The organism is Falsiroseomonas sp. (assembly GCF_051860665.1).
Taxonomy (GTDB): Bacteria; Pseudomonadota; Alphaproteobacteria; order Acetobacterales; family Acetobacteraceae; genus Falsiroseomonas.
Genome location: NZ_JBHYDM010000024.1, coordinates 1 through 56,646 on the forward strand (window position 1 = coordinate 1; position 56,646 = coordinate 56,646).

Below are 56,646 nucleotides of genomic sequence, written 5' to 3' on the forward strand. Positions count from 1 at the left end.
TAATCGCCCGATAGAGCTCATACCTCCTCCACCGCACCGGCTCTGGCCTTAAATGGCCAAGCGCCGCGCGCAGCACCAAACCGCACAACTCACCCAACACACACACACACGCACCAAATCACCCAAACCACATCAGATGATGTTCCGGTCTGGTGGCCCGGTGGCCATCGCGGGGATGATACACCCGATCCCATCCCGAACTCGGACGTGAAACACCCCAGCGCCCATGGTACTGCGCCTCAAGGCGCGGGAGAGTAGGTCGCCGCCGGGCCACCACACCGGAACATCATCTCATCCAAACCACCGCGGGGTGGAGCAGCCCGGTAGCTCGTCAGGCTCATAACCTGAAGGTCACAGGTTCAAATCCTGTCCCCGCATCCCCCTTTATTTGCTCAATGAACGCCCCAGCAGAGATGCTGGGGCGTTTGTCATTTCGGGCCGCCTCCGCCAACCGCAGAATGGCACCCAGCTCTCCTCGGACCTCGATCCGCAGCCGGCCCGCCTCCGGCAGCAGACGGATCGTCTCCACCAAACCCCGTACGACCTCCCGCGCCTCGGCGCTGTCCTCGGCAGCCAAAATCCGCGCGAGGTCGCCGACCCGCTTTCGGTAGAGATCGGCCAGGTTCGGGTGTAGGCGCGGGGCAGGGGCCTTGGCCTCCGCCAACTCAGCCTCCATCCGCACCTTGCGCGCCTCCAGCTCCTCCAGCCTGCCCTTGAGCGCGGGGGAGGCCATGCCAGCCACGATGGCGTCCACCGCCTGCTCGATCTGGCCAACCACCCGCTTTAGATCCGTGCGTGTCGCGTCCTGCCCCGCCGAGGCATCCGCCTGCAGGCGGTTCCAGGTGGCGGTGAACTCGGCAATAAAGTCACGGAACAGATCGGGGTCCATCATTCGCTCGCGTAGCGCGTCCAGCACGGTGGCCTCCAGAACGTCGCGGCGAATGGTCAGCAGGTTGGTACAAGCCGTCGGGCCTTTGTTACGGGCTGTCGAGCAACCGAAATGCTCGGCTGATATCTTGGAGAAGCCGCCACCACACGCGCCGCAGGTCATCAGCCCGGAAAAGAGGTAGCGCGGACGTTGTTTGGCCCAGAATGCACCCCGCGGCGCCTCCGCGCCCTTGGCCGTGCATTTGCGGTCAAGCGCCTCCTGCCGAGCCTTGGCGGCTTCCCAGAGGTTGTCGTCGACGATGCGGAGTGCCGGGACTTCGGTGATAACCTTCGCGTCATCGGCGGCCGGCCTGGCGACCCGGCGACCGGTGCTTGGGTCCTTGATCCACGTCCGACGGCCCCAAACCTGCCGGCCAAGGTAGAGTTCGTTGTTCAGGATCCCCGTGGCCTTGCCGCGGTCGCCATTGATCGCGCTTGGCGACCAGGCTCCGCCGCGTGGGCCCGGGATGCCCTCGGCGTTCAACGCCAGTGCGATCCGCTTGGGCGAAACCCCTACGGCGTAATCCTTGAAGATTCGTCGCACCACGGCGGCCTGGCTCGGCTCGATCTCCCTGTGACCGCGGTTGCCGTTCCCATCCAGCTTCGGCGCAATGCGGTAGCCGTAGCAGATACCGCCGGCACTGCGGCCATCCTCAGCCACCGCGCGCAGGCCGCGATGGGTCTTAGCCTTGAGGTCGGCAAGGAAGAGCTGGGACATCGTCCCCAGCAGGCCGATATGCAGCTGCGTCACCGGCCCTTGCTGCACTGTGTGGATAGCGATGCCGAGGAAGCTCAGCTGGTCGAACAGATCAGCGATGTCGGCCAGTTTGCGGCCAAGCCGGTCCAGCGCCTCGCAGACCACCACCTCGAATTTGCGCGCCTTGGCGTCCTGCAGCAGTCGCTGGAAGCCTGGCCTGAAGCGGCTGGCGCCACTCACCGCCAGATCCTCGTAATGGTCGACCACGCGCCAGCCCAGCGCCTCGGCATGCTGCCGGCAGAGCCGCGTCTGGTCTCCGGCCGAGCGCGGGTTCTGCTGGTCGCTCGAATACCTGCTGTAGGTCACCGCGCGCTGACTCACCGCAATGTCTCCCTCTTGAAGGCCTGAACGCGCGACGTAATGCTGTTTGCGATCATACCTATCCCATCAGCACGGCCATCAATCAGCGGCCTCGGCGGCATCAACGACCCGGGGTTGCCCCAGCCCGCGGGCGCGCCGCTCGAAGGTGTTCCGTGCCAGTGCGGCCGTTTGCGCGCGTTCCGCGGCAAGCCCGGCGTGGAAGCGGCTTGCCGCCGATGCCCGCGAACCGCGGTCATAGGCCTCGTCATGGGTCGCCCGCGTGATGCCGAGCACCGCCGCGCCTATGATCGGCGCCTCAGGGTCGGCCAACGGCGCTATGGTGCCGATGCCGTAGCGAAAGCGGTGCGGCCCAAAGCTCTCATAAGGCCCGAAGCGCTTTTCCGACCACCACCTGATGCGCTTGGCGACGCCGATTGCTCGCAGCGGCTGACCATCCCAGCTGATCCACAGCGCGTCCTCGCAGCGCCCGGCGAGCATCTCGGCGCGCTCAACCTCCACATATCGATCCAGCGCCGCCTCAAGCACCGCCGGAAGCCCGTAGCCGAGGGGGCGGCGGGTCTTGATATCGCCTTCGCCGAGGTCGATCTGCCAGCCCTCTGGGTCGCGGTGGACGTTCACCCCGAGCCGCAGGGCCGTCAGGCTCCGCAGCCGCGGCGCACGGGCGGCCAGCAGCATGATCATTACGCCGTCGCGCAGCATGACGCGGCGCCGATCAGCGCCGTTCAGTCCCTTGGCCTGGTCCACCAGCGACAGGCCCCAGTCGAACATCGCCAGGGGATGGTGCACCGTGAGCGCCCGACGGCGCATCGGCAGCCGGGCGCGAATCGGCACCCCGCCCGGCCGGGTCAGCCAGCCGAAATCTTCGCCCGGCGCCAGCACGGCCATCGCGCGACGAAGTTCGTCAAGCCGGCCGACGATCGTGTGGTCAGCGTTCCCCCGCCCAAGCATGTCGTCGAGCCAGGCCGCGACCGCCTCCTCGGTGACGCGCTCACACGGACACGCGGCCATATGCAGCTGGCCGCTTGCGTCGAGGAAGCCCAGCCAACGGCTGTATCCGCCCTGAACCTTGCGCCGCGTCCCCGCAGGCATGTCGGGAACCTGCGGCCCCGTGCTGAACCGCCGGGTACCGCCAGGCGCGAGAGCCGCCAGCCAGGACTGACGATCGCCCTCCGGCCAGTCCGAAAGCGGCAGGCACAGCCGGTTCGCCATCACAGGCTGCTCCGGTTGTGCGGACGTGGGCGGCGCTGGCCCCACTTCGCCGCGGCGACGGCGCGCGTCGCCTTGCGCTCACCCAGCACCACCGCGTCGAAGCGCTCGGCCGACATTGCCGCCTCGAAGGCCACGTAGTTCTCGATGGTGGTTTCAAGGCTCCGATGCCCAAGGACGCGCCTGACGTCCTCATACGCCCCCGGATGCGCCTTAAGGTGGAGCCAAGCCGCGAAGTGCCGCACCAGATGGACGTTGACGTCGACACCCACCTCCTGGGCGATCACCGTCTCGACCATTTCCGAGAAGCGGTTCTCGCTCAGCACGCCGGGTCCGCTCGGGAACAGCCAGGGGTTGTCGGGCGTGGCCAATGCCAGGCGGAAGGCGCGGATGTAATCCTCGACCAGCGCCGCCGTCTCCGACGGTAGCGGCCACTCCATCGGCGTCTCGTTCTTCATGTCCTCGGGCTGCAGCACGAGATGAGTGATGCGACGGCCGCGCGGATCGAGCCGCTGCAAATGCTCGTCGAGGCGCAGGGCCAGCATCGAGCGGCGTCGCAGCGGGCAGACCAGCAGGATCTCGATCACCACCGCCGTGCGAGCCATGCGGCCGGCCTCGGCAGTGTCGGCACCAAGCTCCCGGGCGCGCCGCATCAACTCGCGCGGCAGATGCAACAGCAGGGCGCGGCGGTGGAGTGGCACCAGGGCGCGCAGCCGGTCCCGGTTCTTGCGGGTCATGCCCTTTCGGCGGCGGCCCTGCGCCTCGCGCGCCCATACCGTGATCTGCTTGACCGCCGCCGGTTCGAGTTGGACGTGGTAGGCGGCAAGCTGGCGAAGCGTCTCGGCGACCTGGGCAAGCTGGCCACCCACGGGCTGCGCCTCGCCGCTGCGCGCTGCCTGCGCCTCGGCAAGCGCTTCTAGCACCAGTGCCACGCGCTCGATCGGCTGGAGGAGGTCGCGCAGGCCGCGGATTTCTTCGGCCGGTAGCCCAGAGCGCACCAGCAGCCCGGCTGCCTGCCGGATCGAGAAGGCGCGCGCCTTGATGGTGACCGGGCGCAGCCGCCGATGACCTGAGACAGCAATCAGGAAGCGGCCCTCGCCGCAGGCCAGGCGTGCCTCGAAGGCCGCGACCTCCTGCCGGAAGCTCGCGGGATAGGCGTCGAGCCGCAGCGCATAGGGCTCGCGCAGGCGCGCCGCGGCGAGGATGTGGCGCGGCCAGCCTGGCAAGCGGGCGCGGACGCAGGCGTTCCAGGCGGCGGCTATTTTGCGGGCCCGGCCATCGGTCGCCGCGCTCAGCCGGCTGGCGCGCTCGTCCGCAACGAAGTTTGCCAGCAAGGCGTCGTCCGTGGCCTCGGGCGTGACGCCGGCGGCAGCGCAGTAGCGCGCGAGGGCGGCCAGCGCACCACGCGGCCCGGGGCGTGGCACCGCGGCGAGCAGGGCCTGCCAGTCGGCCGGCAGGTCGCGCCGGCTGCGACGATCCAGGCTGTGCGTCCCAACCCGGCGCAGCACCACGCGCAGGCCGGACGTCACATTCCGGAATCGCCCTACGCTGATGCCAAAGGTCGCCGGCGTCCGCTGGAACAGACGCTCATTCAACCAAGCCGGATCGCAAGGGATGGCCGCCAACGGCAGCGCCAGCATCCGGGCCGCCGAACGCAGCGCCGATGCAAGGTCGCGGCGACGGGTGTCATCGACGCCGGTCCAGCTCGGAATGGCGCTCAGCGCCTCCGCGAAGGTCGGGGCAGCACGGCTGCTCAGCTGCGGCGATGCGGGCTGGATGGGGGCGGCGTGCACGGCGAACTCCTGGGCTGGACAGTTGCGGCCAGTTGCGGCCATTCGTGATCTCGTAGCGGGATTCTTCACGGGCATTAGCGGCGCAGAGCCTGCACGATCGGCCGCAAGCACCTTATCAGGCGTCATCTTCTTCAGCGTGCCCCGGACCTGAACCAATCGACTCCGCATCGAAGCCGAGCGCGCGCATGAGATCGCTCTCGCGGATCCAGCGAGACTGCCCGAGGCCGCCGGCTCGAAGCTTCCCCTGCGTCACCCAGCGCCGGATCGTGCGCGGGTCACGGCCGACCAGTTCGGCGGCCTCCCCGTAGCTAAGGAGTCGGTCTCCATGGAGCCTCATGCGGCATCGGCGGGCTGCGGCCCGGCCTTGTCAGTCGGCTCCACAGTGGCCGCAGCAAATGCCTCGTAAGCAGCCAGCCGCGCCAGCGCACGCACGAGGTTCTTCAGCCCCTCGGATGCAACGCAAGCTTCTGCTTGGTCGGCAGAGCAAACGGCGACGAGAGGCTGCCATGCAGCGGCTCGTGATGCGGAAATAGACTTTTCAAGCGGCTTGCCCATGGGCGGCCACGCAAACAGACGATAGCGGTCGCGGCGGTTCAGGTCGGGCCGCCTTCTCGGAACCGTCCACCTCGCCAGCTTCATCGTCTGGGCGATGATCATCCGACGGTGATCGAGCAAAGGGGGGCCTTGCCTGAACAAAGTGTTGCTCGGCTGCGGAGACTAGCGAAGCCGAGCAGATGGCTTCTGATGCCGCAGAGATTAAGTGCTTGGGGGTCTGTCGACTGCGCACGAAACCCACTGGACGCGAAGCGGCCGGGACTGGTGGCCTTCTGTACCGCGTCTGAGGCGAAGATGAGCAACCCACACAATCCGCTGCTCGTAGGGCCGCCGAGCGCTGATGACGGCGGCGGCAATCCTGCGAGCGTGCCCGACCTGGCTGGCTATGTCTCCGATGGAAAAACACCGGAGGAGGCCGTGCGCAGCGTACAGGGCGCATTAACAAAAGGAATAGAGGAAGCTGACGCGACAGGCGTGAGGTGCCAGCGCGCCGTTTGAGGGCTGGTATTACCTGAGCCTGCCTGGTTTGCCGGTGCGGCGCAGGCATCCTGGGCTTCTGATTGCGAGCAGGGTGGCGGTACGCCTGTGATGACTGCTCGCAGCGTCACCACCAAGGGCGACTACGGCACCTCTTCGGAAGGTGGCGGTTCAGACTGCAGCTGACCCGCCGGTAGCCGTCCGGACCGGGCGCCGGGGGGAGCAATCCCCCGGTTGTCAGGCGGCATTTGTATGGGCTCCAGCGGAGAATTCCAGCATGAAACAGCAGGAGGATGTGCCTGGCCTATCGAAAGACGCGGCGGCGTTCCGCGCGAAGCAAGAGAAGCTGGAGATGACGATGGCCGAGCTGGTGCGGACCATGATCAGCTACGGCGACAACCGATCAGCCGAGGTGATCCGCCGCAACCTGCAGCGCGTCTCCGCTGACACCACCCGCTACCCGGGCGAGCTGCGGGCCATGATGGGCAGGATAACCCGCACGAAGAAGCAGCGGATGCGCAAGGCGGAGGCGACGCGGGCAGCAACCATGCCTGCCTGGCCGCGGGCGCGCCCGCCAAGGGACTAAGCTGAAAACAAAACATGATCCCGAATCGGCTCTCAGGCTCGCTTGATTATGCTGTAACGTTCGACATACCGTCTTTGTCGTGGTCGCGATTCCAGAACGAACCTGGCTCGTAGCGCATGCTTCCATTGGGCGACAAGAACGCACCAGCAAGGCCTGGGACCAAATACCTAGGCAGGGTCGATCTGGGGCACGACGAAGGCCGGAAGGTAACGACCTAGCCCAAGCGCGGTGTGGCTGCCCATCGCCGTCGTCGCCCCTGCCGCGACCAACAGCGCCAATTCGGGATCCAGCCCGTCGAGTTGCAGCGTCCCCAAATCGCCGCGCATTGGCACGTGCCGGCCATCCTGTCGGGCGGAGGCCCGTATCCAGCGCGCATCGCGGAGCGCGCTCCGGTCCTCACGCAGGCGGCGCCAGCGTGCCGCCAGCGCGCCCCAATCAGCCTCCACCTCCGCATCGTGCCAGCGCGCCAGGCCGGATATCCGGTTCGCGATGCTGGCCATGGCGGCGCCGGCCTCCGGCGCCATTCCCTCGCGACCACGCCGCAGGCAGAGGGGTGTCGAGAACTGCATCACCACAGCCACGGTACCTGGCGATGGTAGGCGAAAGCCGCGAAGTTCCTCGATATCCCGCCGCAGCGGATCGAAGGTCCAGGATCGGCCCTGCGCGTCCAGCACCCCGCAGCGCAGCCCCGTCACAATCGCATCCGCCACCGCATCGCTCCACGCGGTGGCGAAGCCGAATACGTCGCAGCCGAACAGCAGGATGCCCCGCTCTTCCTCCACGAACGGCACCAGCGGTTTCGGCATCTCGAGCCCTGGTCCAAGACGGCGGGCGACGAAGAACGGATCAAGCGCTGAGGCCGGCCGCCAAGGGCAGGGCCGCCCCCCCTGTGCCTCCAGCGAAGCGCTCGCCAGAAGACGCTGCCCGATCGCACCACGCAGCCGCCCCGGCAGGCCCGCATCGCGCGCGAAGCCACGTGGATGCGGCGCGAGTACGCACACGCGGTGCCGATACCAGAGTGCGGATAACTCGGTCAGTGCGACGCGCTGTGCCGGGCTGCGCAGGCGCTCGCCGATCGGATCGTCCGTCACAGCAGGTAGAAATCCTGTTCTTCGATGGGCGCGCCCGCGCCTTCCACCCGGCAGTGGCGAATCGCCGCCGACGGCACGGCATAGACCCGCAGTTGATCGCCCGGGTCCATCAGCAGGCCGATGCGCTGCGCCACGTCCTCCGCGCGCCGCGCGGTCATGCGGGCCTCGAAAACGCTTTCCTGCACACGCACCGCGACCTCCTCCAGCAGCGCGGCCACCCGCCGCCGCACCTTGTCGCGCGCGATATCGTAGCAGAACACGGTGAGCATCTGACCGCTGGCCATCCTGCGCTCAGTAATCCATGCGGTAGCAGACCAGCGCCGGCGGTTCGCCGGCCGCAGCGCGGCGTACGGCGGCGGCGAAGGCACTGGCCTGTTCCGCCATCAGCCGGCGCCAGGAGACGTTCTGGCCGCTGAATGGGCTGGCCACCCTGCGGTCCACCCAGCCTTCCCAGGCGCGGATCAGGGCCTTGGCGCCCTCGCTGGCCAGTTCCACACCCTCGACCTCGCCTGGCTGGAAATGTGTGTGGCCGACGACGCGGTTGTTGAACACATAGGTCGCGCAGGCCTCCGCAAGCGGCCCTCGCAATGGCTCGATCACGTCGAGCGCACAGGCCGGCGCGCCGTCGCGGCTGACATGCAGCACGCCGAAGCCGGGGTGCAGCCCAGCCCGCTCCACCGCCAGGTCGAGGTCGCGTCCCAACAGCGCCGCAAGATAGGACAGCACCAGGTTCACCGGATCGGGCGCCGGCCTGCGGCGTCGGAGGCGAAACTGCCAGCCATGCTCCAGGCAGCGGCCCCAGGCGGGCCAGAAGACGGCGGCTGCCGCACCCTCATGGCCGCGCAGGACGTCGACATCCGCCTCGGCATGATCGAGCTTCCGCAGCCAGGTGTTCAGCGTGACGCAGGCCTTCGCCACCTCCGTGTCCTGGCGCTTGCGGTTTAGGCGCCGCAGCAGCGCGCGCTGGTTGTGGATGCGGGCCGAGACGATGGCGCGCGCCATCGCCGCGGCCACGATGGGATCCAGCGCCGCCCGCGCCTGTGCCAGATGCAGCGCCGCGCGTTCCGGCATCGGCCGGGCCACGCGCGCCAACGTCTGGCCGCGCCCATCGACCAGCGCGATCGGCACGCCGGCGGCCGGGATGGCCCGCAGTGCCGCGCCCGAAAGCCCGGCATGCGGGCCGATCTCGATGCGGTCCAGCCGCTCCACATGGATCGCGAGCAGTTCGCGCCCCGCTTCTTCCACCGTCACCGCGCGGTGGCGCAGGCCAAGTTCCCGCCCGGGCTCCATCACGTACAGCACGCGCATTCCCGGTGCCGGGTTGTGCGCGGGATCGGCGAGGCCCAGGTCGGCATCGCCTACCTGCGCCTTTTCCATCGCGGCGAGCAAAGGGCCGAGCTGGTCCACCGCTTCCTCCGGCGCCGCCGTTTCCGCCAGCACGACGCCCCGCACGAACAGGTGGCCAAGGAAGCGGAAGCCGCGCTCGAACGGTACCACGCGCGTGCGCTCCTCGTTCAGCTTCAGGCCGTCTTCCGCCAGGCTGGCACGGAGGCGTATGAGCGCGGCGCGGGCGCGGTCCTCGGCGCGGGCGAGCAGCAGCAGGTCGTCGGCGTAGCGGATGGGGCGGATGCCGCGGGCGGAGATGGCGCGGTCCGTCGGGTCGAGATACCAATTGGCGAGCAGCGGCGAGAGCGGTGCGCCCTGCGGCACGCCGCGCCCGCCGGGCCCCCAGGCTTCGAGCCAGAGGGCGAGAAGGTCGAGCAGCGGCGGGTCCGGCACCAGGGGCACGAGGCGGGCGAGCAGGCGGTCATGCGGGATGGTGTCGAAGAACGCATCGATGTCGGTTTCAGCCACCCAGACGAAGCCTTCGTTTCGCAGCGCTGCGATGCGGCGCACGGCCTGCGCGACGGACCGGCCGGGGCGATAGGCATAGCTGTCGCGGTGCATCAGCGGGTCGAGCCAGGGGCCGAGCAGGGTGAGTACCGCGCCCTGCGCGACCCGGTCCACCACGGGCGGGATGCGGAGCAGGCGCGTGCCGCCCCTTTCCTTCGGCACCTCCACCGGGCGGAGCCGACCGGGGCGATAGCTGCCATCGCGCAGGGCGGCGGCGAGCGCGGCAAGGCCTTCCGGCGCGGTGGCACCGAAATCCTCGATGGTGACGTGATCGCCACCGGGCGCGCCGCGGTTGGCCAGCACGCGCGACCAGCCTGCCAGCAGCGCGCCAGGGGAGGTTGCGGCAGCGAGGGTGGGCGCCCCGGACCCAGGCGAAAGCTGTGTTTCGCCCTGTGGATCGGCGGATTCCGATGCAGATTCAACAGGTTGTGCGATGCTCACGGGCCTTTGGCACGAAAGTTGTCAGGATTTGATGCTGTACCGATTGTGGCCTCTGGATCAAGCATCGAAACAAAATGGTTGCACAATTACTTCTAGGCCTGCCAGTCTGCGCGCGTGCCGCGATTGGAAGCGGATTGAGATTCGAGGGTTGTCATGCCGAGATACCCACTCACGTCTGCGCGCGTGCCGCGATTGGAAGCGGATTGAGATTTGGTGCAGAGGCCTCTTAGCCCGTAAGGGTTGCCGTCTGCGCGCGTGCCGCGATTGGAAGCGGATTGAGATAGCAAGCCAACCCCCAACGCCGCCAAAAGCAGCGTCTGCGCGCGTGCCGCGATTGGAAGCGGATTGAGATTTGAAGAACAGCCAGATCAGCACGCCGAAGGCGATGACGTCTGCGCGCGTGCCGCGATTGGAAGCGGATTGAGATTCACCAGCATCAGGGAGCCGTCGGAATTCAGCGTCTGCGCGCGTGCCGCGATTGGAAGCGGATTGAGATCGGTCACCGAGGCGCGCAGGGAGCCGTCGGAGTTCGTCTGCGCGCGTGCCGCGATTGGAAGCGGATTGAGACGGGAAGCGCTCTTTGAACGCCGCATGAAACGTCTGCGCGCGTGCCGCGATTGGAAGCGGATTGAGACTCGTTCGTGGCGCAGGCGGCAAGGGCGAGGAAGGTCTGCGCGCGTGCCGCGATTGGAAGCGGATTGAGACTCCCAGATCTCGGGCAGGAACGCGTCCTGCACGAGAGAGCGTCTTGGCGCCTGCCGCGATTGGAAGCGGATTGAGACGGACCTGCCGGTGACCACGAAGAGCCCGTGCTACCGTCTGGGCACCTGCCGCGGTTGGAGACGGATTGAGTCGCGACGCGGACGCGGCGGCGGCGTCATTCGGCGTCCGCGCAGCCGCCGCGCTCAAAATCGGCTTGAGGCCCGCCTGCTCCGCCAGCCCGGCGCAGGCACCCGGCGCTTGCGTCGCAGCCGCGCGTTCACCCTCGCAGTTGGGCCAGATCCACCGTCACGTCGTAGACGAAGGCGTGTTTGCGTTCGTTCACGTACTGGAAGCGCCGGCCCGGAACCAGGACGGCCAGCGCCACGGCCGCCGCCGTCGCAACCTTACGTTGGCCGGTCACATCCACCAGAACCTCCTCATCGCCGCCAAACTCATCGCGCAGCCGCTCCAGCAGGGCGTGCAGCAGCGCCACCAACTCATGCATATCCTCGGCATCCACGCCGCCACGCGGGTCGAAGCCGCGCGGTTGCCCATCGGGCCCGGGCAGGGTCGCCGGCAGGCGAAGCCCGGGAACCCGATGCGCGGCAACCACCGCGCCCTGCTGCTGCGCCGCCGGCCAGATCCGCGCCAGCATCGCCTGGAAGCGCTCATAGTCGTGGATCGTACCGCGCTGGCCCTCGGCATCCGCGCTGCACACCACGACCACGCGGCGCAACCGCGCCAGATGCGGCCGCATCGCTGCGATCGCCATCGCCCAGACATGCCGGTCGATGGTCTCGTTGTCGAGCAGCTTCGGGTCTGCAATGTCGCCACGGAAGGAATCGGCCTGTGCCGCCGCCTCCTCGAAGGTGGCCCGTCGCTTCGGATCCGGGCTGGCCGGATTACCCAGCGGTGACAGAAGCAGCACCAGGCAGGCAACCGGCCGCGGCTTTTCCTCCCGCTCCACGCGTGGCGCCAGTTGCTGGGACGCCTTTGGCACCCGCCAGGCGATCAGCCCTATTAGGGCCAGCAGGGCCAGGGGGGCCACGACCAGCCAGGCGTCCTTCAGCACCATTTTCAGCAGGTCCGTTCCGGCATCGAGCGCCGTGGTGACCACCTGCAGCAGCAGGACCATCGCCACCAGCGGCAGCGCGGCATCGCGGATGCGAAGGGCGGCCGTCAGGCCGAAATAGCGGCCCAGCAGCAATGCGAGCTTGCGATCGAACCAGCGCATGGGACCCCCGTCCAGGAAAAGCCGGCGCAATCAACCGGGTTACAAATCATGTTGCCGGTTCGCCGGGCCTGGGCAATGATTTGTTTGCGCAATGGGTGTGCCGGGGGACGGACAGGTGCGGGTTGCCTATGTCTTCGAGGCCAAGGGCATCCAGCCCTTCCTTGCCGCCGGCGGGCGGCTGCGTGACCTCGTCGGCGCCAGCCTGCTGATCGAGAGCCTCTGCGCCCCGGAGGATGCCGGCGGCGCGCCCGGCTCGGGCCTGCTGGATCATGCGATGCGGGCCAGCGGCGTTGTGGCGCTGGAACCGGCCTTCACCCGCCGTGCCGCCGGCTGCTTCGCCTTCGTCCTCGCAGGGCCGGAGGCGCCTGCGCGGGTCGAGGCGTTCCGCGCCGTCTGGACCCTGCTCGTCCAGCATGCCGCGCCGGGCCTGCCTTTCGTGGACATGATCGGTGTCGGGCCGAACGTCGCCATCGCCATGCGCCAGGCGCTGCAGCGCGGCGATGCGCGCCGCGCCTTGATGCCCGCGCCGCTGGCCCTGGCCGGGCCACTGGCGCGCCTGGCGCCGCGCACCGGGGAGCCGGCCGTGGCGGAACTGGCCCCGCAGGAACGTGACGCGGCGGAGCGCGTGGCCGACCTCGCGACGTTGCGGAAGCGCCGCTTCGCCGATGCCGCCCTGGTGGCGGAGCGCATCAACGATGATTTCTGGCCCGGCCGGCCCGCCGGCCTGCGTTGGCCGCGCGACATGGAAACCGAGTTTCCCTGGCGCGGTGAGACCCGCAGCATCGGCGTGCTGCACGCCGATGGCAACCGCCTCGGCCAAGTGCTGATGACGCTGAAGGACGCGGCTTGGCCCGGCGAGGCCTCCGGCGACGCTCTGACCGCGAAGGAGAAGGCGTGGGTCGCGATCTTCGCACGGTTCTCAAAGGCGGTTGATACCGCAACCTGGGCCGCCGCGGCGCAGGCGGCCGACAAGGTCTTGTTGCCTGTCCTGCTGGATCCCGCCACGCAGGAATTGCGGCGTGACGCAGGCGGCCACGCGCTGACGCATGTTCCGGCCCGCCCCGTGCTGCTTGGCGGCGACGACATCACCATCCTCGTACGCGGCGACCTCGCCATCCCCTTCGCCGAGGAATTCCTAACGCGCTTCGAGGACGAGGCGAAGCGCGAGATCGAGCAGCTCGAGTTGCGGCCGTTGCTGCAGGGCAAGCCCATACCAGCGCTGACCGCCTGCGCCGGCCTGGCCATTGTCGGCGCGTCGCAGCCGGTGGCGCAGGCACTGGCGCTGGCCGAATCACTCTGCGGCTTCGCCAAGCACCAGGCGAAGCGCGGCCTTTCGGACCAGATGCCGGTACCGTCCTGCCTCGCCATGCATCGGGCGACCGCGAGCCTGCTGGACAGCTACGAGGTTGTCAGGCGCGATGAACTGGACGGCGGCCGGCTCACGCAGAACCCCTACGGCGTTGGGCGGCACGGACAGAACCGCGACATGCCGCCGCTTTCAGGGCTGCGGCGGCTGAAGGACGCGCTGGGCGACGGCGCCGGCGCACGTGGCCCGGCGCGGGAGATCGCCGGGCTGCTCCACCTCGGTCCGACATTGGCGAAGGAACGCTACGCACGCTGGCGCGCCGTGCTACTGCAGCGGGCGCCGGCCGTGCTGGCGGAGTTCGACGCGGCGTTGGGCGAGCTTGGATTCACGGGCAAATCGGAGCGACCCGGCCAGCCAGCAAGGCCAGAGCCTGCCAAGCTTCTGGACGACCCGAAGTCCAGCCTGCCCTTGCTCGACGCGCTCTCCTGGCTGGCGGCCGAGGCTGGGGCGTGAGGGAAGGACAATGACGGCTGCGGTGCTCAAGGTGCAGATCGCCGGCTACTGGATCAGCGCGACCGGGCGCGGCCGCGCGGCGGTGCACGACGCCGAGACGGCGCTGGACCACGACCGTCTGCCGATGCTGCCCGCCCGGCATCTGAAGGGGCTGGTGCGCGACGCCATGGAATGGCTGGAGACGCAGGGCGGCCTGCCCGCGGGACGGTCGGCGTGGCTGCTTGGCGACCGGCCGGAGCGCGGCCACGGCACTGCGGCCTCGCGCATCGCCCTGGCGAATGCCGTGCTCGGCGCCGCCGCCCGTGCAGCGATCCTCGGCGCGCCGGATGAGCGACTGCGTGATGCGCGGCGTGATGCATTGTTCCAAACCCTTGCCTCCACCGCGATCGAGCCGGGCACGGGGATGGCCGCGGACCAGACGCTGCGCGTGATGCGCGTTGCCGTACCGCTGACCCTTGAAGCCGAGTTGCGCTGGACCTGCCACGAGCCGGACGATGCGTGGGTTGCCGACATCGCCGGAGCACTTCCGCTGGTGCGTGCCGTCGGGGCCAAGCGGCATCGTGGCCTCGGCCGTGCGCTGCTGACCATCTCGCAGACGGAAGCCGCGGCATGAACCCGCAGCGAGCCTGGCTCCAGTTGACCCTGCTCGACGAGGTCGTCGTCTCGGCCGACGCGGCGACAGCGGGCGGCCATCGCGGGCTTGGCTATATCCCGGGGGCCACGCTGCTGGGCGTCGCCGCGTCACGACTCTACGCCGCATGGGAACGGGACCGCGCGCGCGCCGGCTGGGCATGGCGGGCCTTTCAGGGCGGGGCCGTACGGTTCGGCGACGCGGTGCCGCTGCTGGAGAGCGGACCGGTCTTCGCAGCGCCGCTCTCGCTGCACGGCTACAAGAAGCCCGAGGGCACGCCGGATGGACCGCGACACCTGTTGAACCTGGCGCGCCGTGCGCGTGTGGAGAATGACCAGCTTGTGCAGCTGCGCGGCCTCGGGCTTGGCCGCCAGACGCTGGTACAGCCGCCACGCCGCCGCCAGCGGCTGCGCACCGCCATTTCCGCGACCACGGGTCGTGCGGATGAAGGGCGGCTTTTCGGGTATGAGGCACTCGAGCCTCGCCAGATTTTCGTCGCCTTGCTGGAAGCCGACGCAGCCGCATCCGAGCCTTTCGCCGAAATCCTTGCCAGTTTCCGCCGCGACGGGACGATTGCGATCGGCCGGTCGCGCGCGACCGAATACGGGCGCGTCGAGGTCAAGGTGCTGGAGGCAAGTACCTACGCCCTGCCCGAAGCGCGTGCGACAGCGCAGGCAGTGACCCTCGTCTGGGCGCTGTCGGATCTCGCACTGACCGACCTCTACGGGCAACCGACCCTCAGGCCGGAACCCGCGGCGTTCGGCTTCGCAGGTGGTCACTTCGTGGAGGAGAAGAGCTTTCTTCGTAGCCGCGCCTACTGGCCCTGGAACGCGGCGCTGGGCGCACGCGAGGCACAGCGGGTCGTCGTCGTGGCTGGCTCCGTGCTGGCTTTCAGGCCTGGCTCGGGACAGGCGCCGGCCAGCGGCGTTCGCCGGGTTGGGCAGTTCCAGGCGCAGGGCCTGGGTCTCGTCGTGATCTCGCCCAGCCTGCTCGAGGCGACAGATCCACGACTTGGCACGGCGGACTCCCCCACGATGCTCGCACCCAACCCGGATCTGGATATCGCGCCGGATGCTGCGCTGGCCGCCTGGCTCGACCGGCGCGCCGATACCGGCGAGCGGCTTGCCGCCGACGCCGAGGCCCTGCGTCGGCAGGTGGAGGCGCTGTATCGTTCCGCGGCGCGATTGCGCGGCCGCGAGGAAGGAGTCACATCCCTGCTCGAGGCAAGCGGCGGCCCGGCGCCGAACCAGTGGGGCGAAGTGCAGCGCCGAGCGGAGAGGGAGGGTGACGGCGCGATGCTGCGCGCCGCGCTTTTCCAAGGCCAGCATGCGATCGCTGCGCTCGGCGATGTCGCCTGGTCGGAACGCTGGGTCGTGGTGAAGAATGACGGCACGACCGGCACCTTCCGCGCCTGGCTCGAAGGGGTCGTCAACCAGCACGGCGAAACGGTCGAGGGTCGGAAGATCATCGCCCGCATGGCGCGCGAGGTGGCCGCTATGCTGAAGCGCGACCGCGAGACGCGGCGGAGAACGGCATGATCACCGATCGCAGCATCCTCAGACTCGCGCTGGTGACCGTCGAGGCGGTCTCGGCGGTGTCGATCGGCGCAGGTACGGACGACAACACCTTCGACGTCGCGCTGGTGCGGGACGCCAATGGCCTTCCAGCCCTGCCAGGCACCACGATCGCGGGCGTGCTGCGCACCCTTTGGCGGACGCACGGCGTGCGCGTGGCCGATGAAACCCGACTGTTCGGCAATGCGGGCGGTGCCGCCGCCCGTCCGACAGCCGGTGGCGACACCGCGGAGGAATCTCCCTCACGCGTCGAGGTGGGCTGGGGCCATATTGTGGATGGGGGCGGCCAGCCGGTCATCGGCCGCCTGATCACGGACGTGCCGGCCCACGATCCGGTGCTCGCCTACTATCTCGACGAGGATCGCCGGCAGCCGGCGCAGCGCGACCGCGTCCGCCTCACCGCCCGGGGCAGCGCGGCCGATACGGGTCACTTCGACCGCCGCATCGTGATCGCCGGCACGCGCTTCACCTTCGAGCTCGCGCTGTGGAGCGATGGCACCGACCGACATGCGGAAGACCGGGAGTGGCAGGCACTGATCGGCCTGCTGCATTCACCGCTTTTCCGCGTCGGCGGCGCCACACGCTCCGGTCTCGGGCGGCTCGAACTGCTGGAGTGGCATGAGGCTCGCTACGACCTCGGCACCGCCGCGGGCCGCCAGGCCTTCGCCGCCGGGCGACCGGCAGCCCACCTGCTTCGCCCATCCGCCGACATGGTTCGCCGCCTTCCCGGGAATGAGGCCATGGCGTCGCCCGCCTTGCTGCGCCAGATCGATCTGGAGGTCGCGGATTTCCTGCGGATCGGTGACGGCGCGGTCTCCCTGGCTGCCGACACGCGCCGAACGCCGAAGATGCTCCAGGCGACGGAGGAACAATGGGTCTGGCCCGATGGCGCGCCGCCGCACCGTGAACGCTGCCTGCTCATCCCGGCGAGTGCGATCAAGGGGCCGCTCCGCCATCGCACCGCCTTCCACCACGCGCGACGCACCGGCAACTGGGCCGCGCCGGACAGCGAGGCGGCGCTCGATTTCGCCGATCGCAGCCCGGCTGTCAGAGCGCTGTTCGGCAGCATCAAGGACAGCCGCAGATCCCGCGAGGCAGCCGGCAGCGATTCGACCCATGCCGGTCGCGTCCTGATTGACGACATCCTGCTGCACTGGCCGCCCCGTGGCGCCTTCGCGAAGGTCTTCGCGCATAATGGTCTCGACCGCTTCACCGGCGGCGTTCGTGACGGTGTGCTGTTTGACGAAGAAGTGGTGGGCGGCTTCCCGTTTCGCCTGACCCTGCACATCCTCCCCGGTGCAGACACGCAGGCGATGGAAGCGCTGGAGGATGCAATCGCCGATCTCGAGACGGGCAGGCTGCAGCTTGGCGCCGCATCGTCCCGCGGGCATGGGGTGCTGCGCCGCGCGGGAGCACAGAGATGAGCGAAGTGATCGGCCAGGCCCTGCGCGCCTATGGCGAAGTCGCGGCGGTGTATGGCCTGCCCGCACTCACCTCGGACACCTGGCGGATTCTGGCTGGCCGGATCGCGCAGGCCGATGCGGTGCTGCTGCTTTCCGGCGCCGAGGTCGAATCCGGCTGGGCCCTGGTCCAGCGTGACCGGCCGCTGGCGCTGCGGATCGGCACGCAAGGTGGTGCGCTGCTGCGGCCCGGTGTCCGCATCATGGCGGCCGAGACGCTGCTGGCTGGCGGGCTCAGCCTGCACCTGGCCCAGGACGGGCCGGATGACGTCAGCTGGCGCTGCGTCGGGCCCGCGGCAGCCAGCCCACCCGCCCGTATCGCCGCATTGGCGCGCACCGCCGAGGCGGCGGAGGCGGTCTTGGTCGGCTTCGTCGAACATGCGGCGGAGGAGCCGGCCAAGGCCATCCGCCACGCGGTCGCATGGCGCATTCACGCGGAACCGCTGGCGCTGACTGCCGGTTTGGCCGCCGAGGTGCCATCCGCCACCCCGCAAGCCAAGGGCAAACAAAAGGACAAGAAGAAGTCCGCAGCGGCCCTGCCGCAACCATCGCTGGCGGCCGGGTTGGCCGAACCCTGGTCCAGTCGTTTCCTCGGTTTCCGGTAGGACAGCCGCGCATGCCGATCGTCGCCGACTACAACTTCGTCCCCCTATCGGACTTCATCTGGCAGCCGAGCTGGGGCAACGCCGTCTCACATGACCAGCCCTTCCAGGACGGCCTCTGCGGCGAGATCGAGGTCGTGATCACGGCCCGCAGCCCGCTTCTGGTCGGCGGTGGCGACGAGGCGCGGACCGCCGAGGGGTCCCACACCAAGGTCCACTTCTGCCGCGTCCCAACCCCGAAGGGCGAGACCTTCGCCATCCCGGGATCGAGCCTGCGCGGCATGCTGCGCGCCGTGACGGAGATTGCGAGCTTCGGGCGCATGTCGCTGATCGAGGACCGGCAGCTCGGCGTGCGTGACCTGACCACGGGCGTGAAGTTCTACGTGGACCGCATGAATGGCACCACGCGCAGTGGGGACCACTCGCCCAATGCGCGCGGCGGCTGGCTGACACTCGGCGCCGGCGGGGAGATGTGGATCCAGTCCTGCCGTTTCGCCCGCGTTGAGCACGGGAAACTGACGCCGTATTTCGCCGCCTGCCGCCCGGGTGGTGAGGCCGCTGGACTCGACTTCTGGCAGAAGGCCGCCGACACCCAGTCCTTCCGCCAGCGCTTCGACGCGGTCGCGGGTTTCACGTCCGTCTCGTTCATGGCCCCCATCGACCGGCAGCCGGTCGGCCATGCTAAGGCGCTGCGGCGCGACGTGCTGACAATCGGGCCGCGCGGCAATATGCCTTCCGGGTGCGATGAGGGCTTCGTGGTCGTCACCGGTGGAATGCCCAAAAAAAAGAATAAGGAAACCGGTTTGCCTGAGCCGACCAAGAAGCGCGAATTCGTCTTCTTCGACGAGGTCGGGGCGCGCCTTCGGGTGCCGCCGGGCGTGGTCCGCGCCTTCGAGGACATTCACGACCACGGCTCGATGCGGACCGAACACGCCGACAGCCCCTGGATGGTGTGGAAGCAGCGCTGGCGCGAGGGGCTTTGTGGCCCGACCGCGCATGCGGCCGATCCGGCGCGGGAGCCGGGCATCCCAGTCTTTTTCCTGGCGGACCGGGAGAACCGGGTTCTCGCACTCGGCCTCGCGATGATGTTCAAGCTGCCCTATGACCAGACCATCGGGCAGGTCGTGGCCAATACCGCGCCGGAGCACCGCAACCCGGACGGCGGCTACGACATGGCGGAACTGCTGTTCGGCGCCCTGCGCCCGACGCCGGAGCGCTGCCTGCGCGGCCGCGTTTCCGTCGGGATGGCGCTGCCGAACGGTGCCGCCGTCCGCCCCACCGAGGCTGGCCCCTATGTGCTGGGATCCCCGAAGCCGAGCTACTATCCAAACTACATCCGACAGCCGACGGATCCGCAGTCCGCAGACGAAAGGCTGCTGCCCAAGAACGGCTACGCCACCTACATGAAGCCCATGCGGGTGGGCCAGGCGATGCCGGAAATCCGCGGCTGGAAGCGCTATCATGCGCGGACTCTCCCGGCCGTGCCGTCCGCCGACGCCCAGGCGCAGCAGGCGACGGCGCGCTCCCGGCGCGCCATCGGGTCCAGCCTGGAGACGGTGCCGACCGGGACGACCTTCACCGCGACCCTGAGGCTGCACAACCTGCGCCTGGCCGAGATCGGTGCGTTGCTCTGGGCGCTTCGCTTCGGCGACCGCGATTTGTTCACCGTGGATAGCGGGCGCTGGCGCCATGCGCTCGGCATGGGGCGGGCACGCGGCTTCGGGCAGGTCACGCTGCATGTCCAGGCGCTGCGCCTGCGGCCGAACGACCCAGCCATGCGGACCGTCCGCTGGCGAGCGGGCGGCATGGGCCAGCAACCAGCGAAGCAGGTGCTGGACAGAGCGATCGCAGCCTTCGAGGAGGCGGTCTCGATCGCCCATCGGGCGGCGGCGCCGGGCCGGGCCGGCTGGGATGTCAGCGAGCAGATCACGGCGCTGCGCGCCTTGGCGGACCCGCGCATGGCGCCGGCGGGGCCACGAATGGTACTGGCCGTCGGCGGGAAAAACGCCTTCGCGGAAGCGAAGAAGAATAGGGATGTCCTGAAGCCAGCCGCGCCACGACAGGCTGGCGGGGCAGGGGTCCAACCGCGGCCGGTCGCGACGGCCACCGACTGCGCCAGCCTTCCCGCCCCGCCCGAGAACGCACAGGCCTGAGCCGCGGGACATGCAGGAGAAAGCTGGGTTTCACCCTGTGGAACGGAGCAGGACCGGCGGCATAGCCAGGCTTTCGAGTGATCTGGCCGCTCTGGCACAGAAATTGTTACATTGCGCCGCCTCGCGAAATGCGGCGCGTGGATCGCGGGCTATTTCAAACCGCTTGCTCAACGGCTTCTGCACTGCTATCTCTGCGGCGTTCCGCGATTGGAAGCGGATTAAGACGGCACGCGAGAAGCGTTTGAGGTCTCTCGCTGACCTCTGCGGCGTTCCGCGATTGGAAGCGGATTAAGACGCCCTTCGCCGGTCGCGCCCTGCATCGCCACCTCTGCGGCGTTCCGCGATTGGAAGCGGATTAAGACCCCGTTGAGCTGGCGCACGCAGTTGCCACTGACCTCTGCGGCGTTCCGCGATTGGAAGCGGATTAAGACGCGAAACTTCCCGGGGGGAAGTTGGTGACCTGACCTCTGCGGCGTTCCGCCATTGGAAGCGGATTAAGACCCAGATGATGCCTGACCCCCCACCGGAAACCTCTGGGGCGTTCCGCGATTGGAAGCGGGTTGAGGGGGCCGTGCCGTTGGGTAGTTGAAGAACGACCTCTCTTCCTATCCGTTCGATCTCCCGATGGGCCGTGCTGGCTTCCTTGGAGCCCCGCGACCTCCTGGTGGTCGGGATCGCGCCATCGCCACGACACCCGCAGCGGGGGCCGACCAGGCACAGGCCACGCCTGCCCCCTTGTTGCCGGCTCAGGATTTCGTCACGATCCCGGTATGGCCACCATCCTCTTCACCTGTCTGGGCGGCGTCGGCGCCGGCGCTGGGCGGCCTTCCTATCCCACCGCAACCTACCTTTTTTCCGATGCGCCACGCCGCGAAAGCTACTTCGCGCTCGCCCTGCTCGACCATCTGCGCGTCAGCCACCCCGGCCGCCGACCGGATCGCCTTGTCATTCTCGGCACCAGCGGCAGCTTCTGGGACAATCTGATCGCCCACGCGGCGGAAGAAGACCCCGAACTCGCCCCGCTTTGGGAGGAGACCTACACCCGCGCTCGCGCCCAGGACCTCGACCAGGCCGCGGTGGACCGGCTGGCCGCGCCGCTCGCGCGGCGCATCGGCATTGCCGTCGATCCGGTGGTCATCCCGCCGGGTCGCATCCTGGCCGAGCAGGTCGCCGTCATCCGGGCCATCCACGATCGTGTCGCACCGGGTGACGGCGTCTGGCTCGACGTCACGCACGGGCTGCGCCACCTGGCGATGCTCGGGCTGCTCGCCGCCGGTCTCATCCGCCGCCTGCGCGGCGCCGTGCTGCACGGCATCTGGTACGCGGCCTTCGACCTCGGCACGCCCATTCCCGGCAGCAGCCCGCCCGAACGCGCCGCCCCCGTGCTGCGCCTGGAAGGCCTGCTGGAAGCGCTGGATTGGTTGGAGGCCGATGCCGCCTTCGCGGCCAGCGGCGACCTCGCGGTGCTCGCGGCGCCGCTGATGGCGGCGGAAGGCCCCGCCGCTCCCGCCGCGCAACTCCGCCGCGCCGGCCGGCGGGAACGCGCGATGCTGCCCCTTGTCGCGGCCAAGGATGCGCGTGCCGCCGCGCGTGCCCTGCCGGAGGACGGCATCGCCGCGCTCTTCGCGCCACGGCTGCGCGGCCACCTCGCCTGGGCCGAAACCGAGGATGAGGGGCGCATGCTGGCCGCCCTCGCCCGGCTGTACCTGGCGCGTGGCGACCTGCTCCGCGCCACCATTCTGGGGTTTGAGGCGGTGGTCGCCGCCCTGCCGGTCCCGCCGCAGGACGATGCAGCCTGGCTGGAGGCGAAGGGCATGCCCGACAAGGCCGCGATGATGGCCTTCAGCCGAACCGCAAGCCGCAGCGACCCGGCGCGTGCGGATGCCTTCGAGATGCTCCGCGTGTTGCGCAACGGCCTTGCTCATGCCGCGGAGCCGCGGCAGGAGGCCGCGAAGGCCCTGCTGCGCGACCCAGATCGCCTGGCCGAGGCGCTGCCACGCCTTTTCGACCGGCTTCTGTTGCCGGGCTGAACCTGCCAGCCGGGCGCCCGGACCGTTCGATGGTCGTCAGCAAGAAGGGCGGCGGCGCCGTGATAGGGGCAGCCGCGGATGGGCCGCCTGTGCCTCGCCAACGATCTCTCGCCGCTGCAGAGCGATGGCGCATGGGGACACTTCCCCGTCTGGCGCGGGCACCAGCGGCGACGTGCTGCGCATCCATGTGAACAGCGTCCAGCAGGAACGTCGGCATCCGCTTCCATCCGTGAAGGTTGCGGGTGGAGGGGAAAGCAGGTCGTCCGTCCCGGGAGATCGCGAAGGTCTTGATACGCCTTTGAACCGATTACCTTTTTGTGTCGTTGCGGTCCGACACGACCAATTGATTGCCCGTCGGGTCCTCATCGGCGGAGGCGGTGGCGCGGTTCACCTGCTCGACCAATCCGCTCAGCGTGGTTGACGGAGAACGGTCGAAGTCGACCCGTGGCAGAAACGTCCGCAGCCAGGGTGTCGGCGACAGCACAAGGGTGATCGTGGCTTCCGCGATGTCCAGTTCACGACCATCGCGCGCGGTGGCCGGAATGCGCTGCCCCTTGTGCCAGAAGCTTGGGCACATCTCGAAGGCTACGGGGCTCACCAGGACGTGGGACACCTCGTCCCCCGGGCGCCCCACGAGCGACATGGCGAGTTGGGCATGCGCGGACATGGTCTTTCGTCCACCGGCAAGCGAGACGTGCAGTTCCACATCGGCCTGGGCAGCGAAGCCACTGAGCACCGCGAGCACGAGATCGCCCATGGCGGCATTGTCCTCACTGGTCGCGACATCCTTCAGCGCCGTGGCGTCACCTTCGGCGGCCACGAGTGCCGGCTCGACGCTCTGCCGCGAGCCGGCCAGTTCAATGACAATGGCGGTCTGACCGCGCCGCGGGACGTGCACCGAAATCGTCGGCAGGGGCGCGCCGTCTGGCATCAGGCCCTCGAGGCCGGGTGCGGAAGGGTGAAGCCCGTCCACGACCCGCCGCAGGCCATCCGCCGTGGTCACCACGTGCAACGCGTCCGGTATCCATGCAGGCTTGCGCTGGTGGCAAAGCGACCAGACCGTCTCCGTTGCGATGGCAGGAGATGAGCCGATCGTGCAAAACATGACCCGACGGCACGCGGTGTGCTTCCGGCTGACGGTGGCAGACATATTCGGCGTCCTTCGGCTCGGTGCCCTGCTGGGTTGTCGCGGCCGAAACGGCGGACCGTCTGGATGTTCAACCTCGCTGGACTGACGCACGGTGGCGCGAGGATATTCCGAAGACAAGACGGTGAGGGGGATGCCTTTTCACTGCCGCTTCAAGCCGCCGGCACCGGGGTGCGCGCCGTGACCATCACCTCGGCTGGCGTCATGAACCAGAAGGACAACGCTATAGCCGTGGCCGTCCTGCGCGACGCGCTGGGGACCGTTGCGGCGGCCGAGGCGCGCTGGGCGGTCGACCATGGCAAATCGGTCATGCCTAAACCGCCTCTCCCGCATGCCGGCACCCCGCTGACGGCGCCCGCCTGCGTCCGGAAAAGGTGGCTGCAGCCTCGTCAGCCGTCAGGAGGGATGGCATCGTTTTGCGCGCGCGGACCTCGAGCGGATGGTCGAGGCCATCCGTGTCGAAGGTAGTGAGAAGTAGGGCGCCGGGATCTCGGGCATCCTGCGTGCGCTGCAGGCGCTGCGTGTTGGTGCGTCCGCCAGACCGTCGGTCCTAATGGCGCTGTCCATCTGCGAACACGGCCTCGTCAGAGCATGCCAATGCCGTTGGTGACTGCCTTCCTTGGGTGCGAACATCCCCGCCGCAGAAATGGAGGTGGAGATTGACGGGAACGCAACGTGCCGGCATTGACCTTGCCGCTATCACGAAGCTCATCGAGACGATGGGGTTGTTGGCCGAGAGCCAACGGGCCGTCTTGTCTTCGGCCATCAAAGTGCGCTCGCCCAAGGTACCCGGGCGAGTGATCAGGCCCGCATGGGATCTCATCGAAGCGGAGATCATCGCGATGCGCCCGGGCACCAAATCGACCATTCCACCGGATGACTTCGACCTCCGCCACCTTGAGGCGATCATCAACGTCATGCATGACCTTGTGGACCTAACTCACCGCCGGGTCCCCAAGAGGGTTCGCGAATTGGCGTGGAGCCTCGTTCACGGTGAATTCCTCTCGGCTCAGCAGGCAGATGATACCGACTACCTTGAGAGCGTCGTGGGCGTTGCTGAGCAAGTTTCTATAATCATGGCCGAGCGCCCCAGGGCAGATCGTCCGCAGGGCACATCCTTCCTCTCCCGGTCCCTTATCTGCGGATTGCGTTCGACGATCTCTGCTTGCCTGCAGCAAGCGAAGGAGGGCAACGGCCCGGCAACGCTCCCGGCGAAGAGCTTCGTTGACCTGGAGCGCCTTAATGACTTGATCGGCAAGGGAAAACTGCTTTCCGACATCTCCGGCAAGGCACCGCCTACCGCGGTCGGAGACGCAGCGTGGGGCCTTGTCCAGTGGCATCTGGAGAGCATCACGCCGAATCCGACATCGGCGCCGCCCCCGAACGATCCCGGGCATCCGGGACGAAATCATCCTGGCTTCTCAGCCACCGCCTGAACACTGGCATGCGGTCGGCTACATGCCCGAAGCGTCGCGCCAGCGCGTTTAGCCGCACGGCGAAGGCCGTACACCCGCGGCAGGGTACGAAGTGGGTGTCGAGCACCACAACGCGACAGTCCGCCTTCATGCCAGGACCGATATACCGGCCGACGCCGAGCCACCTGCAACAGATCCAGTAGTTTGGGCTCGGCTCCTGAACTGCGTGCTCCTGGGGAACCGGGTGGCGGTATTCCTTTGATTGCTGCTCACAGCGTCACCACCAGAGGCGACTAAGGCACCGCCTTCGGAAGGTGGCGGTTCAGCTTGCACCTGAACCGCCGGCAGCCTTTCCAACCGGACGCCGGGGGAGCAATCCCCCCGGTTGTCAGGAGGCAGATATATGGGCTCCGGACGGAGAATTCACCATGAATCAGCAGGAGGATGTAGTCGGCTTTGCGGAGGACGCTGCAGCGTTCTGCACGAATCTGGAGGAACTGGAGATGACCACGGCCGATCTGGTGCGGACCACCACCGGCATGGCGACAACCGATCAGCCGAGATGATCCGCAGCAACCGCCAGCGCGTGGCCACCGGCACCACCCGCTACTCGGGCGAGCTGCGAGCCATGATGGTCCCCACGAAGAAGCTGCGGATCCGCAAGGTGAAGGCGAAGCTGGCAGCGATCCATGCCTGTCCGGCCGTGGGCGCGCCCGCCGAGGGATCAAGGCTGAATGATCGACGGCCATGGGAGCTTGATCCGAGGGAAGGGAGGTCGGCCTTCTGACGACCAAGATGACTGACGCGAGCGCGGGCTTGGATGGCCGCCCCTGAGAAACTCCCGACGGCGCTCCTTTGGGTTTCAGGCTGCCAGCCGTGCCCCTGTGCACTCGCACTCTACGGCGCGCCGGCGCCGTCGCCGGTAGGTTGGCCGTAGTCACACCGCAGGCTTCGCAGGTGTCATCGGCGCCCGGCGTTGCTACGGCATCCACGAGGACGGTGGGCCGGCCGAGGAGCACCGGACTCCGCCTCTGTTGCAGTCACCGGCTGCTCAGCCGGCCTGCGGTTCCGATCCTTCCGGCGCGAGCCAGCGCAGCCTGACCACCTCCTCCGGCTTCGGCCGCTGCGCCGTGAGATGCGGCAGACCCGCCTCGAGACGCCGCCCGAGGTTGATCGCCGCGATCGACACCTCGGGCACCAGCAGGACCTGCTGCAACAGCAAACGGGGCTTGGCTGAATAAGCTCCAAACCCGGCGAGTGAGATTGCGCGGCCTGCTTGTGCCTCGCCGGCCGCGACCTGGCGCTCGACGGCATCTAGGGTCTGGGCGAGGCCAGCTGCCAGATGCAGCACCCCACGGAACGGCTTCACCACGCGGTTCCGAAAGTTCACCGGGGCCTCAGCGCTGTCGATGGAGGGGAAACGTGCTGGTGGCAACTCGCCGCGCGTCTGCATGTATGCGGCGAACTCAGCCTCGTGGTGCATCACCCGCTCGCTCTCCGCCGTCAGCGTCCGTGCCTCGCCCCAGGGCCTGGGTAGCATCGCGAGCTTCTCGCCCGCGCTCAGCGCGACACCCCGCACGAGCGCCGGCATCTGCGCGTGAGCCGCGCCCATCGCGACTTCGACATCGTGGACGGCCTTGGCGACCAGCTCGTCGGCGCGCTCCTTCGACATCTCGAAGTGCGCCGGCACGAGCAGCTGCGGCCGCAGCGCCTCCTCCGGGTCGAGCTGGATCCGAAGGCTCAGGATCTTGCGCGAGAAGGCCGCTACCAGCTCAAGCCAAGCCGGCGCCGTCGCGGAGGCGGGCGGCCGGGCAATGCTGGCCAGCAGCTTGCTGGTGATTAGCAGGTCGGGCTCATCGCCCCCGACGTAAATTGTCACACTAGGCGGGGCGCTTGCGGTTGGTGGGGCAGCAGGGTTGTCCGCTTTCATCTCAGTAGATTCCTCGACCTCACGGCAACCAGCGCCCGCTCCGGGTCGCTCGCTCTGTTCGCGCCTGTCTCCGATTCGGGCCGGAAGGAGTGTCTTTATATTGTGTGTGATACGCCCACACTACGCCAACGGCGGGCGGACCAGGACGAACTTCGCGGGGTCGCCAGGTGCCTTGCCGCCAGCATGCACGCGGCGGAGGAAGCCCCGCTGCACGAGATACTCGCGCGCGCTGCGCAGCGCCGTCTCTCCCATGCTCGGGATGCTCCCGTGCTTCACCATCGACCGGACGGCAACGGCGAAGGGCTCGGGCCGGCTGCCATGGGCGATGCGCAGGTGAGCAAGTAGCCGGAGCGCGTCGCTGGACTCGATGAGGTTCAGCTCCTCGGCGCTGATCTGAAACACACCATTCCCCTGCGCCCAGTTCGACCCGCGCTCCTGATAGCCAAAGGCGCTCATAGCTGCCCGGGTTACCTCGGCGGCAGGCAGCGGCTTCTCAAAATGAAGGAGGTTGATGTCTTCCAATATTGCCGCGAGCTCCTGGACATTTTCTGCGGACGCCGCGAATTGGAGTCCCGCCCTGAAAAGGGTGTTGTTCCGAACGCCGATGGGGATTTTGCGGGTCGCGTTGCCCCTGATGGCCCCTGGAGCCGCCTTAGCCGCTGCCTGCCCCGGACCGGCAAGGCGCTCGAGGCGCTGGCGCCAGTCAGTGGGCAGCGGCGGCGGGAGTTTGAGGAGTTCCGCCAGTCCGCCCTCTTCGAAGCGGTATTCCCCGCCGGGATGATCCTCGAAGGGCTCGCGTACGCTCGGCGGCGCGACGACGAAGCCCCCTGCGCCCTTGATGTCAATTGGTAGCTGGGGCCGAAGATTGGTCGAGCGCTCGCCCTGATTGCGATAGTAGAGATGAGTTCCGCCGCTCGGCGTGCGGACCTTGATCGTCGTGTCGCCGAGGGCCTGCAGCACCCGCGTGACCAGTGCGGGGTCGTCGATGTCGACAACAGTAATCGGGCAGGAACCCGCGCCTGTGAGGATGCCAACGTTGGCCATCTGCAGGCTAGGCCGGTCAAGTGCGGCGGTCACGCTCTGCACCGTGGGCGCATGGCTGCCGGCGAACTTGATCAGCGGTCTCTTGCCGTCCTTCCCGCCACAGGGGATCGGCGGGATGCCGACGGCCGCATAGCGGCGCGCTTGGATACCATAAGGACCGGCCGGACTTCCTGGTCCCGAGGGGACTTGTTGGGAAATGAGAGTTTTGGCGTTCGGACGAGTTGTCGCCCACGGGTTCTTGGAGATTTGCATGCGCCTGGCCTGGGCCAATGGCCGAGAGCAAGGCGGTTCGGTGATGCGTAGTATTCCTGAACCGTCCCCGGTGCGGTGGCGCTAACTCCACGCACAAAAGGCCCCATCCGGCGACGGATGGGGCCTCGTGTCAGCTGTGGTCTTCCCTGTCTTTGGCGGCGGCTTCTAACGCAACGACGACGCCATCGCGCTGGCCGCGGAGGAGCTCGGTGCCGAAGTCAAGGTGGGTCATCGCCTCGGTCAGCTTGGCGTCCACTGCGCGCCAAGCGTCCAGGACCTCGACTGCGGCGAAGCAGCCGGGATCCATGCTGAAGCGAAGCACCTCTTGGGCCTGAAGGTGTGAAAGCTGCGTGAGCCATACCCAAGCCGCACAGAGGTGGTCGGTGGCATTGGCGAATTCGTCTGGATCGACGCGCGCGGTCGCGCCGCTGGCTAAGATGCCTTCGGTCATGATGGTAACTCCGAATAATGATTGGGGGATGCGGTGCGTCCGCAGAGGCTTCCGTAGCGACTGGCACCGGTCGGCACCCCTAGCCATTTCGATATAAGAATTAATTTCTTAGAATCGACCATTTTGCGAGTAAATTATACGGCAATTTCAATTTAAAATAGAAATAATTTCTAATTTAGTCTGCGCGTCAGCGCGCTGCAGCTAACCATCTACGCTGGCACATCCCTTCCGAGAGCCGCGACCCTGGAACGCATCCGTAATACCGCTATGGTCCCACCCGGTCCTGGGGAGCGAGTCGACAGCGGATGGAAGCGTCATTCTTCGAGCGTCCGATCCTCAATTCCCCCTATGCACCGCCCGCACGGCACTGGGAGCTGGATGCAGAAGGCCAGCCGACGACGCGAATCCTGGACACGCGCCGCCGCTCTGACCTCATCACCCCGGTGCCCAAGCCCAAGCTCAAGAAGGCTGCGAAGGGCAAGAAGCAGGACCAGTTCACCTTTGAGGATAAGGCTGGCCTCTCCTCGGCAGAGCAGGAATACAATCCGACCCCCATCATCAACGAAATTCGCGGCTACGTTGAAGCTTGGCGCAACCTGCCCAACCCCAGTCAGTGGAAGGTCACGCCCGAGACGGCGCGGCTACTGCAGCACTGGCGGCAACATGATTTCCAAGATGTCCGCCCCTTCTTCTGCCAGATCGAGGCGGTGGAGACCGCGATCTGGCTCGCCGAGGTCGCCCCCCACTTCCCCGCCCGCACCGCCAAGTTCACCCAGCACCTGAAGGCAGCCAACGCGCAGGCTAACCCGGAGCTGATGCGCATCGCGCTGAAGCTTGCCACCGGCGCCGGCAAGACCACGGTGATGGCGATGCTGATCGCCTGGCAGGTGGTCAACGCCGTCCGCCACCCCGACAGCAAGCGCTTCTCCCGCGGCTTCCTGATCGTTGCCCCCGGCATCACCATCCGCGACCGCCTCCGCGTCCTCATGCCGAACGATCCCGACAGCTACTACAAGGGGCGTGAGATCGTGCCGGCGGACATGCTGCCCGCGATCGACAAGGCGAAGATTGTCATCACCAACTACCACGCATTCAAGCCGCGGGAGCGTCTGGACATCGCCAAGGGTACCCGCAACGCCCTGGAAGGCTGGCGGGAGGAGAAGCTCCAGACCATCGAGACCGAAGGCCAGATGCTGGCCCGGGTGATGCCGGAGCTGATGGCCATGAAGAACATCGTCGTCCTCAACGACGAAGCCCATCACTGCTACCGCGAACGCGTTGCCGACCCCGAGGAACAGGACCTCAAGCCCGAGGAGAAGGAGGAGGCGAAGCAGAACAAGGAAGCCGCGCGACTTTGGATCAGCGGGATCGAGGCGGTGAAGCGCAAGCTCGGCATCGCCAATGTCTACGACCTCTCGGCCACGCCCTTCTTCCTGCGCGGCTCAGGCTACGCCGAAGGCACGCTCTTCCCCTGGACGATGAGCGACTTCTCCCTGATGGACGCGATCGAATGCGGCATCGTGAAGCTGCCGCGCGTGCCGGTCTCCTCCAACGTCAATGACGAGACGATGCCGGTCTTCCGGAACCTCTGGGAGCATATCGGCAAGCTCATGCCGAAGAAGGGGCGCGTCGCCGGCCAGGCGCCGGACCCGCAGAAACTGCCGGTCTACCTCATCGCCGCCCTCCAGGCGCTCTACGGCCATTACCGCGAAACCTACGAGTTGTGGGCCGAGAAGGGCATTACGGTGCCGCCGGTATTCATCCTGGTGTGCAGCAACACCGCCGTCTCCGAGATGCTGTACCGCTTCATCGCGGGTTACGACCAGACGGACTCCAACGGCGACACCAGCTTCATCCCCGGCGCGCTGGAACTGTTCCGAAATCACGATGAATTCGGCAACCGCCTGCCGCGCCCCAACACCATCCTGGTCGACAGCGCCCAGCTTGAATCCGGGGAGGCGCTCGACAAGGATTTCCGCGCCCTCGCCGCCGATGAGATCGAGCGCTTCCGGCAGGACATGGTGGACCGCAGCGGCGATATTCGTGCCGGCGAGACCATCGATGACGCGACCCTGCTGCGGGAGGTGATGAACACCGTTGGCAAGGCCGGCCGACTGGGGGAGCAGGTTCGCTGCGTCGTTTCCGTCTCGATGCTGACCGAAGGGTGGGATGCGAATACCGTCACGCATATCCTCGGCGTGCGTGCCTTCGGCACGCAGCTTCTGTGCGAACAGGTGGTCGGCCGCGCGCTGCGGCGGCAATCCTATGGTCTGAACGACGATGGGCTGTTCAATGTGGAGTACGCCGATGTGCTCGGCATTCCCTTCGACTTCACGGCCAAGCCCGTGCCGTCCAAGCCCACGCCGCCCAAGCAGACGGTGCGGGTGCAGGCCGTGCGGCCGGACCGGGACACCTTGGAGATCATATTTCCTCGTGTGGAGGGCTATCGCGTCGAGCTGCCGGAGGAGCGGCTGGAGGCGACCTTCACGCCCGACCATGTGCTGGAGCTGACGCCGGAGCTGGTCGGCCCCACCCGGAGCCGGAACCAGGGCATCATCGGGGAGGCTGCGGATTTCGACCTCGACCATCTGGATGAGGTGCGGGAATCCACGGTGCTGTTCCATCTGACCCGCCACCTCCTCTACCGGACCTACCGAGAGCCGAATGAGGCGCCGAAGCTGCATCTGTTTGGCCAGATGAAGCGCATCGCGCGCCAGTGGCTGGATGGCGGCTACCTGAAGTGCTCGGGCGGCAGCAAGCCGGGTCAGCTTCTCTACCTGGAACTGGCGGAGATGGCAGCGAACCGCATCAAGGATGCGATCACGCTCGGCCTGGTGGGGGAGCAGGCGCCGAAGGCGATCCTCGATCCCTACAACCCCGGCGGCTCCACCCGCTTCGTCAACTTCACCACCTCCAAGGACGTGTGGAAGACCCGGCATGACCGCTGCCACGTGAGCCACGTGGTGCTGGACAGCGACTGGGAGGCGGAACTGGCCCGGGTGGTGGAGGAACATCCCCGCGTGCTGTCCTATGTGAAGAACCAGGCGCTTGGCTTCGAGGTCCCCTACCTGCTCGGCTCCCAGCCTCGGCGCTACCGCCCTGACTTCATCGTCCGCATCGATGATGGCCGCGAGGATCCGCTGAATCTGGTCATCGAGATCAAGGGCTATCGCGGGGAAGACGCGAAGGAGAAGGCGAACACCATGCGCGCCTTCTGGGTCCCGGGCGTCAACAACCTCCGCAGTTTTGGCCGCTGGGGGTTTGCCGAGTTCACGGCGGTGTACGAGATCGAGGCCGGCTTCGCGAAGCTGTTGGACGGCCTCATGCAAAGGGAGCCTGCGCTTGGCTGATCGGACGAAACCCGGCGCCGATTGGCTTGCAAAGCCCCTCTACTGGGCCGTCATCAGCTACTACCGCGCCTGGCTCGCGACCGATGGCGCGCATGTCGCCGTCGTGCGGGAGGCAAAGGGCCTGGACGTGCCCATGCTCCGCCGGATCGGAGAGGAGTACCGGGTCAGCCGGTGGATCCCGGGTGCCGAAAAGTCGGCGGTGGAGAAGGAAGACTATCCCGGCGTCGATGATGATCCGTCCGCCCGGATGTTCTGCCGCATCCTCAATGACGCGCGCGCAGCATGGCCGTTAACCGGTCTCGTCGCACGATCAGGAGTCTGCATCGACATCGTCCAGGAGGCACGCGACCGGCAGGTCTCGGGCTCCAATCTGGTTTCTGCGACGACGAAATTCATGTGGTTCCTGAAGCCGGCGGGCTGGACCGTCTTCGACCGCTTCGCCTGCGTCGGGATGGGCATCGACCCCACCAAGGGCGACGCCGCGACCAGGATGACGCGCTTCTATGCGGCCCTGGAAGCCCAACGCTTCGAGGACCTGATTGCCGGGATGCAGGAGGTGATCGACCAGGACCCGCTGCTCTCTGGCCTGCCGGCCGGCCGCATCATCGACAACCTGCTGATGGCCCGTGGTGGCTGGGCGGGGGAGGCCGAGACGTTCCTGCGCGTACTCCGCTGCTACCCGACCGTATTGCCGCCGCCGGTCGGGGAGGCATTGCTGAGCCTCGCGACATGCATGCAGGCCACCTTCGGCGACCACCCCCTGACCAGCCCTGACCCCAAGGCGCTTTCCTGATGGCCAAGCCCCCGATCGAGATCACCGCGCACCGCCACCCCGACGCGACCCGGAAGAACATCCCGACCGCGGAGCTGGAGACGGTGATGCGGGCGGAGGAGAGGTCGCCGGTGCAGGTGGCCTATGGGCGGCGGAACCGGGATCTGGATCCGCAACTCGTCTGGCGCGGCAAGGATGAGCAGGATTGGTCGGACCTGATCGTGCAGGCGCCGCCGCTCTACATCCAGGAGAAGGTGCACCCCCATGCGCTGATCCAGGAGATCAGGCGGCGCGGGGCGGCGAAGCCGGTCCCCTCGGCCATGCCGGACCTCTTCGCGGATTTCAACGGGCTGGCGGACAAGCAGGCGGCGACCGAGTTCTACCAGCATGACCAGCACTGGTCGAACCGGATGATCCTGGGCGACAGCCTGAGCGTGATGGCCAGCCTGGCAGAGCGGGAGGGGCTGCGCGGGCAGGTGCAATGCATCTATTTCGACCCGCCCTATGGGATCAAGTTCAACAGCAATTTCCAGTGGAGCACGACTGACATCAAGGTTCAGGACGGGAGTTTGCATCATGTCACGCGCGAGCCGGAGCAGGTTCGGGCCTTTCGGGATACCTGGCGGGACGGCATCCATTCCTACCTAACCTATCTCCGTGATAGATTAATAGTGGCGCGCGATCTGCTCCATGAAAGCGGTAGTATTTTTGTGCAGATCGGCGAAGAAAATTCTCATCTTGTTCGTGCGGTTTTGGATGAAATTTTTGGCAATGCAAATTTTATCACGACAATATCGGCCCAAAAGACTGGAACTGTCACTGGTGATTTTTTGCAGGGAAATTCTGATTCGATCTTGTGGTTTGCTCGAAATCGGAGTGCTGCAAAATTTCGCCCGCTTTTTCTAGATCGAGATGGCGTGCCGGACGAGCAGGTTCGCGCTCAGGCTAAGTCTGAGAGGATGGATTACGGCGCCTACCCGTTAACGTCCGATGGTTTTAGGGATTCAACAACTGTAAATTTCGATTTTGAAGGGCAAGTTTTTCATCCTGGACAAAATCGGCATTGGGGGGTTGTTGTTGATGGCTTGGCGCGCGCGGGACGTGCGGGCCGGATAGTGAGGCAGGAAAAGCAGGTTAGGTTGAAATTTTTCTGGGATGACTACCCGGTTCGTGCTCTCGGGAATTTTTGGTCTGATGTTGGTGGCGCGACAGGAAAAATTTATGTTGTTCAGACAGCACCGAAAGTCATCCAACGCTGCATCCTGATGGCATCCGATCCCGGCGACCTTGTCCTTGATCCCACCTGCGGCTCCGGCACCACCGCCTTCGTCGCCGAGCAATGGGGCCGCCGCTGGATCACCATCGACACTTCACGAGTTTCCCTGGCCCTTGCCCGGTCCCGTCTGATGGGCGCGCGCTACCCCTACTACCTGCTCGCCGACAGCCCCGAGGGCCAGCGCAAGGAAGCCGAGGTCACGCGCAGCGCGCCGAAAACCGCGCCCACCGCCGGCCGCCTGCGCCAGGGCTTCGTCTATCAACGCGTCCCCCACATCACGCTGAAATCCATCGCCACCAACGCCGAAATCGACGTGATCTGGGACCAGGCGCAGACCGTGCTGGAACCCCTCCGCACCGCCCTCAACGGCGCCCTGGCGAAGACCTGGGAGGAATGGGAAATCCCCCGGGACGCCGCGCCCGATTGGCCCGACGCCGCCCGCAAGGCGCATTCCGCCTGGTGGGAGGCGCGGATCAGGCGGCAGAAGGAGATCGACGCCTCGATCGCCGCGCGGGCGGAGGTGGAATACCTCTACGACAAGCCCTATGAGGACCGGGGCCGCACCCGCGTTGCCGGGCCCTTCACGGTGGAAACCCTTTCCCCCCACCGCGCCCTCGCGGTGGACTGGGATGATGAGCTCATCGACGGCCGTCGGAAGAGCCGCGGGCTGCAGGAAGGGCAGGCGGGGCTCAAGGCGGATTTTGCCTCGATGATCCTGGAAAACCTCCGCAACGCCGGCGTGCAGCAGGCCCACAAGGAAGACCGCATCACCTTCACCAGCCTCACCGGCTGGCCCGGCCGCTTCATCGGCGCCGAGGGGCGCTTCATGGAAGGCGACCAGGAACGCCGCGCCGGCATCCTGATCGGCCCCGAATTCGGCACGCTGACGCGGCCCGACCTGGTGGCCGCGGCACGGGAAGCCTCCGACGCCAACTTCGACATCCTGATCGCCTGCGCCTTCGCCTATGACGCCCACTCAGCCGAATTCGACCGGCTGGGCCGCGTGCGGGTACTGCGCGCCCGGATGAACCCGGACCTGCACATGGCGCAAGATCTGAAGGCGACGGGGAAGGGAAACCTCTTCGTCATCTTCGGCGAACCCGACATCGCCATCGACAAGCTGCCGGACGGCCAGCTTCGCGTTCGCATCAAGGGCGTGGACGTCTTCAAGCCCCAGACGGGGGAGGTGGTGTCGGAGGGGAAGGAGGGCATCGCCCTCTGGATGATCGACACCGACTACGACGAGGAAAGCTTCTTCGTCCGCCACGCCTACTTCCTGGGCGCCAATGACCCCTACAAGGCGCTGAAGACGACGCTGAAAGCCGAGATCGACCCGGACGCCTGGGCGAGCCTGAACAGCGATACCTCGTATCCCTTCCCGAAGCCGGCGAATGGGCGGATCGCGGTGAAGGTGATCAATCACCTGGGGGATGAGGTGATGAAAGTGTTTGCGGTGGGGGGTGGGGCGTGAGGGCGCTGATCGCGAAGCCGCTCAACGATTGCCATCGCGAGTTCAACCGACTTTGTGAACTCGGTGGCGGTGTCGGTGGAGGGCCAGCGCGGGGAAAGGTTCGTGATGTCCTCCGGACTGCCGGCCAGAGGCTGAACGGCATGGCGTACCGGGAGATCGCCGAACATCTTGCAGCATATCCAACTGCGAACCCCTGGCATGTCTGCTTTTCCGTGGGGCTCTGCTGGGGGCATCTGGCCCGCCTCGACGTCGATTTTACGGGCGAGGTCGTAGGGGCGTTGACAGACTGGAAATCAGCCGACCTATCCTTTGCGCGGCACTTCGCTCTCGAACGAGGCCCCGAGCCTATCCAGCAGTCTTTGATCGGTGCCCAAAACCTGTTCTCGCGCGTCAAGCTTCCGCCGAACCTCCCGACGTCGCTTGTTCAGCTTGGTCGTGCGCAGGAGCGGTGGTTGAGACTTATCCTGACCGACCCCGACCGGCCGCGGTATATCGGTAGCTGGAACGCGACGGCGATGTTCATGATCGCGCTCTTCGCGCAGCCAGCGCTTGCGGCCACATGCAAGGAGCCGCCGCCTATCCTGCCGCCCGGCGGGCCCATCTTCCATGGACTGAAGTTGCTGCATGAAGCACGTATCCTCTCGCAGGCGCCTGATGGCGGATCGCTGGATGAAGCTGGGTTCGAGCCTGGAGTTCTTTCTGCGAACAATGGGTTGCTTTCCGAGTTGCAGGGCGGCCATTCGGATTGGAGCCTGATCGACGTCCACAGCGGCGTGTACATGTTGGGCACGAAGCACCCGCTGTCGGGTAGCTGGTCGTAGATGCCGGCCCGCCGTCTGATCGCGGCGCTGGTGTAGCCGATGGCGAAGGCGGTCCTCACCACGAAGGTCGATCCGACCTATGACGACCTGCCGGAGCATCGCTACCACTTCCCGCGCAGCTACCTGAACCAGGTGGAGGCGGCGCGGGGCGATTGGGTGCTGTACTATGAGCCGCGGCGAAGCTCCGGCCACCTGTCCAGCCGCGGCGGCCGGCAGGCCTATTTCGCGACGGCGCGCATCTCGGCCGTCATCCCCGACCCGACCATGGCCGACCACTTCTATGCCCTGGTCGATTCCTACCTCGATTTCCCGCGCCCCGTGCCGTTCCAGGAGGGCGGGCACTACTACGAGGCGGCGTTGCAGCGGCCTGATGGCGGCACCAGCAAGGGCGCCTTCGGCCGAGCCGTGCGGACGGTGCCGGACCGGGAATACGAGGCCATCCTGCAGGCTGCCTTCGCGACCCTGCTGCCCCACGGTATGCCGCCGCCTCCACCGCGGCCCGCCTGGCAGGCCCGAGGTTTCGCCGCGGACCAGGCGGAGTTCGAGGACGACGAACCGGCGGAAATCGATCGGCCGGTGGTCGAGCGTGTCATCGCCCGGCCGTTCCGGGACGCGGCCTTCGCGACCTCGGTAAAGGCGGCGTACGGCGATACTTGCGCCTTCACCGGGCTGAAGATCATCAATGGCGGCGGGCGCAGCGAGGTCCAGGCCGCGCATATTCGCCCGGTCGCGGCGAACGGGCCTGACTCGCTGAGGAACGGGTTGGCGCTGTGCTCGACGTTCCACTGGATGTTCGACCGTGGACTGGTCTCAGTCGATGACGACCATCGGTTGCTCTTGGCGAAGGGGGCGGTGCCGGATGCGGCGCAGCGGCTGCTCACCCCCGAACGGGTGCTGCTGGTCCCAGCGCGCGCGGAGCAGACGCCGCATCCGATGTTCCTGCGCTGGCACCGCGAGAATGTCTTCAAGGGATGAGTGGAGAGGGAGGCGGCGTCGTCATGGCAGTGCTTGTCGAAGGCATCTCCGTGGTGGTGCGGGCTGACGCGATCGAGGTGCGCTATCCCGGCGGCCTTGACGCCTTCGAAGCGGCAATCCCGAACCAGACCGCCTGCAGCGATGGGGAAATGGTTCGGGTCGGCTTCATGGTGCCCGCCGATGTCGAAGCCTACGTGCGCTCCCTGCAGGCCGCGGGTCTGGTCTGGCAACGCGATGGCGCCGCGCAGGATCTTGTTGTGGTGGACCAGCAATCCGGGCCGCTGATGCGCTGCGACTGGCTGGAAGCCCGGCGCGTTGGCCTCGGCGCGGATGGCCGGCAGCGGGTGACCATCGCTCGCCTCATCGGGTCCCATGCCGCGGGTTTGGCGACGCCGCCGGGATGGCGCTTTGAAGGCTCGCCGTCCGAGACTTTCGGCTTCGCGCCAACGGTGACCCATACCCCCGGGCTCCACTTTCTGCGGCAGGAAAACGGCATGGATGTGTATTGGGATGACCTGGCCGGGCAGGAGGTCTTCGTGGGTCGGGCCGGGCGGCAGCCGCGATGATCGAATTCCGCATCGCCGACAGCTTCACGGGCAGCCTCGCAAAGCTTACCGCGGCTGAGCAGAAGGCCGTGAAGACCACCGCCTTCGACCTGCAGATCGATGCCTCGTCGCCCAGTCTGTCCTTCCACCGGCTCGACCGGGCGAAGGACCCGAACTTCTGGTCCGTGCGGGTCAATGCCGACATCCGCGTAATCGTTCATCGCACCGGCGAAAGCCTGCTGCTGGCCTATGTGGACCACCACGACAAGGCCTATCGCTGGGCCGAGCGCCGCAAAATCGAACGTCACCCGACCACGGGCGCCATGCAGCTCGTGGAGATCCGCGAGAGGGTCGAGGAATTGCCGCCGGTACAGCCCGCGGCAGCGGCTTCCGCGCCCGGCACCAGTCCCTTCGGCGCCCTCCGCAAGCTCGAATTGATGGCGATGGGCGTGCCAGAGGAATGGGTGGAGGATGTGCGCGCCGTCACCGATGACAACCTTCTCGGCGTGCTGGAACACCTGCCGCAGGAGGCGCAGGAAGCCCTACTGCGCTTGGCCGTGGGGGAGCGGGCCCCGGCACCCGCCCCGCTGCCCGCGCCTCCCCCCGGCCAGGACCCCTTCGCCCATCCCGACGCGCAGCGCCGCTTCCGCGTGCTGAGCGACGTGGAGGAACTGCGCCGGGCGCTGGACTTCCCCTGGGACCGCTGGGCGGTCTTCCTGCACCCGGCCCAGCGCGACCTGGTCCGGCGCCGCTACCAGGGGCCAGCGCGCGTCACCGGCTCGGCCGGGACGGGCAAGACCATCGTGGCGCTGCACAGGGCGGTTCATTTGGCTCGGCGGGATATGAAGGCGCGAGTGCTGCTGACGACCTTCTCCAAGCCGCTGGCGCGCGCCCTGGGGCAGCGGCTGGCCATTCTGGTGGATGGGGAGGCGGCGCTGGCCTCGCGCATCCACATCCAGGCGCTGACTGGCTTCGCCTATGACCTCTACACCAAGGCCTTTGGGCAGCCCCAGCTGGTGCCCGATGCGCTGCTGCATCAGGCGATCCGCAAGGCTGCCGCCGGCAACAAGATGCCGCTGGCCTTCCTGATGAACGAGTGGACCGAGGTGATCGACGCCCAGCAGATCACAAGCTGGGACGCCTATCGGGACGCCGCGCGGCTCGGCCGGAAGACCAGGCTGGGCGAGAAACAGCGCCAGGCGCTGTGGGCAGTCTTCGCCGAGGTGCAGGCAGCAATCTCCGCCCGCGGCATGACGAGTTGGGCGGGCATCTTCCATCGGCTCACCGAGCAGGCGAGGGCGGGGAAGGGCTTCGAGATCGACCATGCGGTGGTCGACGAGGCGCAGGACCTCAGCATACCCGAGGCGCGCTTCCTGGCGGCGCTGGCGGACGGGAAGCCGGATGGGCTGTTCTTCGCCGGGGACCTCGGGCAGCGCATCTTCCAGCAGCCCTTCTCCTGGAAGGCGCTGGGGATCGACGTGCGCGGCCGATCCCATGCGCTGCGGATCAACTATCGGACGTCCCACCAGATCCGCAGCCATGCGGACCGGCTGCTGCCTGGCGTCGTCTCGGATGTGGATGGGGAAAAGGACAGCCGGAAGGGCACGGTCTCCCTGTTCGACGGACCGGTGCCGACCGTGACGCTGTTCAAGAATGCCGCGGCGGAAAGCGATGCTGTTGGCGCCTGGATCAGGCAACGGATCGGGGAGGGGGCCACGGCCCAGGAGATCGGCGTGCTGGTGCGGTCCTCGGCCCAACTCCTGCGGGCGCGGGCGGCCGTGAAGGCGGCAGGCGTGCCCGCCAGCGAGTTCGATGACAGGCTGGAACCGGTGGCCGGCGCCGTCTCCATCGGGCCCATGCATTTGGCCAAGGGGCTGGAATTCAGGGCGGTGGCCGTGATGGCCTGCGACGATGAGGTGCTGCCGCTGCAGGAGCGTGTGGAGGCCGTGACCGACGAGGCCGACCTGGCCGAGGTCTACGAAACCGAGCGCCACCTGCTGTATGTCGCCTGCACCCGGGCGCGGGATGCACTGTGGGTATCGGCGATCGGGCCAGGGTCAGAGTTCCTGTCGGATCTGGGGGTGGGAGGGCGCCGATAGTGGCCGCGAGCCCGCAGAAGTGACCCGATCGCCCTCAGGCGACGAATGGTGAGGACGTCAATGCAGCTCATGCGTGACAACTATCGGATGGTTGGCTGGTGTGAGGTCAAGGAACTGCGACCTCTCCCGACGGCAGCAACTGCGGATGAGCGTGTGTGCCGTAGCTTGAAACTCACTGCGCACGTCCTGCGGGAACGCGCTGCGCTCCTGGAAAGTGAGTGGGGGCTGTCGGCTCCGACGGCAGCTTCGGAGGCCGCCAAGATACCCAAGGGGTCTGCGGGAGGGAGGTGGTAGGCGCACGTCGGCGCACTGCCGCTTCGAAATTTTTCGCGCTAAGGCCTGCGGCAGGAAATGAATGGCGGACTTGACCCTCACTGACGTCGAAACCGCCGCTTCGAATGCACCGCTCCACAGTTGCCGCCTCATCATCCAACGAGCAGCAAATCAAGACGCTTGCGCGTCCCCGCATCCCAATGCGAATACAAACCCGCCAGACCCAACACGGTCCGGCGGGTTTTCGCGTTGATTCAATCTCGCGCGGCCCAAAGCATGCCGCGACGCAAAATCTCCCGCATCTGCGGCACCGCGAATTCCGTCGCCACATGGCCGAGCGAGGAATAGAAGACGCGCCCGCGCCCATGCCGGCGCTTCCAGACCACCGGCATCACATGCCCCTCGATCCAGTCGCAATGCGCGCCGCCGAAGGTGGTGGTGGCCAGCACCTCGTTGTTCGGGTCGACATGCATGTAATACTGCTCCGACCGATAGGGGAAATCGCCGATCCCTTGCATGATCGGATCCTCCGGCCGCGTCACCTGCACGCTGTAGTCGATGATATTGCCGGGATGGGCCACCCATTGGCCGCCCACCATGAACTGGTACTTCACCTCGTTCCGGAAGCTGTCGCCCATCTGGCCGTGAAAGCCGGCCAGGCCGACGCCGTCCCGCACGGCGCCCGACAGACCCTCGATCTCCTCCTTCTCGATGGTCGACATGGTGACGATCGGCACGATCAGGCTGAACTCGCCGAGCGCGGGGTCGGTGAAGGCCTCCGTCGTATTCTCCGTCACCACCTCGAACCCCTCTGCGCGCAGCAGGGCGCCCACCACCTCGGCGCATTCGCGGGGCTGGTGACCTGGCCAGCCGCCCCAGACGATCAGGGCCTGCTTCGTCATGCGTTTCTCCTCCCGTTTCAGTCGAGCTCGCCGAGCGCCGGGCGTGGCGGCAGCGGCGCCGGCCTCTCGCAGCGGCTTTCGATCGTGACGCTTCGCCCCTCGTCGCTGGATCGCCCGAAGGCCTCCATCACCTCCAGCACATGGAAGGCCAGCGCCCCGTTGCAGCGATGCGCCCGCCCCGCGCGGATGGCGCGCGCCATGTCCGCCAGGCCGAGGATACGGAAATTGCCATCGGCAAAACCGTGCGAGAGCGGCACATCCACCCAGGGCTCCCGCCGCCGGGCGAGCGACACCGTGCCGCCGAAGCGATTCGGGTCCGGCACCACCAGCGTGCCCTCGCTGCCATAGATCTCCATATTGCCGTGCCGGTGCTGCCAGACATCGAAGCTGGTGGTCAGCGAGATGACGGCGCCGCCCACGAAATGCAGCAGCCCGGTGACATGGCTCGGCGTCTCCACCCTGATCACCTCCCCGGCGCGCGGCCCGCTGCCGACGGTGCGTTCGGCGAATCCGGCGCTGGTCGCGCCCGTCACCCGCGCCACGGGGCCGAGCAGGTTCACCAGGTTGGTCAGGTAATAGGGTCCCATGTCGAACATCGGCCCACCGCCCGCGGCGTAGTAGAAGCGCGGATCGGGATGCCAGTGCTCATGCCCGTGGTTCAGCATGAAGGCGGTGCCGGAGAGCGGCCTGCCGATGGCGCCCTCATCGATCAGCCGGCGCGCCGTCTGATGCGCGCCGCCCAGGAAGGTGTCCGGCGCGCTGCCGACGCGCAGCCCCCCCGCGGCCGCGGCCTCCAGAAGGGTCCGCCCCTCGGCGGTGGAGGTGGCCAGCGGCTTTTCCGCATGCACATGCTTGCCGTGCCGGATCGCGGCGAGGCCCACCGGCACATGCGCCTGGGGCGTGGTGAGGTTCAGCACCACCTCCACCTCGGGATCCTGCAGCAGGGCCTCCACGCTCACGGCCCGCAGGCCGAATTCCGTGGCGCGCGCTTCCGCCTGGGCCGGGTTCATATCGGCGCAGCAGGTGATGCGCAGTTCGGGAAAGGCGGGGGCGGCGCGCAGATAGGCGGCGCTGATATTGCCGCAGCCGATCAGGCCGATGGTGACGGGCTTCATCGCCTTCCTCCCTCCCTCATGCGCTGGCATTCCAGGGTGCCTCGTAGATCCGGCGCAGCACGATGGTCGCCGCGCCGCGGGCCCACATCTCGTCGCCCCAGCTGTGCAGCAGGATCTCCGTGCCCTCGCGCAGCGTCGGCAGCACGTTTTCGGCCACGGCCGCGAAAAGCGGGTCGCGCAGCAGGGCGCCGGCGCGCAGCCCCTCGCCGGTCAGGATGACGCGGGGCGGGTTCAGCAGGTTCACCAGGTTCGCCACCGCCACGCCGATGGCGGCCCCCGCCTGGCGGAACAGCGCGGCCGGCGCTTCCTCCCCCTCCAGCGCCCGCTGGGCGAGGCCCGCGATCCGCTCCGGCGCGTCGTCGCCGGCGGGCAGCAGCCCCGCCTCCTCCGCCTGGCGCAGCAGGCCCCAGTCGGAGGCATAGGCATCGAGGCAGCCGCGCAAGCCGCAGCGGCAGGGCAGCCCGCCCGGCTGCATCCGCGTATGGCCCAGCGCCGGGCCGATGCCATGCGCGCCGCGATAGAGCTTGCCGTCGACGATCAGCCCCAGGCCGATGGTATTCTCCACCGTCACCACGGCGAAGGCAGCCTGGTCGCGGCCCAGGCCGAACCAGTGCTCCGCCACCGCCACCAGATTCGCGTCATTCTCCAGCAGCACCGGCACGCCCAGCCGGTCGGCGACCGCGGCCGCGAAGGGCACGGAGGCGCCGCCCAGCACCGGGCTCCAATGCGAGATGCCGGCGATGCCGTCGATCACCCCGGGCAGGCCGACGCCGACGCCGCTGATCCGCGCCATCTCCAGCCCGGCATCGGCGACGCAGCGGCGCACGCCATCCTCCACCAGGTCCGCCACCACCTCCGGCGGCTGGCGCGCGACGCGCACCGGCAGCACCAGGCTGGCCCGGCTGCCGCCGCGGGCATCCGTCACGGCGATGCCGATGCGATAGGCGGTGAGCTTCACGCCCACCACGTGATAGGCGCTGGAATTGAGCCCCAGCAGCACGCGCGGCCGCCCGCGCACCGCGTCGCCGCCGGGTGGGACATGATGGATGTCGATCAGCCCTTCCTCGATCAGCTGCGCGGTGATGGCGGAGACGGAGGCGGGGCTCAGCTCGGTGCGGGCTGCGATCTCGACGCGCGCGATGGGGCCGTCGCGGCGGATCGTGTCGATCACGTGGTAGCGGTTGATCGCCCGCATGAGCTCGGGGTCGGCCGTTTTCATGCGGTCGTCATTGTCTCCCTGGGCTCAGGATCGGCTTCGGCTGGCGGGGGGGTCAAGCCTTTTAATCAGGTATCCAAACAAAATTGGCGCGATGACGCCCATCGTGAAGATCGTTGTTGACGCCGCCGCGGCGTGCCGATCATGTTTATCCGGAGCCTGAATAAACAAAAGCGCCCCTCAAGGGGCGCACCGGAGGAAACGATGCGGTGGATGCCTTCATGGCTGCGCCCAGCCGTCCTGGGCTTGACCGTCCTTGGCTCGGCGCTCCTGCTCTCCGCGCTTCCCGCCACGGCGCAGACCACCATCCGATGGTTCATCTCGGAAAGCACGCCGGATGCCACGGTCTGGCAGCGCGACGTCGCGCGACGCTATCAGGAAGCCAACCCGAACGTCCGCTTCAATATCGAGGTGATGTCCGGCGAGCCCTACAAGGCGAAGCTCACCACCTCCCTGCAATCCAATGACCGGCCGCACCTGATCTATACCTGGGGCGGCGGCGTCATGTTCGCCCAGGCCGAGGCCGGGCTGCTGCAGGACATCACCGACCGCATGCGCGGCCCCTGGGCCGAAAGCCTGAACCAGGGCGCGGTGGAGGCGCTGAGCCATCGTGGCCGAATCTATGGCGCGCCCTCGCACCAGACCATGGTCGCGCTGTTCTACAACCGCCGCCTGCTGGCCCAGGCGGGGGTGGAGCCGGAGAGCCTGCGCACATGGGACGGGATGCTGGAGGCGGTGCGCAAGCTGCGCGCCGCGGGCATCCAGCCCTTCAGCGTCGGCGGATCGGACAAATGGCCGCTGAACATGATCTGGGCCAGCCTGTCGCTGCGCGTCGGCGGCCGCCAGGCCTTCGAGGCCGCGCTGGCACGCCAGGGCCAGGGTTTCGCGGGGCCCGACTTCCTGCGCGCCAGCGGGCTGTTCAAGCAGCTGATCGACCTGAACCCCTTCCAGCGCGGCTTCCTGGGGGATACCGCGCCGCAGGCGGCCGGGCAGTTCGGCGATGGGCGCGTGGCGCTCCAGGTCATGGGCAACTGGTTCGTCAATACCCAGCGCAGCCAGAGCGCCAACCAGCAGGGGCTGGCGGAGGCCGATTTCGGCTGGCTGCCCTTCCCGGAAGTGCCCGGCGGCCGCGCCGCCTCGAACGACGTGGTGGGCGGCGTGAACGGCTTCCTGGTGACGCGCGGCGCACCGCCCGAGGCGGTGGACTTCCTGCGCTTCTACACCAGCCCCGCCATCCAGCGGGAGGCGGCGGAGCGCGGCTTCTTCATCCCCGCCTCCCGCGGCGCCGGCGAGGCGCTGCAGAACCGCACGCTGCGCGAGATCGCGGCCTACCTCTCCCGCGCCGCCTATGTGCAGAACTTCTACGACCAGATGCTGGGCCCGTCGGTCGGCCGCGTGGCGAACGATACCTCGGCCGATCTCGCCGTGGGGCGGATCACGCCGCGCCAGGTGGGCCGCCTGATCCAGGAGGCCTGGGAGCTGGAACAGTAGGAGGCGCGGCGGATGAGCGGCGCGGTCACCGCCCTCGGCACGGTCGCCAGCCCGGCGCGGCGGCGCGACCGGCGCCGCGCGGCGCTCGGTCGCAACCTGGCGGCCGGCGGCTTCCTGCTGCCGGCCACGCTGCTCTTCACGCTGTTTGTCGTGCTGCCGGTGGCGGAGGCCGCCTGGTACAGCTTCTACCGCTGGAACGGCTATGGCGTGCCGACCAACTGGGTGGGCTGGCGCAACTACCAGCAGCTTTTCGCCAATACGGTCTTCGCCACCGCGGTGATGAACACCATGCTGGTGGTCGTCGTCTCCCTTCTGCTGCAGCTGCCGCTGGCGCTCTGGCTGGCCATGCTGGTGGCCCGCGGCGGCCGCAGCAGCACCATCTTCCGCACCATCTTCTTCCTGCCCTATGTGCTGGGGGAGGTCGCGGCCGGGCTGATCTGGCGCTTCATCTTCGACGGCAATGTGGGGCTGATCGCCGCCGCCGCGCGCGCGCTGGGCTTCGAGCCGCCCTTCCTGCTGGCCGATCCGGACCTCGCCATCTACACCATCCTCGCCGTCGTCATCTGGAAGTATTTCGGCTTCCACATGATGATCTACGTGGCGGGCCTGCAGGATATTCCGCGGGAGCTGCGCGAGGCGGCCGCGATCGATGGCGCGACGCGCTGGCAGTCCTTCCGCTACATCCTGCTGCCGATGCTCTGGCCCGCCATCCGCATCTCGATCTTCTTCGCCGTCGTCGGCTCCCTGCAATTGTTCGACGTGGTGATGCCGCTGACCGGCGGTGGGCCCTCCAACACCACCCATACCGTGGTCAGCTTCCAGTACAGCTTCGGCATCACCCGCATGAACATCGGCTTCGGCAGCGCGGTGGGCGTGGTGCTCTTCCTCGCCTGCGTCGGCTTCACCCTGATCTACCGGCGCTTCGTGCTGCGGGAGCGTGACTGATGCGCGACGAGGCGCCGACTGGCCGCATGCTCTCGCTGCTGCTGGTGGCCGGCTTCGTGCTGGTGCCGCTGCTCACCGTCGCCATCGGCGGCTTCAAGACCATGGGCGAGCTGCGGGTGAATCCCTTCGGCCTGCCGCAGGACTGGATTCTTTCGAACTACCTCGACTCCCTGTTCAGCCAGCGGCTGTGGCTTTCGCTCGGCAATTCGCTGCTGCTGGCGGTGGGGACGGTGGTGCTGACGCTGATCGTCTCCGTCATGGCCGCCTTCGCCTTCGCGCAGATCCGCTTCCTGGGCAAGAAGCTGCTGTTTTCCTACTTCCTGATGGGGCTGCTGTTCCCGGCGGCCACTGCCATCCTGCCGCTGTTCATCCGGGTGCGGAATCTCGGCCTGCTCGATACCTATTGGGGCGTGATCCTGCCGCAGACCGCCTTCGGCCTCGGCATGGCGATCCTGCTGCTCTGGGGCTTCTTCCGGCAATTGCCGGAGGCGCTGTGGGATGCGGCGACGATCGATGGCTGCGGCTATGCCCGCTTTCTCTGGCATGTGGTGCTGCCGCTCTCGCGGCCGATCCTCGCCACCGTCGCCGTTTTCTCCCTGGTGCATAGCTGGAACAGCTACCTGCTGCCGCTGACGCTGCTGAATTCGTCGCGCGCCTATCCCTGGACGCTCACCATCATGGACTTCGCCGGTGAATACTCCACCGACTGGCCCATGATCCTCGCCTTCATCACGCTGACCCTGGTGCCCGCCGTGATCTTCTTCCTCTTCGCCCAACGGCAGATCGTCGCCGGGCTGACCAGCGGCGCCGTGAAGGGCTGAGCACCGACGCAAGACCGGAGGAGACATCACCATGAGGACCATCAAGGGCCCCGCCATCTTCCTCGCGCAATTCGCCGGCGATGCCGCGCCCTATAACAGCCTGGCCGGCCTGGCGCGTTGGGCGGCGGGGCACGGCTACAAGGGCGTGCAGATTCCCTCCTGGGATGCGCGGCTGTTCGACCTGGCGAAGGCCGCCGATAGCCGCGGCTATTGCGAGGAGGTGCAGGGGATCCTTGCCGAACACGGCCTGGCGCTGACCGAGCTTTCGACGCATCTGCAGGGCCAGCTGGTCGCCGTGCATCCGGCCTATGACCTGGCCTTCGACGGCTTCGCGGCGCCGGAGGTGCGCGGCAATGCGCAGGCGCGGCAGCAATGGGCGGTGCAGCAGATGAAGCTGGCCGCGCGCGCCTCCCGAAATCTCGGCCTGACCGCGCATGCCACCTTCTCCGGCGCCCTCGCCTGGCCCTTCCTCTATCCCTGGCCGCAGCGCCCGTCCGGACTGGTGGAGGCCGCCTTTGACGAACTCGCCGCGCGCTGGCGCCCCATCCTCGATGCCTTCGAGGAGGCTGGCTGCGACGTCTGCTACGAGATCCATCCCGGCGAGGATCTGCATGACGGCGTGACCTTCGAGATGTTCCTGGAGCGCGTCGGCAACCATCCGCGCTGCAACATCCTCTATGACCCCAGCCACTTCGTGCTGCAGCAGCTCGACTACCTCAGCTATATCGACATCTACCACCCGCGCATCCGCGCCTTCCACGCCAAGGATGCCGAGTTCAACCCGAGCGGCCGCCAGGGCGTCTATGGCGGCTTCCAGCCCTGGGCGCAGCGCGCGGGCCGTTTCCGTTCGCTGGGCGATGGCCAGGTGGATTTCGGCGCGATCTTTTCCAGGCTCTCGCAATACGGCTTCGATGGCTGGGCCGTGCTGGAATGGGAATGCTGCATCAAGGATAGCGAGCAGGGGGCGGCGGAAGGCGCGCCCTTCATCGCGAACCACATCATCCAGGTCGCCTCCCGCGCCTTCGACGATTTCGCGGCCAGCGGTGTGGACCAGGCGACCAACCGCAAGCTGCTGGGGCTCGGCTGATGGCGATCGAGGCAATGCGCGCCGCGGCGGCCGGGCGGCGGCTGCGGCTCGGCATGGTGGGCGGCGGGCAGGGCGCCTTCATCGGCGGCGTGCACCGCATCGCGGCGCGGATCGATGACCGCTACGAGCTGGTCGCCGGCGCGCTCTCCTCCGATCCAGCCCGCGCCAAGGCCAGTGCCGCGGAGCTGCACATCGCGCCCGACCGCGCCTACGAGGATTTCGAACAGATGGCGGAGCGCGAGGCGGCGCGGCCGGATGGCATCGATGTGGTCGCCATCGTCACGCCCAACCATAGGCACGCCGCCCCGATCCGCGCTTTTGCGTCGCGCGGCATCCATGTGGTCTGCGACAAGCCGCTGGCGCATCGCCTGGAGGATGCCGAATCCCTGGCCGCGCTGCTGGCTGAGGCCGGCATCGTCTTCGGCCTGACCCACAACTACACCGGCTACCCCCTGGTCCGGCAGGCGCGCGACATGGTGGCCGACGGCGCGCTCGGCGCGCTGCGCGTGGTGCAGGTGGAATATCCGCAGGACTGGCTGACCACGGCGCTGGAGCAGACCGGCCAGAAGCAGGCCGCCTGGCGCACGGACCCGGAGCGTTCCGGCGCCGCCGGCTGCCTCGGCGATATCGGCACCCATGCCTTCAACCTGGCCGAATTCGTCTCCGGCCTGCGCTGCGAGAGCCTGGCGGCGGAGCTCACCCGCTTCGTGCCGGGCCGCCGGGTCGACGACCATGCGCAGATGCTGCTGCGCTTCGCCGGCGGCGCGCGCGGCATGCTCTGGTCCTCCCAGGTCGCGCCGGGGAATGAGAATGCGCTGCGGCTGCGCCTCTATGGCGAGAAGGGCGGGCTGGACTGGTCGCAGGAACAGCCGAACGCCCTGCTGCACACGCCCTTCGGCGAGCCGCCGCGGCTGATCCGCCGCGCCGGCGCCGGCGCCACCGCCGTGGCCGCCCATGCCAGCCGCATCCCGGCCGGGCATCCGGAGGGCTATCTGGAAGGTTTCGCGCAGATCTATCGCGACCTGGCGGAGCAGATCGCGGCGCGCCTCGATGGCCGCGCGCCGGACCCGGCCAGCCTGCTGGTGCCTGGCATCGCGGAGGGGCTGCGCGGCATGCGCTTCATCGCGGCGGCGCTGGAGTCCAGCCGCCGCGACGCCGCCTGGACCGCGATTGCCGGCTGATGCATCTCGGCCTGGATCTCGGCACCTCCGGCCTCAAGGCCGTGCTGACCGGCGATGCGGGGCAGGTGCTGGCCCAGGCCAGCGCGCCGCTCACCCTCTCCCACCCCCACCCGCTCTGGAGCGAGCAGGACCCGGAGGCCTGGTGGGATGCGACGGTCGCCGCCCTGGCCGCGCTGCGGCGGCAGCACGACCTTTCGGGGCTGCGAGGCATCGGCCTGGCGGGTCAGATGCATGGCGCCGTGCTGCTGGATGGCGCGGACCAGCTGCTGCGCCCCGCCATCCTGTGGAATGACGGCCGCAGCCAGGCCGAATGCGCGGCGCTGGAGGCGGCGGAGCCACGTTCGCGCGCCATCACCGGCAACCTCGCCATGCCCGGCTTCACCGCGCCGAAACTGCTCTGGCTGCGGCGGCATGAGCCCGCGATCTTCGCCCGCATCCGCCGCGTGCTGCTGCCCAAGGACTGGCTGCGCCTGCGCCTGGTGGGGGAGGCGGTCTCGGAGATGTCGGATGCCGCCGGCACGCTCTGGCTGGATCTGGCGGCGCGCCGCTGGTCGCCGGAGATGCTGGCCGCCACCGACCTGTCCCTGAACCATATGCCGCGGCTGGTGGAGGGCACCGAGGTCTCCGGCCGGCTGCGCGCGGATGCCGCGGCGCGGCTCGGCCTGCCGGCGGGCATCCCGGTGGCGGGCGGGGCGGGGGACAATGCGGCGGGGGCGGTCGGCATCGGCTGCGTCGCGCCGGGCGATGCCTTCGTCTCGCTCGGCACCTCCGGCGTCGTCTTCGTCAGCGATTCCGGCTTTCGGCCGGATCCCGGGCGCGCGGTGCATGCCTTCTGCCATGCCCTGCCGGGCATCTGGCACCGCATGGCCGTCATCCTCTCCGCCGCCGCCTCGCTCGCCTGGCTGGCGCGTGCCACCGGCACGGCGGAGGCGGCGCTGCTGGCGGAGCTGGACCAGGCTGGGCTGGCGGCGCCCGGGCGGCTGGTCTTTCTTCCGTATCTCTCCGGCGAGCGCACGCCGCATAATGATGCCGCCGCCGCCGGCTGCTTCTTCGGCCTGACGGACGCAACCAGCCGCGCCGACATGACCCGCGCGGTGCTCGAAGGCGTGGCCTTCGCGCTCGCCGACGGTTTGGATGCGCTGCAGGCACAGGGCGGGCACATTCCGGCCCTGACCGCCATCGGCGGCGGCGCACGCAGCGCGGCCTGGCTGCGCATCCTGGCCGCGGCGCTGGACCGGCCGATCCTGGCGACCGAGGGCGGCGAGGTGGGTCCGGCGCTGGGCGCGGCGCGCCTCGCGCGCCTCGCCTGCGGGGAGGGCAGCCTGGCGGAGGTGTGCAGCAAGCCCGCCATCGCCGCCCGTCATGAACCCGACCCGGCGCTGGCCGAGGCGCTCGCCCCCCGGCGCCAGGCCTATCGCCGCCTCTACCCCGCGCTGCGCGACCTGTTTGCCGAGACCGTCGAAAGGGAAGCCCCCGCATGAGCACCGCATTCGACCGCCTGCCGCAGGTCCGCTTCGCCGGGCCGGATTCCACCGACCCCTTCGCGCTGCGCCACTACGACGCCAATTGCCAGGTGCTGGGCCGCAGCATGGCGGATTGGCTCCGCCCCGCCGTGGCCTATTGGCATTCCTTCGTCGGCAATGGCGGCGACCCCTTCGGCGCGCCGACGCTGGAACGCCCCTGGTTCGCTGCCGCGGACCCCATGGAGGGCGCGCGGATGAAGGCCGATGCCGCCTTCGCCTTCATGGAACGCCTCGGCCTGCCCTTCTTCTGCTTCCACGACCGCGACGTGGCCCCGGAAGGCGCCACCCTGCGCGAGAGCAACGACCGCCTGGACCGGATGCTGGAGGTGGTGCAGGCCCATATGCAGCGCAGCGGCATCCGCCTGCTCTGGGGCACCGCGAACCTGTTCAGCCACCCCCGCTACATGGCCGGCGCCGCCACCAACCCGGACCCCGAGGTCTTCGCCTTCGCCGCCGGCCAGGTGAAGCATGTGCTGGAGGCAACGCACCGCCTGGGCGGCGAGAACTATGTCCTCTGGGGCGGGCGGGAGGGCTATGACACGCTGCTCAACACCGACCTGGCGCGGGAGGATGCGCAGCTCGGCCGCTTCCTGAAGCTGGTGGTGGAACACAAGCACCGCATCGGCTTCCGCGGCACCATCCTGATCGAGCCCAAGCCGATGGAGCCGACCAAGCACCAGTACGACCGCGATGTCGCCACGGTCTATGGCTTCCTCGCGCGGCACGGGCTGCTGGGCGAGGTGAAGGTGAATATCGAGGCCAATCACGCGACCCTGGCCGGCCACAGCTTCGAGCATGAGATCGCCACCGCCGCGGCGCTCGGCATCCTCGGCTCGCTCGACATGAATCGCGGCGATCCGCAGAATGGCTGGGATACCGACCAGTTCCCGAACAATGCGCAGGACCTGTCGCTGGCGATGCTGGAGGTGCTGCGCGCCGGCGGGCTCGGCACCGGCGGCATCAACTTCGATGCGAAGATCCGCCGCCAGAGCATCGATCCGGAGGATCTGCTGCAGGCCCATCTCGGCGGGCTGGACTGCTGCGCCCAGGCCCTGCTGATCGCCGCGCGCATCCTGCAGGACGGCACGCTGGATCGGTTGCGGGCCGAACGCTATGCCGGCTGGGAGGGGGCGACCGGCAAGGCCATCCTCGCCGGTGAGATGGACCTGGCCGCCCTGGCGGCGCGGGCGGAGGCGGCGGGCGCCGGCCCTGCGCCGCGCAGCGGGCGGCAGGAGGCGCTGGAGCGGCTGGCGGCGCGCTTCGCCTGACGGCCGCTACCTCCGGCCGATCCGCGTGGACGCGAGGAAGGCCAGGCAGGCGGCGGCGCAGAAGACCGCCAGCCCATGCGGCGCCAGCTCCATGGAAAAGCCCGCCAGCACCGGCCCGGCCAGCGCGCCGATGCCCCAGACGAAGCCCATGGCAGCGTAGATGCCCACCAGCTCCGCGCCGCCGAAGCGGCTGCCGACCACCGCCAGCATCAGCGTATAGATGCCGACGAAGGCGCCGCCCCAGCAGAACAGCAGCACATAGGTCAGCACGGGGCTCGCCAGCACCCAGGGCCAGGCGAGCGCGCCCAGCGCGGCCGCCAGCGCCAGGATGCGCACCAGCGCCATGCGGTCCATCTTGTCCGCCAGCCAGCCGATCGGCAGTTGCAGCAGGATGGCGCCGACCAGCATGCAGGACATCAACTGCGTCGCCTCTCCCTCCGCCCAGCCGAGCTGCACGGCATAGAGCGCGAGGAAGGACAGCCCCGCCGTCTCGATCGCCGCATTCACCGCCACGGCGGCCATGGCGACGGGAGCCAGGCGCATGAAATGCAGCGGGCTGCCATGCGAGGGCTTGTCGAATCCCGGCGCGACGACGCGCGGGGAGGCGATGAACAGCGCCGCCAGCAGCGCGATGCCGGACCCCACCAGGAAGGGCGCGGCGCCGGCGCTGCCGACCACGGACAGCACCAGCGGGCCCATGGCGAAGCCCAGCGACATGGCGGCGGTATAGGCGGCCATGGCGCGGGCCCGCGTGGCCTCCGTGCTCAGGCTGTTGGTCCAGTATTCGGACAGCACGAACAGCACTTCGGAGGCCGCGCCCAGCAGGATGCGCAGCGGGAACCAGAGCCAGATGAGGGGCAGGGCTGGGAAGGTCGCCATCACCGCGGCCGCGACACCGAGCGCCAGGATGACCATGCGGCGGATGCCGATGCGCACCACCAGGCGCGGCAGCAGGAAGGCCATGGCCAGAACGCCCACCGCATGCATGGCTGCATTGGCGCCGATCCAGGCCTCCCCCAGCCCGGCGCGGGCCAGGTCCAGCGCGATCAGCGCGGCTGTCAGGCTATAGGTGAGGCCGAACATCATCGCCACGGCGATCACCGCGATGCGCGAGGACAGCGGTGCGGCGATCGTCATGCGATAGGTCCAGCCGGTTCCGTGCTGGCGCTTGTAGTCCCGCCGGCGCCCGGCGCGAAGGCGTCAGGCCCTGGAAAAGTGCCGCGCATTCACCGTGCGCAGCGCCTTCAGATAGACGTTCCGCTCGGTATTGGGGATCAGCGCCACATCGTCCTGCGGCGAGGCCAGCCAGTCCCCGGTCCAGACGCCCAGCGTGCGGTTGCCATCCGTCACGGGAAACAGCCGCGCGCCGCTGACATAGTTCATCCAGGGCATCTCGCAGCGCGTGATGCAGTAGGAGAAGCTGCGCTCGGCATCGTCCAGATGCAGCAGCTTCTCGTGCAGCGGGCTGCCGGAGAAGCGGAAGTCGCGCGTGCCGGAGACCTGGTCGCTGCGGCCGCCGCCGATCATGTGCATCTCGGTGATGTCGTCATGCCAGGCGCCCATGCCGGCGAAGTCGCGGATCACCTGCCACACCGCCTCCGCCGGCCCGTCCAGCACGGTGCTGCACCAGACCTTGTTCGGCGGAAAGCCGGCCCAGCGTTGCGCGCCAGCGGGTGCGGCGCGGCCGGCGACCACCGGCTTCAGCGCATCCCACCCCGCCTGGAAGACGTGCTGGCCGATGATCTCGACATACTTGCCGCGATCCTCCGGCGCCTCGTCGAAGACCGCCTCCCATTCCGCATAGGTGCGGTCGCCATCCGTCACCGGCAGCAGTTTGACGCGCGCGATGTAGTTCTCGACCGGGAAGGCGGGTGTTTCGAAATTATAGGCGAAAGAATAGTCGCGGTCGCTGAGGCTCAGCAGACGCTCCCGCACATGCGCGCCATTGGCCAGGTGGAAGCTGCGGATGCAGCCCACCACGTCGGAGGCGAGGCCGCCCTCGATCTCGGATCGCGTGACGGCGGGGTTCCAGCTCGGCAGGCCGTTGAAGTCGCGGATCACCGACCAGACGGCCTCGATGGGCGCGTCCAGGATGGTGGAGGCAAAGGCGCGGGCCATGGGATGCGTCCTCAGAAGGTGATGGACTTGAAGTCGCGGGTGCGCGCGGTCAGCGCGGTTTCGGTCGGCAGCCGCTCCATCGAGGAGGCGCCGTAGAAGCCGTTGATGTTCGTCGTATTGCGCAGGATGTAGGCGGCATCTTCCGGCGTCGCGATCGGCCCGCCATGGCAGAGCACGATGATATCGGGCCGCACGCGCCGCGCGGCTTCGGCCCATGCGTCGATCAGCTTCGGGCAATCCTCCAGCTTCAGCGCAGTCTGCGCGCCGATCGCGCCGCCGGTCGTGAGGCCGAGATGCGGCACCAGGATATCGGCGCCGGCACGCGCCATCTCCGCCGCTTCCTCCGCATTGAAGACATAGGGCGTGGTCAGCATGTCCTTCGCATGGGCCAGGCGGATCATGTCGATCTCATGCCCAAAACCCATGCCGGTTTCTTCGAGGTTGGCGCGGAAGGTGCCGTCGATGAGGCCCACCGTGGGAAAATTCTGGATGCCGGCGAAGCCGAGTGCCTTCAGCTCGTCCAGCAGATGATCCATGATGGCGAAGGGGTCGGTGCCATTGACGCCGGCGATCACCGGCGTGCGCTTCACCACCGGCAGCACCTCCCGCGCCATCTCCTTCACGATGTCATTCGCATTGCCATAGGCGAGCAGACCTGCGAGCGAGCCGCGGCCGGCCATGCGGTAGCGGCCGGAATTGTAGATGACGATCAGGTCGATGCCGCCCTCCTCCTCGCATTTCGCGGAAAGGCCGGTGCCGGCGCCGCCGCCGATGATCGGCTCGTTGCGGGCGACCATGGCGCGAAAACGGTCGAGCAGCTCCTTGCGGGTGAAGCGGGGCATGGCTCAGGTGATCTCCCGGAAGGCGGCGAGCGTGGCATCGACGAAGGCGCGGTCGTTGATCGCGGCGGGCACCTCGATCAGCTTGCGGTGCGGCGTGGTGACGAAGCCGGCGCGGATGGTCTCGAACAGCGCGGAGTCGGCGGCGGGGTCGTGGAAGGGCATGCCCGGCACATCGATGGCGGAAACGCCGCCGAGCGGCAGCAGGAAGCGCACCGGCCCCTCCATGCGGTTCAGCCGTTCCACCAGGAATTCCCCGATCGCGCGATTCTCGTCCGGCGTTGTCCGCATCAGCGTCACCTGCGGATTATGGACGTAGAGGTTCCGCGTCGAGAACTGGCTCGGCACGCTGTCGCGTGCGCCAAAGTTCACCATGTCCACGGCGCCGACGCTGCCGATATAGGGCAGCCGCGTGCGGATCGGCGCGCCGAGGCGATCGGCGTCGCAGGGGAAGACGCCGCCGACCAGGAAATCCGGCACCTCCGTCGTCGTCACATCGATCAGCGCGGAGACCAGGCCGGAATCCGCCAGCTTCTCCATGCTGCGGCCGCCGGCGCCGGTGGCGTGGAAGACGTAGCATTCATGGGTGGCTTCCAGCGCTTCCCGCAGCATGGTGACGCAGGCGGTGGTGACGCCGAACATCGTCATGCCGATGCCGGGTTTCTGGGCCGCCACTTCCGCCAGGCTGTGCCGCGCCATGCCGGCCACGGCATGCGCGGCATTGGCGATGACGCGGCGCGAGATGGGGTTCAGCCCGGCGACGTCGACCACCGAATACATCATGGCGAGGTCGGTCGGCCCGACATAGGGCGCGACATTGGCGGAGGCGACGGTGCTGACCATCAGCTTCGGCGTACCGATGGGCAGCGCGCGCATCGCCTGCGTCACCAGCGCGGTATTGCCGGAGCCGCCGAGGCCGAGCACCGCGCCGATATCGGTGCGCGCCACCAGCCAGCGCGTCAGCGCCTCCGCCATGCCGGCCACCGCCGCGCCGCGATCGTCCAGCCCGAGCACCGCGCCGGCGCCCTGCGGGTGATGCGCCGCGATCTCCGCCGCCGTCACATCCGCGCCTTCGCCCCGGGCCTTGGTGCCGACATCCACCAGCAGCGGCTCGGCGCCCGCGCGGCGCAGGCAATCAGCGGCGAAGCGCAGCTCATCGCCCTTCGTATCCATCGTGCCGATGACGTAGACCTTCGCCATCCCCTCCTCCCGTCTCAATGTCCGCCGGCCGCGACGCCGAGGTAGCGGCGTTGCAACTCGGTATCCTCCGCCAGCTGCGCTGCCGGCATGGTGGTGGCGATGCGGCCGGTGACCATGATGGCCACCTCCTCCGCCACCTGCGTCGCCACGCGCAGATTCTGCTCGACCAGCAGCAGGCCCATGCCGTCGGCGGCGAGGCCGCGCAGCACCTCGATCAGATGGTCGACGATGACCGGGGCCAGGCCCTCGCTCGGCTCGTCCATGATGACCAGCTTCGGGTTCATCAGCAGGGCGCGGGAGATGGCGAGCATCTGCTGCTCACCGCCCGACAATTCCGTGCCGCCATTGCGGCGGCGTTCGGCCAGGCGCGGGAAGGTGGCGTAGACGCGGTCGATGGTCCATCGCGCACCGCGCGTCGCGACCAGCCGCAGATGCTCGTCCACCGTCAGCGAGGGAAAGGTGCGCCGGCCCTGCGGCACCAGGGCGATGCCGCGGCGGGCGATGCGGAAGGGCGGCTGCCCGGCCAGCGATGCGCCATCCAGGCTGATCTCACCCTCGCTGGCGCGCACCAGCCCCATCACCGCCTGGCAGAGCGTGGTCTTGCCCATGCCGTTGCGGCCCACGATGGCGACGGGCGTGGCACCCACGCTCAGCGAAACGCCTTGCAGGATATGCGCCTGGCCGAAGCGCACATGCAGGTCGCGGATCGCCAGCATCATGCGGCCCCGCCGAGGTAGATGGCCTGCACCACGGGATCGCTCTCGATGCGGTCCGGCGTCGCCTCCACCACCACCTCGCCATCCTTCATCACCGTGACGATATCGGCGGCGGGCAGGGCGATATCCATGTCATGCTCGATCAGGATCA

At 68.1% G+C, this 56,646-nt stretch carries 47 protein-coding genes, 1 tRNA gene, 1 rRNA gene and 2 CRISPR repeat arrays (1 of these 51 only partly in view); of the genes, 27 read left to right on the forward strand and 22 right to left on the reverse strand.

Annotated elements, in window-relative coordinates:
• The first annotated feature begins 156 nt into the window (after positions 1–156).
• Together rrf and ACTIF1_RS19820 are read left to right on the forward strand one after the other, a co-directional pair.
• Positions 157–271, forward strand: a 5S ribosomal RNA gene (gene rrf, locus ACTIF1_RS19815).
• A gap of 33 nt (positions 272–304) precedes the next feature.
• Positions 305–378, forward strand: a tRNA-Met gene (locus ACTIF1_RS19820).
• On the opposite strand, the gene ACTIF1_RS19825 is transcribed toward ACTIF1_RS19820, so the two are convergent.
• The 5 genes from ACTIF1_RS19825 to ACTIF1_RS19845 all read right to left on the reverse strand — a co-directional run bounded on the left by ACTIF1_RS19825 (position 338) and on the right by ACTIF1_RS19845 (position 5,661).
• Positions 338–2,005 carry a recombinase family protein gene (locus tag ACTIF1_RS19825; protein ID WP_439598247.1) on the reverse strand — a complete coding sequence of 556 codons (1,668 nt, stop codon included), beginning with the start codon at positions 2,003–2,005 and terminating at the stop codon, positions 338–340. The genes ACTIF1_RS19820 and ACTIF1_RS19825 overlap by 41 nt on opposite strands.
• A 78-nt stretch (positions 2,006–2,083) precedes the next feature.
• Entirely contained in the window at positions 2,084–3,214 is a 1,131-nt protein-coding gene (locus ACTIF1_RS19830) for a hypothetical protein (RefSeq protein ID WP_439598188.1), read from the reverse strand.
• On the reverse strand, positions 3,214–5,004 hold the full coding sequence (locus tag ACTIF1_RS19835; RefSeq protein WP_439598189.1) for a hypothetical protein: 1,791 nt from the start codon (positions 5,002–5,004) through the stop codon (positions 3,214–3,216). Before ACTIF1_RS19835 ends, ACTIF1_RS19830 begins: the two co-directional genes overlap by 1 nt.
• A gap of 115 nt (positions 5,005–5,119) precedes the next feature.
• Positions 5,120–5,341, reverse strand: a complete 222-nt coding sequence (locus tag ACTIF1_RS19840) for a helix-turn-helix domain-containing protein (protein WP_439598190.1) — start codon at positions 5,339–5,341, stop codon at positions 5,120–5,122.
• Positions 5,338–5,661 (reverse strand): hypothetical protein, encoded by a 324-nt coding sequence (locus ACTIF1_RS19845; protein ID WP_439598191.1) that lies wholly within the window; start codon positions 5,659–5,661, stop codon positions 5,338–5,340. Before ACTIF1_RS19845 ends, ACTIF1_RS19840 begins: the two co-directional genes overlap by 4 nt.
• A gap of 652 nt (positions 5,662–6,313) precedes the next feature.
• On the opposite strand from ACTIF1_RS19845, the gene ACTIF1_RS19850 reads away from it, so the two are divergent.
• Positions 6,314–6,622 carry a hypothetical protein gene (locus tag ACTIF1_RS19850; RefSeq protein WP_439598192.1) on the forward strand — a complete coding sequence of 103 codons (309 nt, stop codon included), beginning with the start codon at positions 6,314–6,316 and terminating at the stop codon, positions 6,620–6,622.
• Positions 6,623–6,789: 167 nt separating this feature from the next.
• Here the strand turns inward: ACTIF1_RS19850 and cas6 are convergent, their stop codons facing one another.
• The 4 genes from cas6 to ACTIF1_RS19870 all read right to left on the reverse strand — a co-directional run bounded on the left by cas6 (position 6,790) and on the right by ACTIF1_RS19870 (position 11,983).
• The gene (cas6, locus tag ACTIF1_RS19855; protein WP_439598193.1) at positions 6,790–7,713 is read right to left on the reverse strand and encodes a CRISPR system precrRNA processing endoribonuclease RAMP protein Cas6; all 924 of its coding nucleotides are present in this window, start codon (positions 7,711–7,713) and stop codon (positions 6,790–6,792) included.
• Positions 7,710–7,997, reverse strand: a complete 288-nt coding sequence (gene cas2, locus ACTIF1_RS19860; RefSeq protein ID WP_439598194.1) for a CRISPR-associated endonuclease Cas2 — start codon at positions 7,995–7,997, stop codon at positions 7,710–7,712. Before cas2 ends, cas6 begins: the two co-directional genes overlap by 4 nt.
• Before the next feature lie 7 nt (positions 7,998–8,004).
• On the reverse strand, positions 8,005–9,909 hold the full coding sequence (cas1, locus tag ACTIF1_RS19865) for a CRISPR-associated endonuclease Cas1 (RefSeq protein ID WP_439598195.1): 1,905 nt from the start codon (positions 9,907–9,909) through the stop codon (positions 8,005–8,007).
• Between the two features lie 241 nt (positions 9,910–10,150).
• Positions 10,151–10,829: a CRISPR direct-repeat array (repeat unit 38 nt; unit sequence CGTCTGCGCGCGTGCCGCGATTGGAAGCGGATTGAGAT).
• 197 nt (positions 10,830–11,026) lie between these two features.
• Positions 11,027–11,983 carry a hypothetical protein gene (locus ACTIF1_RS19870; RefSeq protein WP_439598196.1) on the reverse strand — a complete coding sequence of 319 codons (957 nt, stop codon included), beginning with the start codon at positions 11,981–11,983 and terminating at the stop codon, positions 11,027–11,029.
• Positions 11,984–12,074: 91 nt separating this feature from the next.
• Between ACTIF1_RS19870 and ACTIF1_RS19875 the strand changes: the two genes are divergently transcribed.
• The 7 genes from ACTIF1_RS19875 to csx2 all read left to right on the forward strand — a co-directional run bounded on the left by ACTIF1_RS19875 (position 12,075) and on the right by csx2 (position 22,252).
• Entirely contained in the window at positions 12,075–13,802 is a 1,728-nt protein-coding gene (locus ACTIF1_RS19875) for a Cas10/Cmr2 second palm domain-containing protein (RefSeq protein WP_439598197.1), read from the forward strand.
• A 10-nt stretch (positions 13,803–13,812) separates the two neighbouring features.
• Positions 13,813–14,415 carry a hypothetical protein gene (locus ACTIF1_RS19880; RefSeq protein ID WP_439598198.1) on the forward strand — a complete coding sequence of 201 codons (603 nt, stop codon included), beginning with the start codon at positions 13,813–13,815 and terminating at the stop codon, positions 14,413–14,415.
• Positions 14,412–15,971 (forward strand): hypothetical protein, encoded by a 1,560-nt coding sequence (locus ACTIF1_RS19885; RefSeq protein ID WP_439598199.1) that lies wholly within the window; start codon positions 14,412–14,414, stop codon positions 15,969–15,971. Before ACTIF1_RS19880 ends, ACTIF1_RS19885 begins: the two co-directional genes overlap by 4 nt.
• Positions 15,968–17,431, forward strand: a complete 1,464-nt coding sequence (locus tag ACTIF1_RS19890; RefSeq protein WP_439598200.1) for an RAMP superfamily CRISPR-associated protein — start codon at positions 15,968–15,970, stop codon at positions 17,429–17,431. Before ACTIF1_RS19885 ends, ACTIF1_RS19890 begins: the two co-directional genes overlap by 4 nt.
• A complete protein-coding gene (locus tag ACTIF1_RS19895) occupies positions 17,428–18,072 on the forward strand; it encodes a hypothetical protein (protein ID WP_439598201.1) in 645 nt (214 codons plus the stop codon). Before ACTIF1_RS19890 ends, ACTIF1_RS19895 begins: the two co-directional genes overlap by 4 nt.
• 11 nt (positions 18,073–18,083) lie before the next feature.
• The gene (locus ACTIF1_RS19900; protein ID WP_439598202.1) at positions 18,084–20,222 is read left to right on the forward strand and encodes a TIGR03986 family type III CRISPR-associated RAMP protein; all 2,139 of its coding nucleotides are present in this window, start codon (positions 18,084–18,086) and stop codon (positions 20,220–20,222) included.
• 187 nt (positions 20,223–20,409) lie between these two features.
• Positions 20,410–20,789: direct repeats of the CRISPR family, unit length 38 nt; unit sequence ACCTCTGCGGCGTTCCGCGATTGGAAGCGGATTAAGAC.
• 203 nt (positions 20,790–20,992) lie between these two features.
• Entirely contained in the window at positions 20,993–22,252 is a 1,260-nt protein-coding gene (csx2, locus tag ACTIF1_RS19905) for a TIGR02221 family CRISPR-associated protein (RefSeq protein ID WP_439598203.1), read from the forward strand.
• A 307-nt stretch (positions 22,253–22,559) separates the two neighbouring features.
• Here csx2 and csm6 read toward each other — a convergent pair whose 3' ends face one another.
• Positions 22,560–23,402, reverse strand: a complete 843-nt coding sequence (gene csm6, locus ACTIF1_RS19910; RefSeq protein WP_439598204.1) for a CRISPR-associated ring nuclease Csm6 — start codon at positions 23,400–23,402, stop codon at positions 22,560–22,562.
• Positions 23,403–24,058: 656 nt separating this feature from the next.
• Between csm6 and ACTIF1_RS19915 the strand changes: the two genes are divergently transcribed.
• The 3 genes from ACTIF1_RS19915 to ACTIF1_RS19925 all read left to right on the forward strand — a co-directional run bounded on the left by ACTIF1_RS19915 (position 24,059) and on the right by ACTIF1_RS19925 (position 25,601).
• Positions 24,059–24,835: a hypothetical protein gene (locus ACTIF1_RS19915; RefSeq protein ID WP_439598205.1), complete on the forward strand. Its 777-nt coding sequence runs from the start codon at positions 24,059–24,061 to the stop codon at positions 24,833–24,835.
• Positions 24,836–25,242: 407 nt separating this feature from the next.
• Entirely contained in the window at positions 25,243–25,380 is a 138-nt protein-coding gene (locus ACTIF1_RS19920) for a hypothetical protein (protein WP_439598206.1), read from the forward strand.
• Positions 25,377–25,601 (forward strand): hypothetical protein, encoded by a 225-nt coding sequence (locus ACTIF1_RS19925; protein ID WP_439598207.1) that lies wholly within the window; start codon positions 25,377–25,379, stop codon positions 25,599–25,601. Before ACTIF1_RS19920 ends, ACTIF1_RS19925 begins: the two co-directional genes overlap by 4 nt.
• A 264-nt stretch (positions 25,602–25,865) precedes the next feature.
• Here the strand turns inward: ACTIF1_RS19925 and ACTIF1_RS19930 are convergent, their stop codons facing one another.
• The 3 genes from ACTIF1_RS19930 to ACTIF1_RS19940 form a co-directional block, all read right to left on the reverse strand.
• A complete protein-coding gene (locus tag ACTIF1_RS19930; RefSeq protein ID WP_439598208.1) occupies positions 25,866–26,744 on the reverse strand; it encodes a hypothetical protein in 879 nt (292 codons plus the stop codon).
• A gap of 120 nt (positions 26,745–26,864) precedes the next feature.
• Positions 26,865–28,040 (reverse strand): bifunctional DNA primase/polymerase, encoded by a 1,176-nt coding sequence (locus ACTIF1_RS19935; RefSeq protein WP_439598209.1) that lies wholly within the window; start codon positions 28,038–28,040, stop codon positions 26,865–26,867.
• 130 nt (positions 28,041–28,170) lie between these two features.
• Positions 28,171–28,491: a hypothetical protein gene (locus tag ACTIF1_RS19940; RefSeq protein ID WP_439598210.1), complete on the reverse strand. Its 321-nt coding sequence runs from the start codon at positions 28,489–28,491 to the stop codon at positions 28,171–28,173.
• A 305-nt stretch (positions 28,492–28,796) separates the two neighbouring features.
• On the opposite strand from ACTIF1_RS19940, the gene ACTIF1_RS19945 reads away from it, so the two are divergent.
• The 7 genes from ACTIF1_RS19945 to ACTIF1_RS19975 are packed head-to-tail and all read left to right on the forward strand — an operon-like array spanning position 28,797 to position 39,800.
• Positions 28,797–31,841: a BPTD_3080 family restriction endonuclease gene (locus tag ACTIF1_RS19945; protein ID WP_439598211.1), complete on the forward strand. Its 3,045-nt coding sequence runs from the start codon at positions 28,797–28,799 to the stop codon at positions 31,839–31,841.
• Positions 31,834–32,634 carry a hypothetical protein gene (locus ACTIF1_RS19950; RefSeq protein WP_439598212.1) on the forward strand — a complete coding sequence of 267 codons (801 nt, stop codon included), beginning with the start codon at positions 31,834–31,836 and terminating at the stop codon, positions 32,632–32,634. The genes ACTIF1_RS19945 and ACTIF1_RS19950 overlap by 8 nt, the downstream gene beginning before the upstream one ends.
• The gene (locus tag ACTIF1_RS19955; protein ID WP_439598213.1) at positions 32,634–35,360 is read left to right on the forward strand and encodes a site-specific DNA-methyltransferase; all 2,727 of its coding nucleotides are present in this window, start codon (positions 32,634–32,636) and stop codon (positions 35,358–35,360) included. The genes ACTIF1_RS19950 and ACTIF1_RS19955 overlap by 1 nt, the downstream gene beginning before the upstream one ends.
• Positions 35,357–36,181: a hypothetical protein gene (locus ACTIF1_RS19960; protein ID WP_439598214.1), complete on the forward strand. Its 825-nt coding sequence runs from the start codon at positions 35,357–35,359 to the stop codon at positions 36,179–36,181. Before ACTIF1_RS19955 ends, ACTIF1_RS19960 begins: the two co-directional genes overlap by 4 nt.
• 39 nt (positions 36,182–36,220) lie before the next feature.
• Positions 36,221–37,156 carry an HNH endonuclease gene (locus tag ACTIF1_RS19965; protein ID WP_439598215.1) on the forward strand — a complete coding sequence of 312 codons (936 nt, stop codon included), beginning with the start codon at positions 36,221–36,223 and terminating at the stop codon, positions 37,154–37,156.
• A 23-nt stretch (positions 37,157–37,179) separates the two neighbouring features.
• The gene (locus tag ACTIF1_RS19970; RefSeq protein ID WP_439598216.1) at positions 37,180–37,722 is read left to right on the forward strand and encodes a hypothetical protein; all 543 of its coding nucleotides are present in this window, start codon (positions 37,180–37,182) and stop codon (positions 37,720–37,722) included.
• Complete coding sequence (locus ACTIF1_RS19975; protein ID WP_439598217.1) at positions 37,719–39,800, forward strand: 3'-5' exonuclease; 2,082 nt, start codon at positions 37,719–37,721, stop codon at positions 39,798–39,800. Before ACTIF1_RS19970 ends, ACTIF1_RS19975 begins: the two co-directional genes overlap by 4 nt.
• 527 nt (positions 39,801–40,327) lie before the next feature.
• Here ACTIF1_RS19975 and ACTIF1_RS19980 read toward each other — a convergent pair.
• From ACTIF1_RS19980 to ACTIF1_RS19990, 3 genes are read right to left on the reverse strand one after another with little or no spacing between them, the layout of a single operon-like run.
• Positions 40,328–40,975: a ThuA domain-containing protein gene (locus ACTIF1_RS19980; protein WP_439598218.1), complete on the reverse strand. Its 648-nt coding sequence runs from the start codon at positions 40,973–40,975 to the stop codon at positions 40,328–40,330.
• 17 nt (positions 40,976–40,992) lie between these two features.
• A complete protein-coding gene (locus ACTIF1_RS19985) occupies positions 40,993–42,090 on the reverse strand; it encodes a Gfo/Idh/MocA family protein (RefSeq protein WP_439598219.1) in 1,098 nt (365 codons plus the stop codon).
• A gap of 16 nt (positions 42,091–42,106) precedes the next feature.
• On the reverse strand, positions 42,107–43,309 hold the full coding sequence (locus ACTIF1_RS19990; RefSeq protein WP_439598220.1) for an ROK family transcriptional regulator: 1,203 nt from the start codon (positions 43,307–43,309) through the stop codon (positions 42,107–42,109).
• Between the two features lie 243 nt (positions 43,310–43,552).
• Here ACTIF1_RS19990 and ACTIF1_RS19995 point away from each other — a divergent pair, with 243 nt between their 5' ends.
• The 7 genes from ACTIF1_RS19995 to xylA are packed head-to-tail and all read left to right on the forward strand — an operon-like array spanning position 43,553 to position 51,622.
• A complete protein-coding gene (locus ACTIF1_RS19995; RefSeq protein WP_439598221.1) occupies positions 43,553–44,797 on the forward strand; it encodes an ABC transporter substrate-binding protein in 1,245 nt (414 codons plus the stop codon).
• Positions 44,798–44,809: 12 nt separating this feature from the next.
• Positions 44,810–45,742, forward strand: coding sequence for a carbohydrate ABC transporter permease (locus ACTIF1_RS20000; RefSeq protein WP_439598222.1), 933 nt, complete (start codon positions 44,810–44,812; stop codon positions 45,740–45,742).
• A complete protein-coding gene (locus tag ACTIF1_RS20005) occupies positions 45,742–46,563 on the forward strand; it encodes a carbohydrate ABC transporter permease (RefSeq protein WP_439598223.1) in 822 nt (273 codons plus the stop codon). The genes ACTIF1_RS20000 and ACTIF1_RS20005 overlap by 1 nt, the downstream gene beginning before the upstream one ends.
• A 31-nt stretch (positions 46,564–46,594) precedes the next feature.
• The gene (locus ACTIF1_RS20010) at positions 46,595–47,650 is read left to right on the forward strand and encodes a sugar phosphate isomerase/epimerase family protein (RefSeq protein WP_439598224.1); all 1,056 of its coding nucleotides are present in this window, start codon (positions 46,595–46,597) and stop codon (positions 47,648–47,650) included.
• Positions 47,650–48,831 (forward strand): Gfo/Idh/MocA family protein, encoded by a 1,182-nt coding sequence (locus ACTIF1_RS20015; protein ID WP_439598225.1) that lies wholly within the window; start codon positions 47,650–47,652, stop codon positions 48,829–48,831. Before ACTIF1_RS20010 ends, ACTIF1_RS20015 begins: the two co-directional genes overlap by 1 nt.
• Entirely contained in the window at positions 48,831–50,312 is a 1,482-nt protein-coding gene (gene xylB, locus ACTIF1_RS20020) for a xylulokinase (protein WP_439598226.1), read from the forward strand. Before ACTIF1_RS20015 ends, xylB begins: the two co-directional genes overlap by 1 nt.
• Positions 50,309–51,622, forward strand: a complete 1,314-nt coding sequence (gene xylA / locus ACTIF1_RS20025) for a xylose isomerase (RefSeq protein ID WP_439598227.1) — start codon at positions 50,309–50,311, stop codon at positions 51,620–51,622. The genes xylB and xylA overlap by 4 nt, the downstream gene beginning before the upstream one ends.
• 6 nt (positions 51,623–51,628) lie before the next feature.
• Here xylA and ACTIF1_RS20030 read toward each other — a convergent pair whose 3' ends face one another.
• The 6 genes from ACTIF1_RS20030 to ACTIF1_RS20055 all read right to left on the reverse strand — a co-directional run.
• A complete protein-coding gene (locus ACTIF1_RS20030; protein WP_439598228.1) occupies positions 51,629–52,759 on the reverse strand; it encodes an MFS transporter in 1,131 nt (376 codons plus the stop codon).
• A gap of 63 nt (positions 52,760–52,822) precedes the next feature.
• Entirely contained in the window at positions 52,823–53,740 is a 918-nt protein-coding gene (locus ACTIF1_RS20035) for an SRPBCC family protein (protein ID WP_439598229.1), read from the reverse strand.
• 11 nt (positions 53,741–53,751) lie between these two features.
• Positions 53,752–54,582 (reverse strand): phosphoenolpyruvate hydrolase family protein, encoded by an 831-nt coding sequence (locus ACTIF1_RS20040; protein WP_439598230.1) that lies wholly within the window; start codon positions 54,580–54,582, stop codon positions 53,752–53,754.
• Positions 54,583–54,585: 3 nt separating this feature from the next.
• Positions 54,586–55,779, reverse strand: a complete 1,194-nt coding sequence (locus ACTIF1_RS20045; RefSeq protein WP_439598231.1) for a Tm-1-like ATP-binding domain-containing protein — start codon at positions 55,777–55,779, stop codon at positions 54,586–54,588.
• A 14-nt stretch (positions 55,780–55,793) separates the two neighbouring features.
• Positions 55,794–56,498, reverse strand: coding sequence for an ABC transporter ATP-binding protein (locus ACTIF1_RS20050; RefSeq protein WP_439598232.1), 705 nt, complete (start codon positions 56,496–56,498; stop codon positions 55,794–55,796).
• Positions 56,495–56,646, reverse strand: partial view of an ABC transporter ATP-binding protein gene (locus ACTIF1_RS20055; protein WP_439598233.1) — the 3' end only. 595 nt of this gene lie beyond the right edge of the window; 152 of the gene's 747 nt are visible here — the last part of the coding sequence; its start codon lies off the right edge, out of view; the stop codon is at positions 56,495–56,497. The genes ACTIF1_RS20050 and ACTIF1_RS20055 overlap by 4 nt, the downstream gene beginning before the upstream one ends.

Excerpts from the sequence above, each read along its gene's own strand:
- ACTIF1_RS20040 (WP_439598230.1), bottom strand. The coding sequence starts at position 54,582 with ATGCCCCGCTTCACCCGCAAGGAGCTGCTCGACCGTTTTCGCGCCATG.
- ACTIF1_RS19945 (WP_439598211.1), top strand. The coding sequence starts at position 28,797 with ATGGAAGCGTCATTCTTCGAGCGTCCGATCCTCAATTCCCCCTATGCA.
- ACTIF1_RS20010 (WP_439598224.1), top strand. The coding sequence starts at position 46,595 with ATGAGGACCATCAAGGGCCCCGCCATCTTCCTCGCGCAATTCGCCGGC.
- ACTIF1_RS19895 (WP_439598201.1), top strand. The coding sequence starts at position 17,428 with ATGAGCGAAGTGATCGGCCAGGCCCTGCGCGCCTATGGCGAAGTCGCG.
- ACTIF1_RS20015 (WP_439598225.1), top strand. The coding sequence starts at position 47,650 with ATGGCGATCGAGGCAATGCGCGCCGCGGCGGCCGGGCGGCGGCTGCGG.
- ACTIF1_RS19920 (WP_439598206.1), top strand. The coding sequence starts at position 25,243 with ATGAATCAGCAGGAGGATGTAGTCGGCTTTGCGGAGGACGCTGCAGCG.
- ACTIF1_RS19875 (WP_439598197.1), top strand. The coding sequence starts at position 12,075 with ATGGGTGTGCCGGGGGACGGACAGGTGCGGGTTGCCTATGTCTTCGAG.
- ACTIF1_RS19885 (WP_439598199.1), top strand. The coding sequence starts at position 14,412 with ATGAACCCGCAGCGAGCCTGGCTCCAGTTGACCCTGCTCGACGAGGTC.
- ACTIF1_RS19850 (WP_439598192.1), top strand. The coding sequence starts at position 6,314 with ATGAAACAGCAGGAGGATGTGCCTGGCCTATCGAAAGACGCGGCGGCG.
- ACTIF1_RS19845 (WP_439598191.1), bottom strand. The coding sequence starts at position 5,661 with ATGATCATCGCCCAGACGATGAAGCTGGCGAGGTGGACGGTTCCGAGA.
- xylA (WP_439598227.1), top strand. The coding sequence starts at position 50,309 with ATGAGCACCGCATTCGACCGCCTGCCGCAGGTCCGCTTCGCCGGGCCG.
- ACTIF1_RS20050 (WP_439598232.1), bottom strand. The coding sequence starts at position 56,498 with ATGATGCTGGCGATCCGCGACCTGCATGTGCGCTTCGGCCAGGCGCAT.
- ACTIF1_RS19955 (WP_439598213.1), top strand. The coding sequence starts at position 32,634 with ATGGCCAAGCCCCCGATCGAGATCACCGCGCACCGCCACCCCGACGCG.
- ACTIF1_RS20000 (WP_439598222.1), top strand. The coding sequence starts at position 44,810 with ATGAGCGGCGCGGTCACCGCCCTCGGCACGGTCGCCAGCCCGGCGCGG.
- ACTIF1_RS20005 (WP_439598223.1), top strand. The coding sequence starts at position 45,742 with ATGCGCGACGAGGCGCCGACTGGCCGCATGCTCTCGCTGCTGCTGGTG.
- ACTIF1_RS20035 (WP_439598229.1), bottom strand. The coding sequence starts at position 53,740 with ATGGCCCGCGCCTTTGCCTCCACCATCCTGGACGCGCCCATCGAGGCC.
- ACTIF1_RS19935 (WP_439598209.1), bottom strand. The coding sequence starts at position 28,040 with ATGCAAATCTCCAAGAACCCGTGGGCGACAACTCGTCCGAACGCCAAA.
- ACTIF1_RS20045 (WP_439598231.1), bottom strand. The coding sequence starts at position 55,779 with ATGGCGAAGGTCTACGTCATCGGCACGATGGATACGAAGGGCGATGAG.
- ACTIF1_RS19985 (WP_439598219.1), bottom strand. The coding sequence starts at position 42,090 with ATGAAGCCCGTCACCATCGGCCTGATCGGCTGCGGCAATATCAGCGCC.
- ACTIF1_RS19965 (WP_439598215.1), top strand. The coding sequence starts at position 36,221 with ATGGCGAAGGCGGTCCTCACCACGAAGGTCGATCCGACCTATGACGAC.
- ACTIF1_RS19890 (WP_439598200.1), top strand. The coding sequence starts at position 15,968 with ATGATCACCGATCGCAGCATCCTCAGACTCGCGCTGGTGACCGTCGAG.
- ACTIF1_RS19930 (WP_439598208.1), bottom strand. The coding sequence starts at position 26,744 with ATGAAAGCGGACAACCCTGCTGCCCCACCAACCGCAAGCGCCCCGCCT.
- ACTIF1_RS19830 (WP_439598188.1), bottom strand. The coding sequence starts at position 3,214 with ATGGCGAACCGGCTGTGCCTGCCGCTTTCGGACTGGCCGGAGGGCGAT.
- ACTIF1_RS19970 (WP_439598216.1), top strand. The coding sequence starts at position 37,180 with ATGGCAGTGCTTGTCGAAGGCATCTCCGTGGTGGTGCGGGCTGACGCG.
- ACTIF1_RS19940 (WP_439598210.1), bottom strand. The coding sequence starts at position 28,491 with ATGACCGAAGGCATCTTAGCCAGCGGCGCGACCGCGCGCGTCGATCCA.
- ACTIF1_RS19975 (WP_439598217.1), top strand. The coding sequence starts at position 37,719 with ATGATCGAATTCCGCATCGCCGACAGCTTCACGGGCAGCCTCGCAAAG.
- ACTIF1_RS19880 (WP_439598198.1), top strand. The coding sequence starts at position 13,813 with ATGACGGCTGCGGTGCTCAAGGTGCAGATCGCCGGCTACTGGATCAGC.
- xylB (WP_439598226.1), top strand. The coding sequence starts at position 48,831 with ATGCATCTCGGCCTGGATCTCGGCACCTCCGGCCTCAAGGCCGTGCTG.
- cas2 (WP_439598194.1), bottom strand. The coding sequence starts at position 7,997 with ATGGCCAGCGGTCAGATGCTCACCGTGTTCTGCTACGATATCGCGCGC.
- ACTIF1_RS19990 (WP_439598220.1), bottom strand. The coding sequence starts at position 43,309 with ATGAAAACGGCCGACCCCGAGCTCATGCGGGCGATCAACCGCTACCAC.
- ACTIF1_RS20030 (WP_439598228.1), bottom strand. The coding sequence starts at position 52,759 with ATGACGATCGCCGCACCGCTGTCCTCGCGCATCGCGGTGATCGCCGTG.
- ACTIF1_RS19900 (WP_439598202.1), top strand. The coding sequence starts at position 18,084 with ATGCCGATCGTCGCCGACTACAACTTCGTCCCCCTATCGGACTTCATC.
- ACTIF1_RS19925 (WP_439598207.1), top strand. The coding sequence starts at position 25,377 with ATGATCCGCAGCAACCGCCAGCGCGTGGCCACCGGCACCACCCGCTAC.
- ACTIF1_RS19840 (WP_439598190.1), bottom strand. The coding sequence starts at position 5,341 with ATGAGGCTCCATGGAGACCGACTCCTTAGCTACGGGGAGGCCGCCGAA.
- ACTIF1_RS19870 (WP_439598196.1), bottom strand. The coding sequence starts at position 11,983 with ATGCGCTGGTTCGATCGCAAGCTCGCATTGCTGCTGGGCCGCTATTTC.
- ACTIF1_RS19980 (WP_439598218.1), bottom strand. The coding sequence starts at position 40,975 with ATGACGAAGCAGGCCCTGATCGTCTGGGGCGGCTGGCCAGGTCACCAG.
- csm6 (WP_439598204.1), bottom strand. The coding sequence starts at position 23,402 with ATGTCTGCCACCGTCAGCCGGAAGCACACCGCGTGCCGTCGGGTCATG.
- csx2 (WP_439598203.1), top strand. The coding sequence starts at position 20,993 with ATGGCCACCATCCTCTTCACCTGTCTGGGCGGCGTCGGCGCCGGCGCT.